This window comes from Bradyrhizobium sp. Rc2d (assembly GCF_900099855.1).
Lineage (GTDB): Bacteria > Pseudomonadota > Alphaproteobacteria > Rhizobiales > Xanthobacteraceae > Bradyrhizobium.
This window is the reverse complement of record NZ_FNCU01000063.1, coordinates 1-46,362: the sequence shown is the minus strand read 5'-3', so window position 1 is coordinate 46,362 and position 46,362 is coordinate 1. Positions and strand designations below refer to the sequence as shown.

Genomic DNA, 46,362 nt, shown 5'->3' with positions numbered 1-46,362 from the left:
CGATTTTTTCGTCCATCTGTTCGGCAGCAAGTCAGCGACCGATGTCTATACCTTGTCGGCGGCGCAAGCGCGCAAGGCGTTCGACACCGCCTCCGACCAGAACAAGGAATTGTGGGCGCTTGCCCAGAAGCTCGCGACGGAAACGGGTGAGCCGATCAGGAAGCACTTCACCAGGGTTCTCCACCAAGGCGGCGGCTAAAAAAGCGCGCTCAATTTCACATCCAGATTCGTTTGAGGAGGGATCCGGCCGGTTGGAGCACGCCGAGCTGAGCGAGCACGCCCCCCACTGCCCCATGCTCGATCAACAAGTTGCGCGATGCCCCCCAAGTACCGCGCACCGACAAGCGGCGCATTCCAACCGGCCGGTGCTTTTCTGCAAACTACAACAAAGACAAATCGCAAGGGGAGGGCAACATGGGAATGGTCATGGTCAAATGTCCGCAAACCGGACACGCGATTCCCACCGGTATCCAGACTTCATGACCGGCTCATGGATTTCGGCCGGGACAAGGTGCGAGACATTCATGAACCCTCTATCGGCGAGCGACGTGTTCTTTACGGTCGCCATCATGAGCGTCACTTTCCTGGCCGAGGTTGGGCTCTTTATGTTGATTGGAATGCTTTGAAAGGAGCGCGCGATCTGGGCAGCGCGCCGCCGATGCGAGGTCTAGGACTCCGCAAGCTTCAACAGCGGGGGAAATGCAGACATCACCCGAGGTCGCAGAAGGGTCAATCTCGACCCTGAAATGGCCCGCTAGTCTGCTTCCGTTGGCCCCCGAGGAGCCGACCTCAACCTGGGAATCGGGATCGGCAGGGGTGGGCATCAGCAGAGGCGTCCGAATGGAAAGATGCGGTCAAGTAAGCAGCCGCTTACCTGGTCAATGAAGAGCGGGAAATCGAGAGAGGCTTCGGCAATCGGACGCGCTCGTAGAGCACAGCGGCCGATCGTCTCAGGCCCAAACCCGAAAGTGCAAGTCGCCGCGATTGCCCAGCTTCTCGCTTCGTTACCCAGCGGCAAACACCGGTGACAGTCTAAGGCTGCCTCTCGGGCGGCCTTCTGCTCTGAGCGATAGTTATTAGGCATACACGACGCCGGCCGTCGGAGCTGGTAATTGCGCTGCTAGTAAGTGAGGTCGAAAGCAAAGCTGTGATATTCGGAGGTGTTACGGAGGCGAACCTGCCGCAGGATCTTAAAAACTCGCGCCGATCGTCTTCTTCTGGAGAGGACATTGCGCGCTCCTATAATTTTTGAAATATTTATTAGTCGATTAGAGAGTTAAGCAGTTCAATCACGAAATGTAACCAAATCCCGTCTCGGTATCGGAGACCCGACGCCGCGGGCATTGAAATCTTCCCGAGGTCCGGTGCGGGTCAACAGCTGCGATTTGAGCCTCGGCCAATGACTTCCGGTCTGCCCCACACTTCGGACATGTCCCTGCGCCGGGCAAACAGTCGCGAAGGGCCAAATCCGGACATTGTTAGCACGAGGCTTACCGCCATCGGCATCGCACTACTCGTTCGGCATGGCTATGCGATTTAGATCCTCCAGCATCTGCTACAGCCAGCAATTGCCCCCCGTTCGCGGATCGCGGGTGTCCTTGCTAAGCAGCGAAGATGAAGCGCGTGCCCGTGTAGGAGCGCAGGAGCTTGTTCGGCATCTCGATCTTCGTCATCTCGTAGAACGGCTCACCAGTGCAGTGCAGTGGAATGACGTAGTCGATGTCGAGACCCTTCAGCGCCGTGATCGTGTTGCGCACATAGTCCTCCTTGTAAGGCGCGAGGTGGAACCCGCCGATCACCGCGTGAATCTTGCTGATACCCGAAGCCGCTTGGGCTTGTTTGATCGCGTTGATTACCCCGCGATGGCTGCAAGACGTCAACACGATCAACCCGCGGCCTTTTAGATTGAATGCAGTGGCGATCTCGTGCCGGAACTGGTCCGGGACGACAGTCTTCGTCCGTTCGTCCTCTGGAAGCTTGTCAGCATAGCATCCAATGCCGCGATCCACGCCGATCTTCATGGCGCTGGGGGACAGCAGCTTCTCAAAGCTCGTTTGGCCGATAAGCCCCGTGGTGAAGCCGTGATCAGCGACCAGTGCCGGCCCTTCCGCATAGGTCACAGCAACATTGGCACCTTCCAGTGCCTTGCGATCCAAGACTCCGAAGTCGGCGCGCACCGGGGGAGCCGTCCATTCGCGGGAGCAGAATGCGTCCTCGCCGCCGATGTAAATCGGTAGCTTGGCTTTGAGCTTGCCGTTGTTTTGTTTAAGGAAGCCGGCAAGACCGCCAAAATGATCGTAGTGTCCGTGGCTCAAGACAAGGGCATCAATCGCGGCCGGATCGATGCCTACGAGATTGGCGTTGTTGACCAGCGCGTCCGGTGTGAACCCGAAATCGACCATGACATGTCGTGTTTCGGCGCCGCGCCGCGACTCGACGTGCATCGACAGGCCGAACTCACTGATCAACGTTTTACCCGGCGGCTTGCCACCGCCGATGCCCCAGCCGAAGTGCTCAATCTCAACATCGGAAACCTTCCGGCTCGGCGCGACAGCGAATTGGTAGCTGTCGACGACCACGCGCACTGCCACACGATCGAGCTCCGGAACCTTCCCGGCGATCGATTCTGCGCGTACCGGCTTCCCGCTGCCGATCAGCGTCGCCACGACGGCGCTGAACAAGGCAGCACTGCCGCCGCATACCACATCGCGTCGATGAATTGCGTTGCATTGGCAAAGTAGCACGATCAAATCCTCCCTTTACGTGGCCTTTGCTGCCGCAAGGCATCACGCGGAAACGCACTCCAGGGCGGAGGCGTTGGGGTGCCGAACACACCAGCGTCTGGCAGCCCGCACACCGAGGATTAGACGCATCCTATCCCGCGCGGGATAGCGTGGCGAGTCACATTGGTCCGATTCGGGTCCAGCAGCTGCCTTTGTCGCCCGGCTCAAATTAGTTCTGCTTGTGTCTCGGAAGCCGACATTGCGGCCAGGAACGGACATACTTAGGCAAACGCAGCCGCAAGACTTCTCGTTCGAAATGCAAAGGCCCCGCTCGGTTTCGGCCGCAGCGGGGCCAGTCTAGATGCTCTCATGCAGGTGGTGCCAAATGTTCATTTGGTCGGGTCGGGTCGCGAACTTCCGACGGTAGCCGGAATTTTGTACTCGCCGCGGAGTTCATCCCATAGGGCCGTGTCGCTGACTAGCACGACGTGGTACTCACCGCGGCCCGTGATCCCGGTATATTTTCCCGTGCCGCCAGTGAACTCGAAGGTGCCGCGGAACTCTTTCGGCTTCGCGTCTTTCAGGACGTACTTGGCAAACACCTTGGATCCGTCGGCCTCTGTGAAGGTCTTATGGCCGCCGCTGGAATTGCCAGCATCCGTTAGATCAACAACCTGGTAGCGAGCCTTGTCGAGGAAGGGCTTGCCATCGGCATTGAATACGGCGCCGTCGTATTCGGTGACCGACACCGTGTGGTCGGCCCTGTCTTCCAGCTTCACGCTCTTACTGGACAGGGTGACCAGAACGGCTCGACCGAACCATTGGCCCGCTTCTTCTGCCAAGGCCGGGACAGCGGCCGCCGGGAGTGCCAAAGCAAGCACAACACAACCGCACATCCACGATGAATTGAGATGATACCTCATGGTGTCCTCCCAGATGGGTTACAGGTTACAAATTTGGTCGGAGCAAGTATCTCCATCGTCGATTTCCACGATGGCAATCATACCCTGCTTCGAAGGAGGACTTGCGCAGAACGCTGTATGGATGATGCGTCGATTAGACGCGTAGTCTTGCACGTTTCCGTTCAGATCGCGGCGCTGCCAAATGATGCACGGCTCACGCGCTGCAGCATGTCTATTCGATCACCTCATCGGCGCGGATAAGTAATGAGGGCGGCACGGTGAGGCCGAGCGCTTTGGCCGTCTTCATGTTGATCACGAGCTCGAATTTGGTCGGCTGCTCCACCGGCAGATCGGAGGGTTTGACGCCTTTGAGGATTTTGTCGACGTAGCCGGCTGCGCGGCGGAACAGATCGGCTACATCGGGGCCGTAAGCAATCAATCCGCCATCGGCGAATTGTCGGAATAGATAAACTGCGGGCAGATGGTGTTTCGCCGCGAGTGCGATAACGCGGGGGGCCTCGACAAAGGTCAGAGTATCGCCAAAAACAATCATTGCATCGGCGCGCTGGGTAGTGGCCGAGGCAAAGGCGCTATCGAGCTCTTCGGCCGTGGTCGTCTCGACTATCGGCAGAGCCACGCCGAGCTTACTGGCTGTGCTAGGTACCTCATTGGCCAACACAAGCTTGTGCATTGGGTTGCCCGGATTGACCAGGATCGCAATTTTCGCGGCGCTTGGCACCAGCTCAATTCGTTTTGCGACCCAATCTCCCGGCGCGTAGGTCGCAAGACCCGTTATGTTGCCGCCTGGACGCGATAGGCTTTGGACGAGGCCAAGCTCCACGGGATCGAACACGGCTACGAACACAATCGGAATGGTAGTAGTTGCAGATTTCAGGGCTACGGCTGCCTGCGGGTTGGAGCCAATGAGCAGATCGGGCTTGAGGGCGACTAGTTCGGCCGCGAGAGCCGGTATGCGCTCGGGATGGCCCTCGAAATACCGGTAGTCAATGATCAGGTTCTTCCCCTCGATCCAGCCGTGATCGCGCAAGCCCTCGCGGAACACTTTGAGGATCGGCAAATTCTGGAAGCCCCCAAGCGAGCCGATGCGGCGAGGCGTCCCTTACGCTCGCGAACGCCGTGGGCAAACGAGCAGCGCCGCAGTGCCCGCTATGAACTCGCGCCGCCTCATTCGATCCTCATAGCAGCTTGAGGACGATGAACGCAGAGTATCACGCCTCGATGGTCGTTTACGCGAGACGATGTCCGCGTCGGGTCAGTCGAGGTTCGTGGGAGACAGGTCCGGTCTACCCCTGACAGCTGCTCGGCTCGGGACACTAACGAGTAGTTTGTTGCGCCGCCCTTGGCGCTCTTTTTACTTCTTGCGCGGGTCGTCGGCCGGGTTAATGAACTCGATGCCCCCTGGCCCGGTGAACACAATTTGGACGATCGTCTCCTCGTTTGTCGTCCAAACATAATGGGGATGCTTCGCTGTCAGCGCGAATACGGAACCCGCCTTCAACAGCTCTCCTTGCGATGGGTCGAACTTTTCACCCATGGCATTCCCGAAGTTGCCGCTCATCACGGTGACGACCTCGGCGTAAGGATGTATGTGCGGGGCAACTTTATAGTTCGGGGGGAATTTCACGCGTTGGACGATTGTCTCGGCTTTGGTCGGGTCACCGATCAAGATCACGGTTTGCACACCCTTGAAGACCGGATGCTCCGTCCATGTTAGCCCATCGGGCTTGACCACTTTCATCGCGTTTTGGGCCATCGCAGGACCTGCAAACAGGATCAATGTCGCGACGACAAAAGACTTTTTCATCCTAACCTCCCAATTAGCGAAGCTGGACAGCGCAAATTTTACGGCAAAATACAGAATCGGGCACTAAGCCATTAGGGGGTAGCGTTGAACGGTCCATCGACTAACCCGCCAATAGCCGATATCACAATAGGCTCAGCCTTGTTCGGCTAGGGCCAGGAGACGACATTGGCGAGCGGATGATGTGAAAGAGGCCGCCAACGCGGACGGCCTCTTGTTCGATTAGTGAGGAGAAACTTCGATTAGCGAGCAGAAACCATTGCGGCCACACTGAACGCCACCACGCAGGCGGCGGCAAGTGACCAGAGCACTATTGCGATCTCTCTAGGCATAGAGATTCAACACCGCTTGGTATTCCGGGTTCCTTTAGGGGCGCGGCGGAAACGTTTGCCGTGGCGGCGCTTCATGCCTAGTTGGCGCCGGCGTTCTCGTTGCAACAGTAGGACGCGTCGGCTCCTCGATTCTGTTTCCACGCACCATCCAAGCAGCAAGGCGCTGCAGGCTACGACGCCACGCGCTGAAAGACGGTTCGGCAACATCATCGTCCATCCCACAACTATTAGCTGCGGCAGGGTTTACGATCAGTTGCAATTTGGGAAAGAGCGGCAAAAAATTGATGGCAACCTATTACGCATACCTTTTGGACGAGGCCGGCCATGTGGCCAGCCGGATCGATCTGGAATGCGCCGACGATGAGGCAGCTAAAGAACGCGCGCAGTACCTACCGCATGAAAACGGCGCGGAACTGTGGCTGCTAGATCGGCTCATCGCTGTCCTCGGGCCAACCGTCCAGGCTCAGCATCCCATGGACGTCGCCGATAAGCTGGAAAAGCTTTTGACCGACGCTGAGGATTGCGCGCTGCTCAGCAAGCTTGCCTCTGATCCCGCCAAGCGCGAACGCTTCGCTCGGCTTGCCAAAAGAGCCGACCGATCATCCCCATGGATGGGAGGGCAACGTCGCCGACGTCAACGCGCACCGTCGCCGCCAGTTGTGAATAAGAGGTGACCCGATGTTCGACCGCAATCGCATGATCGAGATGCACTTGCAGATGCTTGCCGAGCTGGGATGGAAGCCGCCGTCCGGTGACGTAATTGATGAGATCGCCAACGGCGGCTTACTGACCGTCGCGCAGGCGGCGACCATCTGCGAAGTGACCGACCAGACGATCTACCGCTGGATCGAGGACGCGAGCAGCAAGGGGCAGTCGCTCCGCAAAAAGACCGCGACGTGGTTGATCGGCACAGCTTGGCTGCTTGACTACCTGGAGAGCTATCAAGGCGGGCTACCGGCACGGGTGAAGGCTGATAACCGGCTGCGCGAATATTGGTCGATCTGGTCGCAGTCCCGGGACCTGCGTCGGGTCGAGTGAAGGAGTGTGCGACCGGCCGAGGGCTTGCACCGTCGGTTCTTTGTTAGGGAGCGCTATAATCCGCTCTGGGGACAAATTGGACTTCCAAACGGGTTTAGGCTGCCTTTGGCCTATGACCCATCTCCGACACCACCCTCCGGCACCCCGGCCATGCGCATCCCTTTAATGACGCGCCTGCTTCCGGCGCGGAACGTCGAATTGCCGCGATATGGATAAGCTTTGAAGCGACGGATACTAAACGTTGGATCAAGCGCAAGTCCCTCTTTCACAGCAGCCCGCGCCTCATCCAGCTCTCCGAGATGCGCAAACGCAGCGGCGAGACAAAATCTTGCATAGGGATAATTTGGATTAGCTTTCAAACATCGACGTAACCACTCAACTGCTTCGGTATCGTCTCCGAGGTGCAGTTTGGCGAAACCAACATAGCTCATCCACCGATGTACACCTTCATCGCGAGGAGACAAGTGCAGCGCTTCGTTTACATGGGCTTCCGTTTCTGCGGCGCGACCGACACATATTTTGGCGGCGCCGATGAAAGCGTGGGCCTCGGCCAAATTCCGGTTCAAAGCCAATGCATACTCGAATTCAGCAATACCTTGCGGCGCGCGGTTCGAACACAATTGGACGGCACCAAGATACACGTGAGCAAGGGCGTGCTGCGGAGCCAAAGATAGTGCCCTGATCAAGGCCGCTTCGGCCGCTGCAAGGCGTACTGCAGGGTCATCGAGGATAAAAAGACCGGCGCTTGCCGAATCGATTGCCGCGATTCCGACCAGCGCATCGACGTTGTCGGGATCGAGCTCTAGGGCGCGTTCGAAAAAGCTCCGCGCCTGCGTCATATGAAAGGGAGTCCAACGCTTGTTCCAACAAGCCATCCCCTGGAAATACAAGTCTAGAGCACTGGGGTGCAAGGAGCGTTCTGCACGCCTCGCTTCAGCCGCGATGAGCTGAGTACTCAACGCATTGGCGAGTCTCGAGACGATTTCATCTTGCATGTCAAAGAGATCGGCCATCAGTTTGTCAAATCGTTCGGCCCAGAGATGGTTGCCGGTTGCGGCGTCGTTCAATTGCACGTTTACCCGAAGCCGATTGCCACTTCGCTGCACCGACCCTTCGAGCACGTAGCGGACGTTCAACTCCCGTCCGATCTGTTTGAGATCGACTGCCTTGCCTTTGTAGGTGAATGCGGTGTGTCGGCCGATAACGAACGAGCCCCTGATGCGCGATAAGTCCGTGGTCAGGCTCTCGGTTACACCATCGACAAAATAGTCTTGCTCGGGATCACCGCTAAGGTTGGCGAAAGGCAGCACCACGATGGAAAGACGGGGTGGCGAAAATGGGTCCGTCCTTCGCCCACTCTGTGTAGTCGGGCTAATTCCATCCCGGACCATGGCATAGGCTCGAACCGGGCGGTCGATATTCTTGAAGTTCTGCTCGCCCATATCGACGAACTCAGCCCCGACCTTGCCTCGTACATGTTCGTAGGCAGAAGACGAGATGCAGATGCCACCGGGCGCTGCAATGCTCTCCAGCCTTGCCGCAATATTGACGTCGTCTCCAAAGATGTCGTGGAGCTCGACGATCACGTCGCCGATGTTGACGCCGACGCGGAAAGCAATACGCCTGTCTTCCGCGTCGCCGAGCGTTAGTTCCTTGATGCGGGTCTGAAACTGCACAGCAGCTCGAACCGCTTGGACGGCGCTCGGAAATTCTGCCAAAAGTCCGTCGCCGGTGTTCTTCACAATGCGGCCGCCGTGTTCGTCGATCGCCGGGTTGACAGTGTCTGTTAAGAGCGCGGCCAGTTTGGTATGGGTCGGCTCTTCGTCGCTATGCATGAGCCGTGAATAGCCGGCCACGTCAGCGGCTAGTATCGCCGATAACCTGCGCTCGACCCGGGCTGGTCGGTTTTGCACCATAGCATTGAGACCTCTCGCCTTAATTATACGACAGTCCCGCTAAGATGCCCACCAGGCTAATATCGCTTATTGGCACAATAACCTGCACCGAATGTGGACCGCTCCACGCGGCGAGCCTACGCAAATCACATTACGTCGGCCCTACCGTGGCGGCATGAAAAATCCCTTCAGAAAAACACCCATGCAGAAACTCGAAACCATCATCGCCTCGCTGATGACGCGCGGCGAACAGCTCGCCACAAAGCGCGCCATGGCGCAGGTCGCCTTGGACAAGGCGATCACCACCCGCCAGCAGGCGCTTCTGTCGGGCGACTTAGGCGACCAGCGTGCCCTGGATAAGTTGCAGGCCAGCGTGGACGCGGCGGCATCAGCGTTGGCCAGCATCGATGATGCGCTCGTCCTGCTGGCGCGACAGAAGACGGAGGCCGAACGCCAGCTCGGTGCCGAACGTGAGCGCATCGAGCGTGCCTCGGCGGGGCGCGCATCCGGCTGCTGTGGCCGAGATGATCGCCCGCTCTATGCCGCAGCGGGGTGACAGCATTGTCGCAGTGTGCCGCGCGCGCATGCTCGCGCGGCACAAGAAGGCATTAGGCGATGTCTGAAGAAAATCCGGCCGAGGCCGGCAATGCGCAGCCCGTGAACTGGCTCGGCGGGATGGAGGCCGCTGCCCAAGTCGAGGTTGGCGACAGTGGCAGCGGCCTGAATGCGGAGGTCGATGAGTACTATAAACTTCTCTCCTCACTCGGTCGCACGTACGACGAGGACTGCCGGGTCGCTATTCACGAGGCGGGCCACATCGCGTCAGCGCGCCTGTTGATCATCAAGTGGGTGGCGCGACGGTGGACCCGGGTTCGGGCTACGAAGGCCGCGTATGGGGCGAGCGGCACGTGGAAGCGTTCGCTGAGGGTCGCGGCGATGCCTCCGATGTACGGGAGGCCATCGCGCCTGTGATGCCGAAGCCGGGGGATGATATCAGCTCGGTCTCTGACGTATTTGCGAATGTGTATAGTCACTGCATGGAGCTGGCAGCCGGTCGGGCCGCTGAGTGTATGCTGTTGGGCGACGGCGATAGCCGGTCTGCTGCCGACGATCTGCGGCAGGCGCGGGAGCTGGCGCTGCTCATCTGTAAGAGCGAAGACGCCGTCGAGAGCTTCCTCGCGCATTGCGATATCGCCGCGCGCGACCTGCTGATGCCCTATGGCGATGTCGTCATAGTGCTGTCCATCGTGTTGCGTATCAAGCGCACGCTGGATGGTGCTGAGATTGACAAGATTATCTGGGACGTGGAAGCGCCTAGGGTGATGGCGAAGGAGCACCAGCGCGGGGCCGAGTGGCGAAAGATGTGATCACGCTGATGCCGTAGCCGTGCCCCGTTCTGCACCAGAACGTGTGCGGTAATGAGCGACCTCAACGATTAGAGGGCACGGCGGAGGTAGCCGGCCTGATGATTGCTATGGTCGATTATTCGAACCAGATACCACGCAATACCGAGTGGCCGAGACGGAAAAAGGCCGCCCGAGGGCGGCCATTTTAGTGCAATGCGCCGGCCCACAATAGATCGGGATCAAACGTACTTGGCCGGGACTGATTGCAGCCAACCATTCTTCAGCGACCGCTGCTTCACAAATACAGTTGCAGTTCTGAAATGAAGCGGAGTGCGCTTGTTGAGAACTTACCTGTGTTCTAAGCGCAGCATGGCTGATTTCGCGAACAAAGGAAAACGGCTCCAGTTGTGGGGCTGGAGCCGTGACCTTCCTGAAGAGCGCCTCGACTTTGGGGGACTTGGAGGACTCGGAAGAGGCCATCATCCTGCGCGCAGCTTTGCACGCTCGTCAACTCAGAAGCCAAGACGAAAAGTTAAGACGATTGCGCTGTCATCAGTGACCGTGAAATATCGGACTATCGCTCGCAATCTCAGTCTGCAGGATTTTACTTCGACGCATCAGAAATAATAGACTTCCGGAAAACAAGCTGAACGGGAGGTTCGCAGTGGAGAAGGTACGACGCTTGCGCGCGATGGGTTCGCTGTGCCGTCAACAGGCCGCAAATGGAAGCTCCTCGCCGAAGCAGAATATTGGGAGCACGTAGCTCAGCTTGAACTGGCGTCCTACTTCGAAGAATGCAACGCCAGTTCGACCGGTTCGCATGATCTGGCCGCGTGAGATAACTACTCTGAAGCCCAAAGCTGGGCCAATTCTTCGAAAAATTGGGGGCGTATAATGAGAAGCCGTTACAACCGCGTTATTCTGAGCCAGCGCACTCAGGCGCTCATTTGTCAGCGTGCCGAACTGGAGATCCTTCGAGCCCGAGTGCAAGAGGCCGAGGAGAATACACGTCTCCGAGAATCGGTAGATCCGGTGAAGTCAACCATTCACTAGCGGACGCGGAATTGTGTCGTTTTGCCGGCCTTTACTCAACATGGCTTCGACCTGTGTGATCGTCCGGGATACGAAAGTCGTCGAGGGTTTTGCCCGAGGCCAACTGTGCACTGAGCCAACGGGGCTGCTTGCCTCGCCCAGCCCAAGTCTCGGTGGGTCAGGATTTCTGTACTTTGGAAGCACTCGTGGACACTGGCGCCGGCCACTAGCAACGTTTGTAGCAGCGGCCACCCCAAGCTGCCGCAGTCGCGCATCAAGCTGTGCCTTTTCGGCTGCGTACGAACCCACACGACGGGATGCCGGCCAATCCTCGAGACCCCACCCGCGTTCCTGGAGGATCGTCATCGGGCGCGGCCGTGTCCGTTATCGAGGGGATGGCCGACTTCGCCATTGGCAGCGACACCGGCGGCTCCCTGCGAATTCCAGCCGCGCTGTCGGGAGCGGTGGGCTTCAAGCCGACCAGCGGTTTCGTGCCGACCGCCGGCGCGTTCTCCCTGTCATCGAGTCTCGACACGATCGGTCCGATCGCCGCGAACGTCGAGGATTGCTTCGTGGCCGATCAGGTGCTTTCAGGTGAAGGCGCGCAGTCGCCGCTGCGGCCCGCATCCCCGGGCACGTTCCGCCTGAACATTGCCCGCGGACGCTTGTTCGATCGATGCGAACCCGAGGTACTCGCTGCGTTCGAGAAGGCCATGGAGCGGCTTCGATCCGGCGGCTTGCAGATCAAGGAGGGGACCATCGAGGCCGCTCTAGACGATCTCGCCCAAATCGACAAGATCGGCACCTTCCCGTCGATCGAGGTCGGAGCAACGCTGCGCAGTTTAGGGGTCTCGGCGCTGGATGGGGTCGATCCTCGAACGCGCGTCCGCATCGAGGCCGGCGCCGGCATTCTCGGCACGGACTATGTGCGCATGGTGCGGCTCAGACATGCCGTGATCCGATCCTTTGAACAGTCTTTCGGCAACAACGAGGTGTTTGTGCTGCCGACGACGCCGATCCGTGCGCCGCTGATCTCTTCCGTTGCGGAGGATGCGGCGTTCCATGAGCTCAATGGTCTCGTGCTGCGCAATCCGCGCGTTGCCAACATGCTCGATTGTCCGTCGGTCTCCCTGCCGCTGGCTGTTGATGGGCTTCCGATAGGGCTGATGCTCATCGGACGAAGGAATTCTGACACGCGCTTGCTCGAGATTGCATCGTGTATCGAAGCAACATTGCGTTCGGCATTGTTCGGATGAAGAAGTCGAGCCGCTGTCTTGAGCAATGCTGGCCAAATTTTGGGGGGATCGGTGGATTTCGTCAACGTGTTGATTCTGATCGGAGCTGGCTTCCTTGGCGGAGTGATGAATGCTCTTGCAGGTGGGGCGACATTGCTAACGTTTCCGGCAATGCTCTTGACCGGCTTGCCGCCTGTGGTCGCCACCGCTTCGAACGCCCTTGCCGTTACTCCAGGTCACACCATGGCCGCCATCGCAGATCGGGCGATGGTGCCGCGGGAACGATCAGTGATCGTCGGTCTGATATTGACAACGATCGGTGGTCTCGCCGGTGCTCTCCTGTTGTTGGCGACCTCCGAGCGTTTCTTTACGCTCTTGGTTCCAGCTCTGATCGCCGCGGCTACCATCCTGTTCGGGCTGGGACCGCGACTACAAAGGCTCACAGCGAGTCGCTCGCATGCCGGCGGCGCCCGCAACGGCTGGCTTTTGCCCGTCTCGATCTATGGCGGCTATTTCGGCGCTGGATTGGGAGTGATGCTCCTTGCGCTTCTCACGCTGACGGGCAAAGAATCCTTGCGCACACTCAACGCACTCAAGAACCTCTATGCCACAGTGGCAGCTCTTGCAGGGGTCGTGATTTTTGCTCTTTCCGGCACGATCAATTGGCCATCGACTCTTGTGATGCTGGTGGGCGCACTGGCCGGTGGCTTTGCGGGCGGAAAACTGGTTGGCGTGCTGCCGGCGGCCGCCGTGAGAGCCGCGATCGTGGCTTTGGGAGCCGCAATGACGGCGGAATATGCATGGCGTTTTTGGTTCGCATAATCCACTGCGAGCGTTCCGAGGCCAAGCATTGACCTAATGAGAGCGGAGTATCCCGCAATCAAATCAGTTTCGCGTCTTGCTGCTCGCGCAGCTCGGCTTTCAGAACCTTGCCGTTTGCATTGCGCGGGAGCGGTATCGTCCGCAGCGTGACCGTTTCCGGCACCTTGTAATCCGACAATCGCTCCGCGCAGAATGCCTTCACGGCTGCCTCCGCAAGCATGCTTCCTTCCGGAACGACGACGACCGCATGCACGCGCTCTCCAAGAACCGGATCAGCACGACCGACAATGGCGCATTCCAGCACGCCATCCAGGCTGCAAAGGACATTCTCGACCTCGGCGCTGAACACCTTGAAGCCGCCGCGGTTGATCATGTCCTTCTTGCGGTCGAATACGCGTACAAATCCATCGGCGTCCATCGAGCCGACGTCGCCCGAACGCCAGAACCCGTCGACGAACTCGCTTTGGTTTGCATCGGGGCGCCGCCAATATCCGGGGACAACCATCGGTCCGGCGATCCACAGCTCGCCCGGCGCCCCCCTGGGAACTTCGACCCCGTTGTCATCGACGACCTTGATCCGGCCGCAGGGCACGCACATCCCGACGCTGTCGATATGTCCGCGCCACTGCGTTCGCGGCATGATGGTTGCGGGCGAGGTCGTCTCGGTTGCCCCATACGCATTGAGCAGTTCCAGGCGGGGCAGTCTCGTCGCCAGCGTCTCGATTGTCGCAACGGGCATCGGCGCGCCGCCAAAACACCCGATCCGCCAAGCCGACAGGTCGTGCTTATCGAGGTCCGGCGACATCGCGCAAAGGGTATAGATGGTCGGAACGAGAATCGAATAGGTGATCCGTTCGCGGCTCGCGAGAGCCAGAAAGTCCCCGGACTTGAACGCTTGACGCATCAGCACGACGCAGCCGCCAACGATCATGGCCGAAAGTGCGACACCGACCAGGCCGGTGACGTGCGATAGCGGGACGGCAACCAGTGCGCGATCGGTCTCGTTCAGGCCGTGACAGCGTGCGAAGCTGAGCGCGGAGTGGATGATACCAAGGTGCGTCAGTTGGGCGCCTTTCGGACGTCCCGTGGTGCCCGACGTATAAAGGATGACGGCGACGTCTTCTTCCCACACGTCCTCGGCCTGAGTCGCGGGTCCGCCTGGCGCAAGCAGATCGTCGAACGACCCTGCATCGGTGGCGACGCCGCGGATGGCAAACCGGTGGGCGAGGGAGGGCACGTCTTGCCGCGGGGGCACGGCGTCGCTCAGATCGCTCTCGAAGATCAGCGCCTTGGCGCCGCTGTCATTGAGCAGGAAGGTCAATTCCGCCTGTCGCTGACGCGTGCCGATCGGCACCACGATGACGCCGATCCGGTTGCAGGCGATCACGCAAGGCAGGAATTCCCAGCAGTTTCCGAGGAATAACGCGACGCGGTCACCCTGTGTCACGCCAAGCCCGGCCAAATTGGCGCTGATCGCCGCGACCAGATCCGCTAATTCGCGATAGCTGATGATGCGATCCTCGATGATGGCCGGTCGGTCCGGGAAACGACGCACGAGATCGGCAAACATGTCCACGAGCGTGGCAGGCCGTTCGGGGAAGCAAAGCATCGTACGGCCATCGTAGTGCACTTCGGGGCGGGGTGTCCCACCTAGGCCGCTGTCCAACCAGATACCATCATGCATGTCGCGTTCCGCCTTCACTTGCCCATCGGAAGCCACGTGGCTCCTTAAGCCTCCAGCTTTTGCAGCAGGGCCTTGCCGCCGATCAGGATGTCCTGGCTCATCGCTTTCCGAGCGAGTTCCGGATCGCCCCGCCGCAAGGCGTCAATGACGCGGAGGTGGCCGTGCTTCTGGCCATGAAATGGCCGCGACTGAGAGTCGTAGAGATAGGAGAGGGTGGGACCGAACTGCATCCAGAGATTTTCGACCACCCCGAACAATGCGGGCGATCGCGCCAGGCGGCAGACGGCGAAATGGAAGTTCTCGTTTTCGGCAAGCGCCGCCGCAAAATTGCGGCCAGTCTCCGTCTCCAAGTAGCGGCTGTGAATCGAAGCAAGCTCCTCGACGTCGGCCCTAGTCGCGAATTTCGCGGCGCGCGCCGCCCCCTCGCCCTCGATCAACATACGGAGATCCCTGATCTCGATACATTGCTCGAGGGTCAGGATCGGCACCATCACTGTGCCGCGCTCGTCAAGCGTCAATGCGCGCTCGGAGACGAGACGGAGCAGGGATTCCCGCACCGGGGTGACGCTGATGCCGAGTTCATCGGCAACTTGGCGTGCCACGAGTTTCTGCCCCGGCTTCAGGCGGCTTCGCATCAGTGAATTGCGGATCGCGCTGTAGGCCTGCTGGCTGACGCTTTCCTTTGTGATCTGCACGCCGAAAGGACTTTGCTCTTTGTCGGACGGCGCGACGTTCGAGCGTGCCGCTGAGATCATTGACATGCAGGGGAACCTCTGTTTAGCTTGTTATAACAAATAAGGTACAAGAAACAACCTGTTCGTTTTTGATCTTCGGCTGGCCCGGGTCATGCGACAGGGGCCGGTCGCTAGAGCGGCCCGACGAGCGCGGGAGGATGTCGTGTCGAGTGAGATCGCGGCCGGTAGCCGACAGCAACGTGCCAGGTCTGGGCCAAGCCAGGCGACGATCGTCCTCGGCGTCACCGTCGTTCTGCTTGCCGTGCTGAGCGCCGTCCTTCCCGGATTCGTGACGCTTGGCAATTTGTTCACGCTGGCGCGCAACATCTCGATCCTTGGTATTCTTGCACTCGGCATGGCTGTCGTGGTGATCGGGCGCGGCATCGACCTGTCGCAGATCGCCACGCTCGCCTGCTCGGCGGCGATTGCCGTCACCCTGATCAATGCCGGATGGCCAGCGCCCGCTGCAATCGGGATCGGCCTGCTGCTATCGATCGCGATCGGGGTTGCGAACGGCTTCCTGGTGTCAGTGGTCGAAATTCCGGCGCTGTTCACCACGCTCGCCTCGGGCTTGTTGGTGCTCGGCGTCACCCGAGCGCTGGTGGTGCCGCACTATCAGGTCTTCCTGCAGCCTGGACACGACTGGTTGCTGAAACTCGGCGGCACGGTCGCTGGCGGATTGCCGGTTCCGGTGATTGCGTTTGCCATCTGTGCGCTGGCGCTGCACCTGTTTCTGTCCCGCACCGTGCTTGGACGGTTCATTTATGCCCATGGCGACAACGCGCAGGCGGCGCGGCTGTCCGGCATGGCGACGCGGCCGCTGACGATGCTCGAATACGGGATCTGCTCGGCGATCGGCTATGTCGGTGGCGTGATCATGGTCGGCTCGACGTCGCTGATGCATCTGCAGGTCGCGGAATCGACAATGATCTTCGACGTCATCCTCGTCGTCGTGCTGGGGGGTGTCAGCCTGGTCGGCGGGCGCGGCAACGTCGCGAGCGTGATTGCCGGCACGCTGCTCATTGGTGTGCTGCTCAACGCGATGACGATCATGAATCTCGATATTCAGACCCAGGACATGATCAAGGGAGCCGTGCTGCTGCTGGCCATCGCGCTCGACAGCTACATTCATCCGCGTGACGAGGAGACCGCCAAGCAGGGCGACTGACCGACATCGATCAATAAGCACGCCAGAAAATCAGGAGGAGCAAATGTCAATCACTCGAAATGTGAACTTGAAATGGATATCCGCGGGTATTGCGAGCGCAGCGATTGCCGCGATCTCTGTCGGGTCGATCAGTGCGGCTCATGCCGCCGATCCGCGTGCTGAGCTGTTCCAGAAGTTTCAAACGGCTGTAAAGGGCAAGACCGTCGCCTGGGTGCCGGTTTGGCTCGGCGTCCTGGAGTCGGAGTGGACGCGGGTGATGAAGGCGCATTTCGACGACTATGGCGTCAAGCTGATTGTTCGCGATCCGAATTTCAAGTCGGACGTCCAGCTGCAGGCGGTGAGCTCGCTAATCAACGAGAAGCCTGACATCCTGATCGTCCAGAATCCGACCACGACGCTGCTGGCGCGCGAGCTCAAGCGCGCGATGGACAGCGGCATCAAGGTGATCCAGGTCAACATGGCTTCCAACCAGCTGACGGACGCCTATGTCGGCGCCGATGTGCCCAAGCTCGGGCGCATGCTCGCGGAGGAGGTGGTCAAGACCTGTGGCGGCGGCAAGGGCTCCGGCAAAGTCGCAATCCTCCAGGGCGAAGCGACGGCCGCCTATTCCCTCGACATGACCAAGGCCGCGACCGAGGTCCTCAACGGCGACAAGTCGATCAAAGTCGTCTCCTCGCAACCAACTAACTGGGATGCGAACAAGGCCGCCGAGGTCACCACGAACGTGCTGCAGCAGAACCCCGACCTGTGCGGCATCTTCAGCGTCTGGGGGCCGCAGACCGCGGGAGCTGCCCAGGTCGTCAAGAACGCCGGCAAGCAGGGGCAGGTGAAAATCTTCGTCGCCAGTGATGGTCAGCCGGCGGATTGCGACATGGTGGAGCAGGGACTGTTCACCAAAAACCTGTCCTATCGCGCCGACACCCAGGGCGAGGCGATCGTCAACGCCGTGCTGACCCTGCTGCAGGACAGCCGTCCGGCCGGCACGACGCAGCTCGCCTATTACACGACGAACTACTGGGTCTCGGGCAAGGATGATCGCCAGTATTGCTTTGTCGTGCCGAAGGAATAGCCGCGTTCAGAATTGAGATGGTGCGGACGCCGGCGCAAGCGCAGGCGTCCGCAATTGACGAGTGGATGGCAATGAACGCGTTGCGACGTCTCTGGTACCGTTACTCGCCGCAGCTTGTGCTTGGCGAACTCCTTGAAAAGCGCTGGATGGAGCCGGTCGTGCCATTCACGCTGCTGCTGCTGGTCTTCGTCGTCTTTATCCTGACGATACCCGGCTATACGTCGCTTGCGCAGCTGCAACAATTGATGCGCAGCTTCCCGGAGCAGGCCTTCGTCGCGATGGCCATGGCGATCTCGATCCTGTCCGGCGGCATCGATCTGTCGGTTGGGGCCGTGTTCGCGATGGCCGACTTTCTCACTCTGTACCTTCTTCAGGTGCAGGAATGGCCTTTGCCGCTGACCGTTCTCACCGTGCTGGCCTGGGGCGCACTAATCGGCGCTGTCAATGGCGGGCTGATCGCCTATGCCAAGACGCGGCCATTTCTGACGACTATGGTCGTCCTGATCATCACCCGGGCAGCGTACAACAAGATCACCGGCATGTTTGCGACGGAACTGGCCGGGGCCTCGTCGGACAGCGCCGCCTGGGACTTTCTCGGCACCGGGTTCGTGCTCGGCATTCCGATCAACATGGTGTTGCTGATCGCGATCGGTATCGTCGCACATCTCTACCTGACGCGCATCCGGTCGGGCGTGCATATCATGGCCGTCGGTTCGAGTCGCAAGGCGGCGCGTCACGCCGGCATCAATGTCAAACGGTCGTTGTTCCTGGCCTACGTCCTGTCGGGACTACTGGCTTCGCTGGCCGGCATTCTCTACGCCGCTCGTCAGAACAGCGCGGGGACCGACACCGGCGTCGGCTGGGAGGTGAATGCGCTGGCTGCCGCCGTGCTCGGCGGCATCAGCCTCAGCGGCGGGCGTGGGACCATCAGTCGCGCGTTGATGGGAGCCGCGATCATCTTCCTGCTCGTCAACGGCCTCGTGCAGCTTGGCACTCATGGCAGCCTGACGACGGCTGCGATCGGTGGGATCCTTCTGGCTGCAGTTGGCTTCAACGTCAAATTCGTCAAGAACAAGAGCAAGATCTTGCAGAAGATCTATGTGAGCCCGAGCCTGGTCGAATTCACGCCGCCACCTTCGATCGAGCGCAACAGCGGCACGGTGTTCGCCGAGAACGATCGGTTGAAGAATGCTGAGGCCATCGCGCTCGACCGCATCGAGGGGCCGGAAGACATCGTCCTCGATCGCAACGACCATCTCTACACCGTCAACCGCAACGGATCGATCATCCGCTTTCTCGCGCCGGACTATGAGCAGCGCGAGGAATTCGCCCGCATCGGCGGCAGACCGCTCGGCATGGCGCTCGATCGCGACGAGAACCTGCTGGTCTGCGTCGCCGGCATGGGCGTCTATGGTGTGAGGCCGGATCGGAGCGTCTTCAAGGTCACCGACGAGACCAACCGCACCTGGTATCGCTTCAAGGACGATTCCCGGCTGTGGCTGGCCGACGACCTCGACGTTGCTCCTGACGGCAAGATCTATTTCAGCGACGCCACCACCCGATACGATCTCTCGGACTGGGCGCTGGACGGTTTCGAAGGCCGTGGCAACGGCCGGCTCGTCTGCCATGATCCGGCGACGGGAAAGACCGAGACGGTTCTGTCCAACCTCGCGTTCCCGAACGGCGTCTGCATCTCGCACGACGGCCGCGCGGTGCTCTGGGTCAGCACCTGGCTCTGCCGCATCTATCGGTACTGGATCGCAGGGGAGAAGGCCGGCACGCTCGAACTGCTCGCGGACAATCTTCCCGGCTACCCCGACAACATCAACCGCGCTTCCGACGGCAAATACTGGCTTGCCTTGGTGGGGCTCCGCTCGCCGGTCTACGATCTGGCGATGGCTGATCCCGCATTTCGCAAGCGCATGGTGAAGCAGATTCCGCCCGACGAATGGCTGTGCCCAGGCATCAACTTCGGCTGTGTCGTGAAATTTGACGACGCCGGGACGATCCATGAGTCGCTGTGGGATCCCGGCGGCATATCCCATCCGACGATCACGTCGATGCGTGAGCACAAGGGCTACCTTTATATCGGCGGTCTTGAAAACAACAGGATCGGAAGGCTTCGGCTGCCCGATGCAGATCCGACCTGGACCGGTTGGGATTCGTACTGGGGCGGAGACAGGAAGGCACGTACCAAAGCGGATGTGATCATACCGAGGGCGGATCATGTCGTTAGCGCGTGATATCTTTGATCGCGTTTTCTTTCCCGATCGGGACGTCCACGCGATTCCGGTCCTCGACGGCGGATTCTCGCCCAACGAAAAGCTCGATTCCGCACGCCAGATCGGTGCGGCGATGGAGGCGCCCGACGCCATGACTCTGGACGATGGTGGCACACTGTTCGTCTCGTCGGGGACCACCGTGTTTGCCTGTACCGGCGCCGACTTCGAAAGTCGTCGGCCGCTGATCCAGTTCGACGCGAATGCCGGTGCTCTCGCCTGGTCCGAGCGAACGGGCCTTCTGGTCGCGGTGTCAGGCCGCGGCGTTTGCGCCGTGAACGCATCGGGCAAGCCTACCGGCTGGGTGACGACGGTCGAGGATACGCCGCTGCACTGTCCGACTGCGATTGCAATCGCAGATGACGGCTCGATCTTCATCACGGAGGGCTCGCGCCACAATCCATCCGATCGATGGCTTGCCGATCTGATGCAAAAGCGCGCGCCCTCGGGGCGACTCATCGCCTGCGACGCTGGACTGAACAAGGCGCAGGCGATCGTCGGTGGACTTGACTGGCCTGCCGGGGTCGCGATCGCGCACGACGGTCGCGGCGTGCTGGTGACCGAATCCTGGCCGCATCGTCTCAGTGCTTATGACTTGACCGGACAGAATCGACGGGTCCTGGTGAAAAACTTTACGGGCTATCCGGCTCGGATCGTCCGGGGCGAGAATGGTGACTACTGGATCGCTTTCTTCGCGCTCCGCACCCAGTTGACGGAATTCGTGCTGCGCGAGCATGCGTTTCGAACCCGCATGATGGCCAACGTGCCGCCGCATCTGTGGGTCGGCCCCACGCTCGGCGGCACGTTCGATTACCGTGAGCCGACGCAGATCGGACGTATCAAGAAGCTCGGCATTCAGAAACCCTGGGCGCCGCCGCGGTCGTATGGACTGGTGGCGCGGCTTGATGCTGATGGCAATGCGATCGAGAGCTTCCACAGCCGGAGTTCAGGGAAATTGCATGGTCTGACGTCGGTGATCGTCGATCGGGGCCGGGTGCTGGTCGCGTCCAAGGGGCATGGCAAGATCGCCGAGCTGGCGATGAACCCGACCGCCGGGAGATTGACATGACCAGCACCGAATCCGGATCGCTGCTGCGCGTCATCGCGGGCAGCAAGGTGTATGGCGGCATCCACGCCATCGACAAGGTCGACTTCGAGCTTCGCGCCGGCGAGATCCATGCCGTGTTGGGCGAGAACGGGGCCGGCAAATCGACACTGTGCAAGGCGATCGCGGGTGCGATCGAGCTGTCGTCCGGCGATTATGTCCTGGGCGGCCAGAAGGTTTCTTTCGCCTCGCCAGGCGAGGCGCTGAGGAACGGCGTCGCCATGGTGTACCAGGAGACCAGCCTGGTCCCCTCCATGACCGTTGCGCAAAATCTCGAGCTGGGAATGGAGAAATTCTTCACGGTCTACCGCAAGATCAACATCGCCGCCCAGCAGTCCCAGCAAGCCCTGAACTTCAATGTCGATCCGCTGGCGCTGGTCGAGACGCTCGGCACCGCGAAGCGGCAGATGGTGGAAATCGCCCGCGCCGTCCGCCACAACGCCAGGGTCATCATCTTCGACGAGCCGACCGCGAGCCTGACGCCCGAGGAGATCCAGCATCTGTTCCATCTTCTCAACAGCCTGCGTGCCAAGGGCGTCGGCATCATCTTCATCTCGCATGCTCTGGAGGAGGCGCTCAAGATTGCCGACCGCATCACGGTGCTGCGCGACGGCAAGCTGGTCCACACCGGACGTGCCGGTGAACTGGACCGGCCAACGATCGTGCGCATGATGGTCGGGCGTGACGTTGCCGCGACGCGATATGCCGCGGCGGAGATCGGCGGATCGGCCGTGTCCACGGCGGAGCCATCGCGCGAGAAGCGTCGCGTGCTGGCGGTCGAGAACGTGACGATGGGAAGCATCGTCAAGAACATGTCGTTCTCGGTCTATGAGGGAGAGGTGGTTGGCGTCGCCGGCCTGGTCGGGTCGGGGCGGACCGAGATCGCTCACATCATCTGCGGCGCCAGGAAGCGCAATTTCCTGCGCGGCGGACTGATCTACCTCAAGGACAAGCCGGTGCGCTATCAGGTGCCGCGACAGGCCGTGCGCGACGGCATCGTCTACATCACCGAAGACCGCAAGCTCGACGGCTTCTTCGAGACGATGACGGTGGACGACAATGTCTATCTCGGTTACTTGGCCTCGCCGAAACGGCGTCGGCTGCTCTATTCGTTTAGGGAGCGGCGGGCGATCGCCGATCGCTGGATCAGCGCGCTGTCGATCTCCGCACTCAAGCGCAGCCTGAAGATCGTCGAATATTCCGGCGGAAACCAGCAGAAGGTGGTGGTGGCGAAATCGCTCGCCCAGGAGCCTTCGCTGATCATCTTTGATGAGCCGACCAGAGGCGTGGATGTCGGCGCGATCCCGCAGATTCATGCCTCGATCCGCGCGCTCGCCGCAGAAGGCAAGGCGGTTATCGTGATTTCCTCCTATCTGCCGGAGATCCTGACGGTCTCCGACCGGATCCTGGTGGCGCGCGGCGGACGGATCGTGGAAGAAATGCCGGCGTCGCAGGCGACGGAGGAAAAGATCATGTACGCAGCGATCCACTAGCGGTCGCTGCAGGCAGGAACGCAAAACAATGCTCTATCCGGCATCCGACAACGTCAACGCGCTCAAGCGCCGCCTCGAATCGTTCATGGACCGTCACGTCTATCCGAACGAAGAGCGCTTCTATCGCGAAGCTGAAGAACTGGGACCTTGGAAAGTGTATCCAATCGTCGAGGAGCTGAAGCCAAAGGCGCAGGCTGAAGGGCTCTGGAACCTGTTCCTGCCGGAAAGCGAGCATGGCGCGGGCCTGACCAATCTTGAATATGCGCCCTTATGCGAGGTGATGGGCCGCTCGCATCTGGCACCCGAGCTGTTCAACTGCTCTGCGCCAGACACCGGCAACATGGAGGTGCTGGCGCGGTATGGCACCAGCGCGCAGCAGGAGCGCTGGTTGAAGCCGCTGCTCGCCGGTGAGATCCGCTCCTGCTTTGCGATGACCGAGCCGGCCGTCGCATCGAGCGATGCCACGAACATCGAAAGTCTCATCGTGCGAGATGGGGACCATTACATCATCAACGGCCGGAAGTGGTACACGACCAATGCCACCGATCCACGCTGCAAGATCTGCATTTTCATGGGCAAGACTGATCCCGATAATCCGGACCGGCACCGGCAGCAGTCGATGATCCTGGTGCCGATGGACACGCCCGGGGTCGAGGTCCTGCGGCCACTTCCGGTATTCGGCTTCTACGGCGTGCCCGATCGTGCCTCCGAAGTTGTGTTCAGGGATGTCCGGGTGCCCGCCAGCAACATGTTGCTGGGGGAGGGCCGTGGCTTCGAGATTGCGCAGGGCCGCCTAGGTCCGGGCCGCATCCATCATTGCATGCGTCTGATCGGTCTTGCCGAGCGGACGCTCGAGAAGATGTGTCGACGGACCGCGAGCCGTGTGGCCTTCGGCAAGCCGGTATCGGAGCAGACCGTGACGCAAGAGCGCATCGCCGAGGCCCGCATCATGATCGAGCAGGCGCGGCTGCTGACACTGAACGCGGCCCAAGCCATGGATACCGTCGGCAACAAGGTGGCCAAAGTCGAAATTGCGATGATCAAGGTCGCCGTGCCGAATATGGCGTGTCAGATCATCGACTGGGCGATCCAGGCCCATGGCGGCGGGGGCACCAGTAACGATTTCGGGTTGGCCGCGGCCTACGCTACCGCGCGTCTGTTGCGGCTGGCGGACGGGCCTGACGAGGTGCACCGTAACCAGATTGCGCGGCTTGAGTTGCGGAAATATACGAACTGAACGCATGATTGGCTGGTCGCTGGACCGGGTGGGCAGTGTCCTGCGTCAGCAGGGCATAGTCGCGAATCCTTTCTTTGCAACAGATTTGCAACGCTCGTCCGCTAAGCCATTGATCTAATATACGGGAGAACGGTTTCCTAAGCCGTAGGTCGCTTGCTTAAGCCAACAGGTCCACGTCTGGCTGAAAGATGGTTTGCTCTGCCAGGGCCTAGCAAGGCGTTGACTGGTCATCGCCACGAAGCAAAGGTCGAACGGGGGCGAGAGAAGTTCTTTTAAGTAATTGATTTGCAGCAATTTTTCCCGCGTTTGCTGCGAATCCCACTCTCTCCGCCAGCCATTCCAGACAGCGAAGAATCCCTGCAAAACAAGGCATTTTCAAACCGCCGGATTCGACGGGTGTAGCACCGTGGTGGACACGGTGTAGCACGGCCGACGTTGCCATCATTCAGGCGCCCGCGCGAGTCGAATCCTTTGAAAGCTGGGGGGTACTTTGCGGGGGCAAAATCGCGTTTTTGCCCCGCCGTTGTACCCGATGCTTGCCTCTTGCCGGCGCAGGCACGATCGTGCCGCCATGAAACTGTTCATCGCATCCGACCTGCACGGCGAAGTCTGGCCGCACGGCTACGACGTCCCCGACATCGACTTCGACGTCGCGGTGTTCGCCGGCGACATCCACCACGCCTATCGGGCGGTGAGCTGGCTGACCAACCAGCGCGCGCTGTGGGGCAAGCAGGTGCTGTTCGTCGCCGGCAACCACGAATACTACGGCTCCGTGCTGGAGGACGCCGCGGCCAAGATCCGCGACGCCGCGCGCGGCACCAACGTGACGTTCCTGGACGCCGATGCGGTGCCGGTCATCGACGGCGTGCGCTTCCTGGGCTGCACGCTCTGGACCGACTATCGCTTCGAGGCCGATAGCCAGGCGCACGGGCTCGGCGCCGGCGGGATGCTGAACGACCACAAATACATCCGCACGTCGGGCGGCGCGGAATTCCCGGCGCCGTTCACGCCGAAGGAGGCGCTCAAGAGGCACTGGATGGAACGGAAGTGGCTGACCGAGCGACTTGCGGAGGAGCACGACGGCCCGACCGTCTGCATCACGCATCACGGAATCCACCCCGGATCGCTTCATGAGCGCTATGAGGGCGACGGCGCGATCAACGCTAGTTTCGTCTCGGATCTGAGCACCATCATAGCGGAGCATCAGCCGGCATTATTTATTCACGGGCACGTCCACGACACGCACGACTATATGGTCGGAGAGACGCGCATCGTCTGCAACCCGCGCGGGTATCCGAGGGGACCCGGAGCGTCTGAGAACGCCGGCTTCATCGAGGACCTCGTCGTCGAGATTCCCGCCTGGTCTCCTCGCCCGCACCCGTAATAGCCAACCACCAGATTCTGGGGTCTTCACGCTTCGTTCGAGTCCTTCCGCTTCGGCACCCGGCGCCCGCGCAGGAATCCTTTGCTCGCCTTCGCATAGACGTCCGCGAGCTCCTGCTCGAGCAGCGAATTCGCGACGATCAGCGCCTTGATGGTCGCGAACATGTCGCCGCCGCACGCCTCGATCGCCTGGGCGGCGGCGAGCTCCAGCTCGGCGGCCTCGTCGGCGGATTGCTCGGCGGGATCGGACATGGCGAAGGATTCCTTGTGATTTCGGCATGACCGCCGACGAGCTTCCGTCATGGCGAAATCACATCGTTGACCGGAAGGATCGATTTTGTTCTCTATACGTTCTCTGGTCAAGGAGAACGTGATGGCGGGACGACGGGCCGCGGACTGGCGCTTTCCGACGCCGAAGCAGCAGCGGATCGAGGACACCGCGCGCAAGATCGCTGAGGCGCAGCGGCGCCGCGTTTACGTCGACGACGAGGACGCTTGGTGGGCGTCGGTGCTGGCGGATTCGCGCGCCGAGACCAACCGGCCTGCCGCCGGCCGCACGCTCGCCGAGATGAGAGCCAGCGAGCTGAAGGTCGAATGCTTGAAGTGCTTTCGCGTCGTCACGATCAGCCGCGAGGAAGCCCTGCGGCGCTACGACGGCGGAAGCCTATGGAAAGAGGTCACGATGCGCCTGCTCGCAGACGGTTGCACCAGCCGGACAGGGCGTCACGAAGAGGACGGGTGCCGGCCGGATTTCAGGTGAACGTCTAGGGAAGATGAGACAGCCACCCGCGCCCGCATCTGCGCGCGCAGCTCGTCTTCCACCCTGTCCATGATGCGGTCGTACGTCTCGCCATCCCCATCGGTCATGGCATCGATCAGACTCTGCGTCGTCTCCTCCGTGATGCGGATGGAGACTACTTCGTGAAACTGGTGGCGACGTCCTGAAGGCGCCGTTCGAGTTCGACTTCTACGGCCATCACGTACCCTCTCGCATCATCATGTTCAGATAATCCACCATCGCCTGCGGCGCTCCGCGGTGGACGGAAATATCGCGAATGTCGTCGGGCTCGCGGTCCTCGCCCGGCGGCGGTCCGCACACCAACCAGTCGAAATCGCTGTCTCCGGAAAAGACAGCCGGGCACCACATGCGCCGTCCTTTGTCGGTCCATTGGAGCGCTACTCCGAGGGTGTCGCCGAAGTCGGCGTCATGAACTGTCGGGACCGGAAGTTCCGGTGAAGCCTTCAAAAACGCGATGGCCTGAAGCGCTGCTGCGAATTCCATCGCGCCAGGATTCTTCGCTGCGAGCTTATCGACCGTAGCCTGATTGTTCCCCATCACCTTGCTCCAACCATTTGCTTCCCGGTCTCGCTCCGAAGCATCTTCGCCATCATCCAGCAGCTCCCGGCCGTCGTGCTCGCGACGTAGACGACGCCGGCCGCGGCAATGAGGCCGTAGCTGCCGGTCTCGATCGCCTTCCAGACGCTCGAATAGATCAGGATCTGCGTCACGAACCAGACGCCGTTCGATGCCCACCGACCACTTGGCGTGATGCGCCACGTCGCCGGAGTTGCGCGAGCGGCTGACGGCGGTGAAGGCCGCGTTCTGGATGAAGGACACGGCGGCGAGGCGGGCGAGGATGAGGGGGCGTTCACGCTTCACTCCAATGCGTCGGCCACAGCTCACGGTTCAGGCCGCTTTCGACCCAGCCCGAGTCGTTGAACAGATTGCGGCGACCGGACGTCTCGAAGCCGCGACGGTCGCGCAGGTTCCAGGTTCGCGCGCCACCAGGACGATCGGAATCGCTTGGCGGCGGATCATTCTTCATCAGGCGCCATTCGTTCATCGGGCGACACTCGTCTTCGATGGCGCCGACACGAACTCCGGTGGGCCTGCCGGCCGCATCCAGATCACCTGATCGCCGACCATCATGCGCATCGCCGTGGGGCTCATACGGCGTGCAGGCCACGAAGCCCTGCGACATCTGCACGGGCTCGGCGCTCGCCATGTTCTCGATCGTGCGCCCCGAATCCTTCTTTCCGGTCCCGGATCGCTCTTTTCGAGGCCTCGATGTCCCAGATCGTTCTTTGGCAACTCGGCAGTTGTTGGGAAGCTAAGCCGAGTTAGCCCTGAAGCCACCAGAAGCCGTCATCGCACAGCGCCCAGCGCAGATCGGCGTCGATCCAGAGCACCGGCTCGGTGAAGACCGGCCATGACGAGTCGGTATCTACCGGCCATCCGACTAGCAACATGTGCGGCTTGCTGGCGTGGCGGCTCGGCCAGAATTCCCAGCGCGCCAGCTCTCGCTGCGGGATCCGCATGTCGATCTCGTCGCGCCGCGGCTTCCAGCCGCTCTGCAGGCGCTCCAGCAGGCGCTCCATCTGCGGCGTCATTCGGTGATGGTCCCGTCGATCGGGATCTCGTCGCCGGCCTGCTCGCCGAGCGAATAGAGCCTGTGCGCCGACCGCGCGAAGCGGGCCTTGCGATCGAACCAATGGATCGCCGCCGTGCAGATGTCCTCGCCGTCCACGTAGTCAGGGTGCTTGCGCGCCTGGCCCATGACGACGAGCTTGAACTCTTTGCCGACGCGGCGGACCTGCGTCGTCCAGTTCTCAATGACCGGCGCCCGCGCCATCTCGAAGCGCGACGGCGTCTCGCCCAGGCCATAGGACTCCAAGTCGCGCGCCAGGTCTTCCTTCCATCCTGTGTTCGACATCGTCAGTGCCTCATTGCATGTGCGTCGCGGGCTTCCAAAGTCGCGCGCACTATGGCCTGCAGCTTGCGCAAGCTGAAGCCGGCCTTTTCCCAAGCCTTTGCGATCACCATCAGCTCGTCAGGCGCCAGCGGCTCGTCGCCGACGCGCTCGGCGTCCTCGCGGGCGAGATCCTCCATGATCGACGCCGCCAGCAGCGGCAAGTCGACAAGGCGTGGCGCCGGCACGCGAACGATGCGGAACCTATCGCGGAGGAAGTCCGGCAACACCGTGACGTCGTTAGCGGTGCAGAGGTACAGGATTTCTGAGAGGTTTAGCTCGCAGTCAAGGCTTTGATCCCTGTAGGTTTTTGCGGTCTCCTTATCGCAAAAGCCAGCAAGCGAGGTCATGAGGCTGCCGCTCGACGATGACGATCCAGGGCGCGTGCATTTGTCGATCTCGTCGATGAACACCAGCGGGTTCGCGGTGCGCGAAGCCAAGATCGCTCGGGCCGGCACCGATGCTTCGGTGTTCGACCAAATTTTTGAGGCCCCACCGAAATGTCCATCTGTCACGGACGCCGCATCCACGCGTTGGACGTGCTGGAGGCCCACGGCGACGGCCCATTTGCGAACGACCCTCGATTTGCCTGCGCCGGGCGGTCCGAGCAGGATCGTCGGTTTCAGTCTCACGGGCTCGCCTTCGCGCAGATCCTTGAACAGCACCGACAGCGCGGCCGACGCGTGCGGAAACTCATACGACAGCCGCTTGCGCGCGTCGTCGAGATTGCGCGCGCACACCAGCGGCAGTGGCTTGTCGAGGATCTCGGAAAACTGCTTGTTGTACTGGTTCAGCTTCGTCGCCTTCGTCGCCGGCAGCACCGTCAGCGTCGGTCCCGGACACGCCGACCGAAACCACTTGGCCACGTCGACCTCATGCGCCGGCGATTCCAAAGCGCTCTCTTTCATGATCTCTCCCGCGAGCACGGCGACCGTCACGGCGAACATCGAGCGCTTTTCTTTGATGTAGCCGCCGGCGCCGGCGGCCCACCAGATCCTCAAGCGCTCGCGGGCGTCGATGTCGTCGGCCTGTAGATCGGCAGCGTCGAGCACGTACTGAAGCCGCGGCAGCACGGCGCGGAACGATGTCGGATAGTTCGGCCGGCACGCCAGCATGGACCAGGCCAGCGCCAGCTCGCCGGCGGCATGCGTGCCGAGGGCATAGAGCGCGTCAACGGTCTCGCGGATCTCATCCTGGATGACCTGGCGGTCGCCGCACTTGTCGAGCAGCCGCCGCGCGCGCTCGGCGCCGATGATCTCTTCCGATTGATTGTGCAGCCACCCGAAGGCGTCGCTCCACCTGCCGCAGAGCAGGAGGTTCAGTGCCGGATGAACCGAGGTTTGCGCCATCTGGACGAATCCTTTCGGAGGGCGTACACGATGTATCAAGTTGCCATCATTAGAAGCACCTATGATGCACACTCCATGTATCACTAGCAAGGATTGGCCACGATCATGGTGAAGGATTCGAAAACGCGCCCGCCGGGATCCGGCGGCTTCCCGAAGCGCAAGCCGGCCCCAGCGGAGCCGCCGGACGGCAAGGGCAACCGCCTGACCCTGCGGATGCACCCGGACATCATGGAGATCCTGTCGGCCCGCGCCGTCGAGCGGGGCGTGTCGCGGAGCCACCTGGTCGAGCAGATCCTGGTCGGCTTCATGCGCGCCGACCCCCGCAATCCTAAGATGGACGCGGTCGGCCGCATCGTCGACAGCGCCGAGTCGCCGCTGGCGCTACGAGAGCGGGCGCCCCTGCAAGTGGCTGAGAAATGGCAGAAATTTGTGACAGCTCACGGAATTGTGATGGGATCGCCGCCGCCCCAGGATTGGCTAGATGACGCCGACACCTACTGGGACGCCCCATCGCACGACGCCCGCGGCCCCCAGACTGAAGAAGACATCCATGAGCGGGCGCAGCGCGGCCGGTGGTCCCGACGTAGGCAGCGCCTCGACTGAGAATTCTACTCTTGGAACGTCGTTCCGAGCCGAATCAATCGGTTAGGCGATCAGCCACTCGAAGACGACAATTCGAGTCTAGTAAGGTTCTCAAATCGGGACTTTCCGAGACTCGAATTGCTGACGCCAGCGACCTATGGCCTTCTTGGGCCCGGCGCCCCGGGGCGGCCGTGCTGTTCCATGCGATGTGCCACCAGTCCGCCAGATGTGTACTACCGAATCCTTGCAGGTTGCTGGCGTACCCCCTATGCTGTCCAGTGGATAGCTCGCATGGACACCGGCATCGCACTAAATTCCGAATCCTTGACGCACGCCTTTGCGGGTGGCGATTTCACGCGCCGCATCCCCGGTTTCGTGCTCGTCGACCGCCCGGATCGTTCCGAGGCCGGCCCGACGCTGGCCGAAGTGGCCGCCGGCATCGCCGATGCGGTCAAAGCACGGAAGAAGCCGAAGCGCGTTCCCGGCCCGCGCAAGAGCGGCCCCGGCACCGAAAAGCGGGACCCGAAGAAGCGCACCGCGGCCGATTTCGAGGCCCGCAGCGACGAGGTCGCCGAGGCCCGCGGTCAGCTTCGCGAAGCCCGCGCCAAGCGTGATGCCGAGCGCGAGATCGAAGAGGCCGCCGAGCGGGGCATGACGGTGGACGAGCTGCGCGCCGACAAGCAGCGCGAGTTCGAGGTCGCCGACAAAGCCATTCGGCAGGGATACGCGACCCCTGAGCAGATCAAGCTGGCCTACGACGTGGAGCGAGCTCAATACTTCGCCAAGCGGCGCGCAGAGGAATCGACCCGTAACGCCGCCGGCGCGTTCGAGTGGCCGGGCGGCGAAGTCACGGCGGGCTGCTACCGCGCGCCGTTCCAGAAGAAAGGCTTCAAGTCGAGCCTGCACCACCACTACAAGCGCTTCGCGGCATCTTGCGGCCGCGCCTACCGCCGCAACCTGCTCGCCGGCGACAAGAAGGACGGCTGCTGGAGACACTCGAAAAAGGTGTTCGCGCTCGATAGGATCTACGCGTTTTTCTGCGCCGTCTGCTTCGATATGTGGCGCATCGATATCGACCGCGATTTCGCTTCCTACGACGAGTTTCGGGCCTGGATCGACCACATCGTCCGCGAGCACGATCTGCCGTGCGCCCCGCATATCGTCTGCTGGATTCCGGACGACCGGCGCCCGGGCCAGGTGCTGCACCCCCACTTGTATTTCATCCTGCCCGATGACTCGGCGGTGTGGCCGCACTCCGAGCAGAGCCAGCACGACAAGCTCAAAGCCGTCATCGAGAAGACGCAGGAGGCGTTCGGCGGCGACAAGGGCGGCAACTGTCACCCGTTCTCCGGCAAGAACCCGCTGTCGTGGCTCGTCGAGAGCCGCATCGTCGAGCCCGAGCGCATGCCGGACCTCCAAGAGTGGTTCGAAGCCGTCGGCGGAGCGTTCGTTCCGAACAAGCCGCTCCCGGGCCTCGTCGCTGCCGCCATGGAGGCCGCTGCCCTGGGCGAAGAAAGCGGCGGATGGTTTCCGTGCGTCCGCGAGGCCGCTTTCGCCATGGCGAAGGAGATCCACAACGCCGGCAAGGCGAAGCTCGGTGACCGGAAGGCGTTCGCCGGCCAGATCGGCCAGGCGATCACCGATCCGCTGACGGAGGCGCTGCGGCCGACCGGCGAACAGGTCGCGAAGCTGGCCGCCCTGATCGTGCGCGTCGCCACGCACACAGCCACGACGTTCGACCCAAGCAAGATGGACAAGAAGAACCGGCGCCGGGGCGCAGCGGCACATCTGATCGAGCCGGTCATGACGCTCAAGGAGCGCTACGCCGTCGGCGGCGAGTTCTCCGGGCCGGTGCGGATCGAGAAGACCGTCGAGCTGCTCGCCGAGGCCATTCGCCTCGATCTGCTCTGCGGCCGGTCTCCGACGCGCGCCGACATTACGGCTAAGCGAATCCGGTGCGGCAAGACGGTCAACCGCCATTTCGATGCGGCCTATTCGCTCGCGAAATCAAGGATTCCCGCGTCGAAGATCAATGCGGGCAAGCCCTTGGAATTAAGGGCGCTGTTTCGGAGTAACCCTGCTTTCCCTGCTGATATCCTGGTCCCCGGCCCGGCCGAGGCGATGGTCTTCGCCGTGAAATCCGACCCGCCGGAGGCCTCAGCACCGGCAAGCACGGCCAAAACCATCGATCCTGACCCAGCCGACCTCCTCGGGACGACCGATTCTGACCAGGCCGACCCCGACGACTTCATCGTCGACGCGCTCCGTCGCATCGAGCACGCGAAGCGTCGGCGCCTGCGGCCCTCCGAAGTCCGCGCCGCGACGCAGACCCGTCAGCCTGGCTCGCTACTCGCAGCCTTCATGTCCTCCGGCATCAAGCGCTACCATCCGTCGATCAAGAATCCCGTGTTCCGGTCAGCCGCATAGCCATCGGGCCTCCGGCTCAACGCCTTCATCTCCTCCAGATCGTCGAAAACCGCCGGGCCATGCTGGCAGAGCCTGCGGCGCGCCGACGGCGAAGCTTCCGGCCTCGGCCTACAACCTCAAAGTTGACCCTTGCTGCGCAGCACCGGATAACCGCGCTCGGAGAGCCGGTCGGTCGGCGCAAGGGAGCATTCGATGGCGAAGATCCGAAGGAAACTCACGCAAGCTGACGTCGACAAGATCATGTTGATGAACGAGGCCTGCGGCACGTATTTTCAGCGTGACCCGGACAGGGCCGACGCCATCTTCGTGAAACCGCGTCGGCGCCAGCCAATCGAGGTCAGCCGAGCCAAGGCGAGGCTCAGGACGGCGCGCTGGCGCTCGGAGATGGACAGGCGCCGGGCACCGACCGTCGAACAAGTCGGAATGGCGCTCGCGGTGGCGCTGGCGACGACAAGCTGGCAGGACCGGTTGACCGGCGCAGACTATGACCTGATCCGCCGCGCACTCATGGACCTGGAAGCGCGCGGCTTCAGCATCGCGGAGGCGCGGAAAACGTTGCGCAGGCTCAGGATAAAACTCGTCGACCCGGGCGACCGCCAAGGCGAAGAGTCCGAGGGCTGCGGTCCGCCGGTCTGGCAGGACGAAAAGCACAAGTTGCCCTTCTAGACTAGCGCCGTATTCTGCGCGGCAGACCTTATCGAGTCGCCAGATCTCGTCATCGTTGGCATGGGCCGCACGCCACGCCTCGAAAATCTCCTCCTCGAGCCTCAGGAGCGCGCTGTCGTCGTCGGGCGAGGCCAGCGCGGTTGTGGACACGGTGGCCGTAGCGGCGCCGGCCGTAGCCGCCGCCAGCCACTTGGAAAATTGCCGGCGCGTAGTAGGTATTTGAATAGCCTGCGTCATGGATCACCACTCCCATGTTGTGGGTTAGGGCCGGCTCGGAAGTTCGCGCTTCCGTCCGGCCTGCTTTTTAGGTATACCCAAATCATGGCGAAGCCAATTAAGGTGCACCCAAAAAAGCGGCGAGGGCGGCCGGCCACCGGCAAGGATCCCCTTGTGAGCGCGCGGCTGCCAAAGCCCATGGTTGGCGAGATCGAAGCTTGGGCTGTCGTCAATAGCATTGGCCGCTCCGAGGCCATCCGCCGGCTGGTCGAGATAGGGTTAAAGGCCAAGAAATGACGGGGCTCACAAAAGACGCGGAGTTCGAGAGGAGGATAGAATGGGCGCCATTTCAATTCTGATCGGCGTTTTGATTATTGTCGTTGTTGGGGCAATCTGCTTTTGGGCGATCGACAGGTTCGCGCCGGACGGTCGACTAGCACAATTGCTGAAGCTCCTCGTGGTGCTCGTCTGCTTGGGCGCGATTGTGCAACGACTTCTGGCGCTAACCTATTAGCCGAAATAAGGCCACGGCCATCCGGCTGGTCGAGAAGGCGAAGGGCAAATGAGCCATGTGCTCGACATGCTCTCTGAGTTGCAGCTGCCTCACTGGCTGATCATCGCCGGCAGCGCTTTAGTCGCACTCGGCATTGTCGGCCTTATCATCAGGAGGGGCATTCGAGCCTCGAAAACCGAAGAGGATGATGCCACGACTCGTCCAGATCGGGCTGAAGTCGAACCCACGTCGCCGCCGGCAGCTCCCGAAACGCCCAGCAAACAATGATGCTGGCTGCGTTGCAGATCGAACTAGGTTGAGACGGCTCATCGATCGAGCTAAAGGCGAAGGGGAAATGACAGGCGAGGGGGAAATGACCAAACCGCTATATGGCGTGACCGACGCTGCCACCGGTCAAACCGTGTACATCAACCCGGACACCGTTCGATTTGTCCTTCCGAACGGACATCGAACGACACTCGTTTTCTCCGAAACTCACACATTGACCGTTACCGCAGACCTTCAGGCTTTGATTGACGGTGGTCTGTTCAAGATCCTCTGAGGAAGGCGCACCGCGGGATGTCTGACCCCCGGTTTTTTCGGGTGTCTCCGTTCGAGAACTGCTTCAGCGTGGCTGACCGCAATTATAGGGGAAAGTCGCCCCACGGCCTGTACCTGGAAGATCCAGCCGCGCTTACAGACCCCGCGTGAAATCCGTAATCGTGCCGGCGCACTCAGGCTGCCTGCGCTTCCGTGGTTGTCGAGCTCGGCGGCCGGGCCGCGTATGTCGCAGACTGGCGTTCCCAATTGTTGCTGGGAGTGCCCTCGTCATAGTCGAGGGTTTAGGTCTTCTCGTCCGGCGGATTAGAGGCTCCGAAAACCGACGAATAGATAGAATGATCTAATGGGTATTCAGACCTACGGGAATCATGCATCAATTGGTCTGATTTTTCAGTGACCCATTTTAAGATGCAAGCGAGGCCCCACATGGACAGGCCTGCGGTAGTTAAAACCATCACCGTGATACTCTACGGAGTCGCGTACCACGGGACATACTTTGTCCACAACTCGATCGTGTATGTTCAATCGACGTTCGGAAGCAAGGCAACTCAGCTGGGAACGTCGCCGCCGGAATTGGTTGCCAAACTCCTTCTTTCAGAACTCGTCCGAGAGAGGGTGCCGGCCACCGACCGCTAGTGCTCCGAGAGCCGAGCTAACAACCAATCCAGTGACGTCGCAAATCACACGAGAGGGCATTGATGCCTACTTCAAAGACTGCCGAACATCGTGAGGTGGGCGCGAAAATTACGGATCAGGAAAGCGCGATCAAACAGCTATTGCGGCGCGCAGCCAACGGTACCCGTCCCTTTTCAGTAGTTCCTCACGCCCGCGAGACGGACGCGAACCGCGAGTTTGGGGCGGACCGCGACGCGGACGCCGTCGTATGGTTCCTCATTGCCCTCCCGATATTCATGATCGCCCACGCTATGTGCGTGAAGATTGGCGCCATTTAGCTTTCGGCAGGATTGGAATTGACTTAGCGGCCCCTGCGTCGGAACCGACGTCATGGTATCTCTCTTGCTGCGGAAAGCGAGCGTCCGGCCGGCGCGGGCGGACACGGCTCTTCGAGATGTCAAGCCGCGCTAACTTTGGTAGCAAGCTCCGGAAAAGCGATCATGCTAAGCTGCGACGTTACATTTCTTCCCACTGTGTAGCAGTACAGTGCGCTCGGTGTAACTGCCACAGGCCGACCGTCCAGTTCGGTGACGCTCGAAGTTGTTTTTGTTGTGAAGAATGCCGATCGTATCGACTTGTGCTTTTGGATCAGCGTCAAGATCGATCTCGTTTCTTCGGCGAAGTGATCCGCAATGCGATCTGACCATTTGATCTCGCCAACCCAGTCCGGCCTGCCGTCCGCTCCAGAGAGATACACCACATCAACCTCGCCCTCGTTTCTCCAACGCGCGTAACGCAACTGCCGAAATGCAATTGCGTGTTGCCATTGGGAGATGATTGCGGATTCGGCGAGATGGCCGATTTTGTCGGTCTCGGTCGTTTTCACTGGCGCGAACAGGGCCGCTCTCATTGAAGGGTTGTTGAGATAGACCTTGAAATTCCTCTCCCTTTGCAGCGTCCGACAGTTGTCGTCGACAGTTGTTAGCTTGATGATCAGGAATGCGCTTTCAAGGTATTCAATATACCTCTTGATCGTAGGTTTCGTTATTCCCGAACTTTTCGATATGCTCTCCAGGTTCACCTCGTTTCCGGCATTGTACGCGAGAACGGAGAACAATCTGTTCAGTTCGGTGATGTCGTTTATCCCATAGAGGCTCGGGAGATCCTTCAAAAGGACCTTATCGATAATGTCATTGCGGATGAACTGTTCAGCGCTCTCTCGGACTTCTTGATTGAGCACTGCCTCTGGATAGCCTCCGTAGTTCAGGTAGTCGATGAATCGTTCATTGAGTACGGAAATCTCTCTTGCTGAATACACCGGTCGGTCGGACCGGCTATCGACCTCAATCAACTGCTCGTCGACGCCGGAGAACAGCAGGAATTCATAGAAAGTTAGCGGCGGCAGCATGAATTCCGAAAAGCGGCCAGCGCCAGACTCTCGGCTCTTCAGTCGAAGAGCGGCTGCGGCAGATCCAGAAGCGATAAACTTTATGTTGGGATACGAGTCCACCAAGTCTTTAAGATGGACCTCCCAGTCGGGAAGGTATTGGATCTCGTCGAAAATTATGATGCCAGTCTCTTTGGCGTCAGGCAAAAAGCTGAGGAACTTTTCGAGCGGCATGCGCGAATACACAGGCGCATCGATACTCGCATACAGAATCGATTTTGGATCAGCGCCTGATCCGAGAGCCTCGGCAATGATCTGCCTCAGCATTACCGTCTTGCCCACCCGGCGCGGGCAGTGGTGCAACCCACGCGGCAGACCTGCGGGTTCCGCAGCAAGGCGCGCAAACAAAATGGGCTGCCGTGATCGCCACGAGCGGCCCAAGTAATCAGGGGGAAACGCCTTAGAGCGGCCAGAGCTATTTCGGGCGGACTGCCGGATGGGACTAAAGTGCCTCCGTCTCCAAGCATCGCGATCGGCCGTACCGCGGCGGCCGGCAGAAGCACTGGACCAAGGTGAAAAACGGAGCCACACGCAATGGTCCGCGAGCTGTGAACCTCTGGATTGAGACAATCAAGGCGACCAAGCGGCGGCGGCATTGGCTCGGCACTGCGCGCCTGCACATGCGGCGGTGACCCGGGGAATCCTGACGGAGGGCTTTGACAGGTCTTCCCGTCAGCCGATCTGCAGATTTTCAGCAGACATCTTGCCCGAGCGCCCCGCCATCAGCTCGTAGCTGATCCGCGCGCCCTCAGCCAAGTCCGTATACCCGGCTTTCTCGACGGCGCTGATGTGCACGAAGACGTCTGAGCCACCGTCATCAGGCTGAATAAAGCCATAGCCTTTGGTCGCGTTAAACCACTTCACTTTACCGATCGCCACTTGCAAGTCTCCGAATCAAAAAAGATTTCCTCATGGTGGGAGGGTAGCCTGTCCACGGACGCCCGACTGTACGATTTCCGACATAGGAACGAGCGGCCACCGTAGCGCGTCCCCAATCCGCGCTTAACGCGCCCGAGAGCAACAGCTCGCCGTTTCGGAAAAAGCACTCCAAATTCCCACGCAAAGACGGCCCCGGCGAGGGGAGCTATGAGAGGCCGGGGCCGCTGGAGGTGGTGCTTGGTCCTCGGGCTACCAAGGGCCAAGCGAAAACGAGCCTACTCACAGCTCACCGCGTTGCTCTGTTCGCTTTAGCACTGTTCCGGGCAGGAACTTTAAGGAGATTCGTAAAATCCCTCTGCAAGCGCCACGCGGTCGAGCGCGGCTGGCTCGAAGCTTCACGAGAGCGGCACCTATATGCGGGCTCTTGAGACGGACACCGCGACCTGAGAACCGGATGTTTGCCCCCGCCGCATCATCTACACTGCCCCATGCACCGCGACCTCAAAGAGATGCTCATCGGCTCAGCCGGCATAATCTTGTTCGGCATCGTTATAATAAACTCGCCGCCATTTGCCCGTTTTATAGACGAGTCTTTCTTTTCCTACATTCGAATGGTTTGGGATCTACTGCGCTCTCTGGTGACTCCCTAGGAGGAGCCCGCCAGCGTGAACCAGCGGGTCGCTCCGCCCTAGTGGGGTATCGTGGCGAACGGTACAAAGGTTCCCAATTAACTTAGGACAAGAAAACCTCAGAAGGTTCGCGGTTCCACATGCGAAATGACTCGCGCCCCCTGTCAATTTCGTCATTTTTTCTTCGGCAATCTCGCCCTGTGTGACTCCGGCCAGACGGGCGTAGGGCCAGAGCAGAGCAGCAACTCTCTGAAGCATGGTTTGAGGTGATCGGAGCGGCAGCGTAAAAAGAAGGATCAGTCCCGTTTAGGTCGTCCCGAAACCGCCGATACCGTCGCGGCGCCGGCTCAAGGTTCGACAAGTCGTTTTCGCCGAGAATCGTATGAACGAGTTTGTCGTTCACGACCTTCTCCATCACATACCGCACAAGCTTGGAGCGAGAAATTCCACGCTCCTTTGCTGCCTTTTGCAGATACTCGACTTCCAAAGGAATGACGATGTTCTTGACGACCACTATCTGCCCTCGCGTGCCTTCTTGCTCTGTTTCCTTTGGGATGTGCGGCAAACTTGGTGAGAATTGGGGCGCACTGTGACGTTAAACCAATGTATAGGGGCGCATTCCTCCTCTACTGGGAGTCCGCATAGTACACCCTTAACGACTCGCGCAAGACTGAAGAAACGTACAGTCATCGCTAACGTAAACGACACCCGCAAGACTACTGGTGATCGACGTTATCCACGTCGGCATGGCTCGGAGCAGCATCAAAAGAAACACCAATGCGATTTTGCATGGCCCAAACCAGGCGGCATTTCCTTACTGAACGGTCACGTTCAAGCATGAGTTCGAACCGAGGACGTGCGAGACTCGCGTCCCGGAGTTCGATAGCGGCGCCCTGGTCAGACAGGTTTACGACGCGGCACCTGATGCTCGAGCCATCCCCAAACATGATCGCGGGTTCGTCAACTTCCTCGCGGAGGGCCTTCCTTCGTTCTTCAACCAACTGACCATCCTTCAGCAGTCATCCTGCGATGGAGCGGGAATTGTGAACGGCAGATAGAAGAACGGACCGCCGTAATGGCGCGCCTATCCAGGTCGGATCTGCTTGCGAAAGCCCCAAAATGCAATGGCAACAAGGGCCACTGCGCCAATTCCCAGCAATACCAGAACCGTTTCCAGCATCACGAATCAGTCTCCACCCGTGAGTAGCATACACGGAGTGGCCGCCCTGTCATAAACCTGCGGCATGACCATTGCATAGTTCAAACCAACTGGGATTTCAGCGCTCAGTTAGAGAATAGGCGCTGCCGGGACGACGTATTTCGAGCCCGGCAACGCTTTTTTCACTTGTCTTCCCTTTGCGCGATTCGCGCGGCGCAAGTTGTTTCAAGGAAGCGGGATATTTGGCGCATGGCATACGACGCAGCAACAATACATATGCTCCGCGACGTTCTAGATGAAGTTCTCTCCAGCCCGTCGTTCACTCGTCAGCGGCACCGCTCTGCGGTGGAGGTTGCCGAGCGCATCCTCTGGCTCGCTTCGCAAGGAGAACGTGAACCAAGCACTATCAGACGCCGCCTCGTAAAAGAGTTTTTGGCATCCGCTACCGGCTAGGGCCACCGGCCCGACGAATTTCAGCTTCGCTGGACCGAATGGCGCCATGTATCAGCCGCCATCAGGCCCGAATCAGGATCGCAAATTCAGCAGGTCGGGGGTTTCGATCGATTTCCAGCGCTGGTGCGAACGAGCTCCCGTCTCCCGCTCCATTGCTATTCAGCCCCCAGCCCCAGCGGTGGAGCGGGGCCTTCTCTTCGCCACCACACGTTTGGCCTAACCGCACCATCCCTGCCGCGGTGGACAGCGCGTGACGCTGCAGACATACGGGCGCGCCAAGCCCTCGCCGATTAGTGTCTGTCCGACGTCACGGCCACCGACGGTGAGCGAGCCGCACAGCCGGCCGAAATTGCAGCGCGATGTACCCTCTTCGCCCGGCCTGCACGCGCAGGCAACCCGCTGCAGGCGCGTTTCGCCGCTGGCGATAAGCTCCCGCAGCCTGCGGGTCGCGAGCTCGGCGCGGCACCGCTCGTCATCACAGTGGGCCCTATCCCCCCGCTCCGGCGTATCGAACCCCACGATGTCATTCGGCCTGCAAAATTTGAACGCCGATTGACACTGTGGCGGCACCACGCGCGGGTGACGCCAACGGGCAAAGTCCTGATGCGCCGTATCATCAACGCTCTGAAGACCATCCCGAGATAACCCCAAGGATAGAAATGCGTCTGATTGCTCTTCTGGCCCTCCCGTTGCTCGCTGGCTGCGCGGCTCGCACCCCTACGTCGAGCCGCCGGTCGTCGACATGGCCGGCGTCGACCAGACCCGCTACAACACCGATCTCTCGGCCTGCACTAACGAGAAGATCGCCCGCACCGCGGACACGCTCTGGACCAACGATATGATTTCACAGTGCATGGAGCGGAAGGGCTACAAAGTGCTCGCGCACAAGGGCTGATCCACGGAAGACTTGTCGGACGCCCGCCACACTGTTACCCAGCTGCATTACTTCTTGGGCGTCACAGATTTACACGTCCTATGCGTTACCTGAACCGATTCGGAAGTCGCGGGAGTTTATCAGTAGTCGTAAAGAATTGCGCTTTGCTCTGGACGCAAACTTAGAGGCGAGTCTCAGCGGGCATCTCCGGATCCTCGATCTAAGTGCTGATTGCGATCGCCATATCTGGTTAGCACGGACGGTCGCACGACGATTTGGTGAGCAGCCTCTTGGCTTCCTTGAGATCGGGCGTATCGAACCCTTCAGTGAACCAGCTGTAGATTCCTGCGAGAAGATCTCGATGAGTGTCGGTGAAGCGTCCCACCTCATGCCACAGTCGCGCGAGACTGATGGCAGCCCGCAATTCGAAGGACTTGGCATTCTGGTCACGGGCGATTGCAAGCGCCGCTTGGAAGTGACCCTCCACCTCGGCTGGCGAGGCGCCCTGCATGCGCCGGAGTTGGCCCTCTATTCGCCTGAGCTCCGCCTCCCAAGTGTGCTCGTCGATACGCGTTGCCAAATCCCTGGCTTCCGCGAGGGCGGCCAAGCCTTCTTCGGTGCGACCCTGCTTCAGGGACGTCGCCGCCAGCATGCACAGGTACCGATTCTGCCACCAACTGACACCGATGGACAGGCGCTCCTTGGAATTCTGATGCATCAACGCGAGGCCCTCCTCGCCGGCTCCTGCTTCAGCTATAGCCCAGCCCCTCAGGATCAGCCCGCTGAACCGGAAGTAGCGTAGGTTGTGCTGATCGGCGAGTTCGATAATCGCGTCGGCATGAGCGCGCACAGCGCCTGAGTCGAAAAGTAGTTCGTCAAGTCCGGCTCCGCTATAAATCTTCACGTGAGTGTTGAGAGTGGCCTGGTTTAAGTCGGCCGCATATTCGAACGCTTTTCCTTGCCAGGTTCGCGCCTGCTCCGGGTACCCTAGAATCCAGTAAATGACGGGCAGATATGCGATCGCATAAAATTTCGGATCATGGATGTAATGCACGGGCGGGGGGCGGTGCCGGTTCGAATCATAGATCTGCAGGATCGTCTCGAACGCGGATCGGGCCTCGTCGAACGCCCCGAAGTGCATGGCGTTCAGCCCGGCTAATCGGTAACTCACCAGCTCAAGCGCTTCATCGGCCATTTGCTTGGATGTGCGCCGTGCCTCGTCGGCTAGTTGCCGCATCATGTGATGATCGCCACGCACGCCGTGAAAGGCCCACTGACCGCTGAGAGTTGCGAACAGGGCGCCCGCGTCCCTGAGTCGTTCTCCTAAAAGGCGTGCGCGGCTAAAGGCTACACCTGTTTCCGGAGCCGCGTAGCCGTAGACTGCGATCAACGGCGTTCCGATCGTGCTCTGTACGTTGAGTTCCTGCCGATCACGCTCAGGACTCTCCGGAAGCATTTTCAGCGACTCGAGCGCTCGAGATAGATGCCTAATCGCCTCCAGATTGGCGGAGCGCTCGGCGCTTTGTCTTCCCGCCTTGAGCCAATAATCGGCGGCACGATTCGGCTGCTCCGCTTCGGAAAAGTGGTGTCCCAACACTTCCGGCTCGCGAGCCACCCGATCCGGAAAGCGCTCTTCGAGCACCTTCGCGATCCGCGCGTGAAATTGCTGTCGCGTCCGGCGCAACAGGGTGCCATAGGCAGCATCTTGCACGAGTGCGTGCTTGAACAGGTAGGATGCCTCGGGCGCTGTACCGCGGCTGAAGACCAGACCCGTCGCGGTGAGTTGGCTTACGCCGGCGCGCAATTCCGGCTCCTTTAGCGATGACACCGCAGCCAGCAGTTCGTAGGAGAACTCTCGCCCAATAGTCGCACCGATCTGGGCAAGCTCCTTTGCCGGGCCGAGCCGGTCGAGGCGAGCCATGAGCGAGGCGTGCAGGGTAGCAGGAATAGTGTGCGAGGGCGTGCTGGACAGCGTACTTGCCGCTTCGGGTCCATGGACGCCAGCTTCGACCACGGCCTTCGTTAACTCCTCGACAAAGAGCGGCACGCCATCCGTGCGTTCCGCAATTTCATTGACTATTTCCGACGGCATTTCCCCGTTGCCCACGATCGTTTCGATCAGCGCCGAGACATTGTTCTGATCGAGCCGCCCCAATGCCATCATAGTGACGTGCGGCTGGCCGACCCAGGGTGGGTCGAACTCGGGCCGGAAGGTCATGAGGAGCAGCACCGGTAATCGGCGGACAAGCTCAACTGTCCGATCCATCACCTCGAGGCTCGTCGGATCGCTCCAATGCATATCCTCGAAGATTTGCAACACAGGCTGCTGCTTAGACAGACCGTTGAGCTGCCGCAGAAGCGCGTCAATCGTCTTCTGCTTACGCTGTGGTGGGCTAAGGCGGAGCTCCGGATGCCCTCTGATATCGGGCAACAATAGCAAGTCTGCAATGAGTCGGTTGTCTTCTGCCGCAGTCATTGCACGCGAAAGCAGAGCATCGAGCTTTTCGGCTCGTGTCCGCGCGTCATCGTCACGCTGAAATGCGGCGGCTCGTTCGAGCTGATGGATGAGCGGATAGAATGCGCTATCCGTGTGATGGGGCGAACAAAAATAGCGCAATCGGGTGTGTGGTTCCTTGCCAATCCGTCCGAGAAGCGCGGCTGCCACGCGCGACTTGCCAATTCCTGCTTCGCCGGATATCAGCACAACTTGGCCGCTGCCGCCCTTCGCCCTCTCCCATCGACGAAGCAGTAGTTCCATCTCCTCATCGCGACCAACGAGCGGCGTAAGGTCCGTCGCGTGAAGCGCCTCGAATCGACTGTCAACGGCGCTCAATCCAACGACTCGGTATGCGTGGACAGGTTGGGCAAAGCCTTTGACCTGCACTTTTCCCAGGTCGCGGTATTCGAACAAATTTCCGAGAAGCAGGCGTGTCTGTGGGCCAATCACGACAGCGTCAGGCTCTGCCAAGGCTTGCAGTCGAGCGGCCAGATTTGGCGTTTCGCCAACAATCCCGCGCTCTTGCACCTCACCGGCCCCAATCAGATCTCCGATGACCACGAGCCCGGTTGCGATGCCGATGCGCACTTGAAGTCGACCAGGTGCTTGGAGCTGGCCGACCGCCTCGACCAAGGCCAGGCCGCTCCGCACGGCTCGTTCCGCATCATCCTCGTGCGCCTGCGGGTAGCCAAAGTAAATCAAGACGCCATCGCCCATGTACTTCGCGACGTAGCCGCCCAAACCGCTAACTGCTTCTGCAACACACCTATGATACGCGTTGATCACGTCATGGAGGTCTTCAGGGTCGAGCTGAGTCGCGAGGACAGTAGAGCCGACAAGATCGCTGAACATCACTGTGACTTGCCGGCGCTCTGCCGAGAATGTGGACGGCACGGTTGCTTGCGGTGGCGTTGGGGATATCTCTACCGATGCGCCGGACGTACCGGCGTTCATCTGGTTGCCGCATTTTCCACAGAACTTCGCGTGTGGAGGATTCGAGTGATTACAAGACGGACATGCAACGGGCAAAGAGGCACCGCACTCGATGCAGAACTTACTGCCGTCCGGAACGACCGCCTTGCAGGTCGAACACTCCATACGACACCTAATTCAGATTTGGCCGGTCGCGAGCCTCAGAGGGAGGCACTGACAGAGCGCTCCGATGGGGGACTCCTGCAAGCCGGCTGCCAAATGCTGATTCAACTGCGCGGCGAGTCGGCTCAACGCCGGCAGCCCAGTTCTCTTGCCCGCAAATACCCGCGTGCCCGGGGAGCCCGCTGGTTACGACGCGAAAACTTTCAATTGAAGGTATGCAGCCTCAGCTTGAGCGAGCCATCAGCCTGGCGCTCGAAGACGTGTGTAGCAATGCCGCCGAGAGTCTGCGGCGCGCCATCCGCTCCCTTACCCTTGGCACTCCAGTTCGCCGTTGCATAAACGATCTTATCATCCCCACCAGCGTCGATAATATCCAGTGTGTGGTTGGTAACACCGTTTGCAAAGAAACCGGCGAAGAACTTCTCGATTTCAGCGGGCCCGGACACAACCGCGTGGGTCGGTGGCAGAATCTTGGCGCTCGGGAGGTACGCGGAAGCAACGGCCTTAGCGTCCCCCTTGTTGAAGGCCGCGTTGAATGCCTCGTAAGCCGCCGCAACATCACTCTTGAGATCGGCCGCGTGCGACCCAATCGGATTGGCCATCAACACGCAGAGCACTAGCACAAAGACCTGAGCAAGGCGCATGGAACCCTCCCTCGGCTGGCCTTACAGGGTATCGAGTCGCACCCAAAACGGTCCATCCGGAAAAATACGGGACGTCTTTAGCGCTTTAACGCTAACTGGCTCCAAGTCCGACACGCCGAGCTACCGGCGATCGCCGTTCGCGAGGCCCAGCCCAGGACTACCACGAGACCCAGATCCTTTGGTCGATCGGAACAAGGTCGGACCCAATAGCTGCCGTTCATGCATGTCCGGATGTGGCCCTTCGCGACATATTGCACCGTCAGGCATGCTCGGTCGCTAACGGGGTTTAGCGGACATAGACAGGCCACCGTCAATCGCAAAGGGCGACGCTCGTGACCCAACTCGGACCTCCCGAAATGTCTCCCAACCTTACCGCCTCCTTGGCGACATTGGTCGCAAATCCTCGCGGTGCTAGTCTCCGACCAGACGGTTGCAAGAGACAAGCTAGTCAGGAGGAACAAGATGGTTCGGAGGCTCGCGATAAGTGCCGTTCTGGCGAAACCACCGTCGTCGATCTCGGGCCCGAAATCGAAGGCATGGCAGGCCGACAACTGCGGATGCGCGTGCTCACCATCGAGCCAGGTGGCTATATCGGCTTACATAGCCACGAGGACCGACCCGCCGTGGTCTATTTCATGCAAGGAACTGACGAGGTCGGACGCCGATGGCAGCAAAAGAATCATGCATGCCGGCGACACATCAACGGCCACCAAGGATACGACGCACTACCACCGCAATATCGGAAATGACAATGTCGTCCTGATTGCGGTTGATGTGTTCCATCCTGCTGCCAAGTAAGTTTCGACATCGTCGAAACGAATTGCGCCGAGCGGACCTCGGCAGCTATTTGTACTTGTGACCCTGAACGGACACGCTGTTGCCGCCACCCGCTGTTTGCTGACTTTGAAGACGCTTCCATCACGTGCTAGGACGGCTGTCCGCACATTGACCCTAGGTGTTCTGACCTCTTAAATTGACACGCGATAACTTAATTTCTTCGCTGGGAAACTCCCATGAAGGCTTACAGAATCGTTTTGGGAATGCTTGCGAGTTTTGGACTTGGTGCGGGAATAGTTGAAGGACTTCATGCCCAAGCATCGCCACCCGCCTATGTAATCTCGGAAATTGATGTAACTAATCCAGATGCTTACGCAAAAGAATACGTGCCGCTTGCGAACAAGGCTCTGGCCGACAGCGGCCAAAAGCGGCTCGTATCGGGTGGTAGAACGATTTCGCTCTCTGGTGCACCGCCAGCATCGCGCATCGTTCTGTCAATGTTTGAAAACTTAGAAAAAGCCAAAGCAGCCTATAGTTCGCCAGCGTATCTGGAAGCTCGTAAGATTGGCGACCAATATGGTAAGTTACGAATCTTCGCTGTTGAAGGCATTCCGCAATAGGGCAACAGCGCCTTTCGCTCCAAGGTTTAAGCTCAGCATCGAATGTCGCATGTTGGCCCCAAGCAGTTGTTGGAGGATGTCTGCTATTCCGCCGCTGTCAGGGGATAAACAGACATTCGGCGAACGGGCGTCTCATCCGTTCGCATTGACGACACGGCTGATTGGGTCAGGCGAGGGAATAGTTTTGCAAACAGGGCTGGACACCCGAACAATAAAATAATCCGTCAGGCCAATCGTAAGCGCTTAGCCGCCACCCTATTGATGCTGGCTTGACGTTTTGCGGAATCGCCATGGCATTAAGTCGTCGATTTCGCTTTGGGGATGGCCGGC

Annotated in this window: 43 protein-coding genes and 2 pseudogenes; 25 read left to right on the top strand and 20 right to left on the bottom strand. The window is 60.3% G+C overall.

What is annotated here, in order from left to right; all coding sequences use genetic code 11:
* Positions 1-199, top strand: a 199-nt coding sequence (locus BLV07_RS41165) for a phasin family protein (RefSeq protein ID WP_176946101.1), incomplete at its 5' end; no start/stop codon positions are given.
* Positions 200-1,601: 1,402 nt separating this feature from the next.
* On the opposite strand, the gene BLV07_RS41155 is transcribed toward BLV07_RS41165, so the two are convergent.
* From BLV07_RS41155 to BLV07_RS41140, 4 genes are all read right to left on the bottom strand, one after another.
* Complete coding sequence (locus tag BLV07_RS41155; RefSeq protein WP_244551399.1) at positions 1,602-2,681, bottom strand: MBL fold metallo-hydrolase; 1,080 nt, start codon at positions 2,679-2,681, stop codon at positions 1,602-1,604.
* Positions 2,682-3,112: 431 nt separating this feature from the next.
* Positions 3,113-3,646: a hypothetical protein gene (locus tag BLV07_RS41150; protein ID WP_143035676.1), complete on the bottom strand. Its 534-nt coding sequence runs from the start codon at positions 3,644-3,646 to the stop codon at positions 3,113-3,115.
* A 211-nt stretch (positions 3,647-3,857) separates the two neighbouring features.
* Positions 3,858-4,703 (bottom strand): ABC transporter substrate-binding protein, encoded by an 846-nt coding sequence (locus BLV07_RS41145; RefSeq protein WP_244551398.1) that lies wholly within the window; start codon positions 4,701-4,703, stop codon positions 3,858-3,860.
* 294 nt (positions 4,704-4,997) lie between these two features.
* Positions 4,998-5,450, bottom strand: a complete 453-nt coding sequence (locus BLV07_RS41140) for a cupin domain-containing protein (protein ID WP_091897953.1) — start codon at positions 5,448-5,450, stop codon at positions 4,998-5,000.
* Between the two features lie 613 nt (positions 5,451-6,063).
* On the opposite strand from BLV07_RS41140, the gene BLV07_RS41135 reads away from it, so the two are divergent.
* Entirely contained in the window at positions 6,064-6,453 is a 390-nt protein-coding gene (locus BLV07_RS41135; RefSeq protein ID WP_091897951.1) for a hypothetical protein, read from the top strand.
* Positions 6,454-6,457: 4 nt separating this feature from the next.
* A complete protein-coding gene (locus BLV07_RS41130) occupies positions 6,458-6,817 on the top strand; it encodes a hypothetical protein (RefSeq protein WP_091897949.1) in 360 nt (119 codons plus the stop codon).
* Positions 6,818-6,927: 110 nt separating this feature from the next.
* On the opposite strand, the gene BLV07_RS41125 is transcribed toward BLV07_RS41130, so the two are convergent.
* Entirely contained in the window at positions 6,928-8,733 is a 1,806-nt protein-coding gene (locus BLV07_RS41125) for an adenylate/guanylate cyclase domain-containing protein (RefSeq protein WP_091897947.1), read from the bottom strand.
* A gap of 154 nt (positions 8,734-8,887) precedes the next feature.
* Between BLV07_RS41125 and BLV07_RS41120 the strand changes: the two genes are divergently transcribed.
* The 3 genes from BLV07_RS41120 to BLV07_RS41110 all read left to right on the top strand — a co-directional run bounded on the left by BLV07_RS41120 (position 8,888) and on the right by BLV07_RS41110 (position 10,079).
* Positions 8,888-9,268, top strand: coding sequence for a hypothetical protein (locus BLV07_RS41120; protein ID WP_143035675.1), 381 nt, complete (start codon positions 8,888-8,890; stop codon positions 9,266-9,268).
* A 59-nt stretch (positions 9,269-9,327) separates the two neighbouring features.
* Complete coding sequence (locus tag BLV07_RS41115) at positions 9,328-9,684, top strand: hypothetical protein (RefSeq protein ID WP_091897943.1); 357 nt, start codon at positions 9,328-9,330, stop codon at positions 9,682-9,684.
* Between the two features lie 104 nt (positions 9,685-9,788).
* On the top strand, positions 9,789-10,079 hold the full coding sequence (locus tag BLV07_RS41110) for a hypothetical protein (protein WP_210187851.1): 291 nt from the start codon (positions 9,789-9,791) through the stop codon (positions 10,077-10,079).
* 1,063 nt (positions 10,080-11,142) lie between these two features.
* Here the strand turns inward: BLV07_RS41110 and BLV07_RS50520 are convergent.
* Positions 11,143-11,226 (bottom strand): annotated as a pseudogene (locus BLV07_RS50520) (hypothetical protein); the annotation flags it as partial.
* A 181-nt stretch (positions 11,227-11,407) separates the two neighbouring features.
* Here BLV07_RS50520 and BLV07_RS41100 point away from each other — a divergent pair.
* Both BLV07_RS41100 and BLV07_RS41095 read left to right on the top strand, forming a co-directional pair.
* Positions 11,408-12,346 (top strand): amidase family protein, encoded by a 939-nt coding sequence (locus BLV07_RS41100; protein ID WP_244551397.1) that lies wholly within the window; start codon positions 11,408-11,410, stop codon positions 12,344-12,346.
* A gap of 51 nt (positions 12,347-12,397) precedes the next feature.
* Positions 12,398-13,147: a sulfite exporter TauE/SafE family protein gene (locus tag BLV07_RS41095; RefSeq protein WP_091897941.1), complete on the top strand. Its 750-nt coding sequence runs from the start codon at positions 12,398-12,400 to the stop codon at positions 13,145-13,147.
* Positions 13,148-13,205: 58 nt separating this feature from the next.
* On the opposite strand, the gene BLV07_RS41090 is transcribed toward BLV07_RS41095, so the two are convergent.
* Positions 13,206-14,831 carry a class I adenylate-forming enzyme family protein gene (locus tag BLV07_RS41090; protein WP_091897966.1) on the bottom strand — a complete coding sequence of 542 codons (1,626 nt, stop codon included), beginning with the start codon at positions 14,829-14,831 and terminating at the stop codon, positions 13,206-13,208.
* A gap of 44 nt (positions 14,832-14,875) precedes the next feature.
* Entirely contained in the window at positions 14,876-15,592 is a 717-nt protein-coding gene (locus BLV07_RS41085; protein ID WP_091897939.1) for a GntR family transcriptional regulator, read from the bottom strand.
* Positions 15,593-15,728: 136 nt separating this feature from the next.
* Here BLV07_RS41085 and BLV07_RS41080 point away from each other — a divergent pair, with 136 nt between their 5' ends.
* The 7 genes from BLV07_RS41080 (at position 15,729) to BLV07_RS41050 (ending at position 25,300) form a co-directional block, all read left to right on the top strand.
* Complete coding sequence (locus tag BLV07_RS41080) at positions 15,729-16,733, top strand: ABC transporter permease (protein ID WP_244551396.1); 1,005 nt, start codon at positions 15,729-15,731, stop codon at positions 16,731-16,733.
* A gap of 43 nt (positions 16,734-16,776) precedes the next feature.
* Entirely contained in the window at positions 16,777-17,802 is a 1,026-nt protein-coding gene (locus BLV07_RS41075; protein WP_244551395.1) for a sugar ABC transporter substrate-binding protein, read from the top strand.
* Between the two features lie 71 nt (positions 17,803-17,873).
* Positions 17,874-20,045, top strand: coding sequence for an ABC transporter permease (locus BLV07_RS41070; protein ID WP_091897962.1), 2,172 nt, complete (start codon positions 17,874-17,876; stop codon positions 20,043-20,045).
* Positions 20,029-21,150, top strand: a complete 1,122-nt coding sequence (locus tag BLV07_RS41065) for an SMP-30/gluconolactonase/LRE family protein (RefSeq protein WP_091897935.1) — start codon at positions 20,029-20,031, stop codon at positions 21,148-21,150. The genes BLV07_RS41070 and BLV07_RS41065 overlap by 17 nt, the downstream gene beginning before the upstream one ends.
* Positions 21,147-22,679 carry a sugar ABC transporter ATP-binding protein gene (locus BLV07_RS41060; RefSeq protein WP_091897933.1) on the top strand — a complete coding sequence of 511 codons (1,533 nt, stop codon included), beginning with the start codon at positions 21,147-21,149 and terminating at the stop codon, positions 22,677-22,679. The genes BLV07_RS41065 and BLV07_RS41060 overlap by 4 nt, the downstream gene beginning before the upstream one ends.
* Positions 22,680-22,707: 28 nt before the next feature.
* Positions 22,708-23,916 carry an acyl-CoA dehydrogenase family protein gene (locus BLV07_RS41055; RefSeq protein ID WP_091897931.1) on the top strand — a complete coding sequence of 403 codons (1,209 nt, stop codon included), beginning with the start codon at positions 22,708-22,710 and terminating at the stop codon, positions 23,914-23,916.
* A 571-nt stretch (positions 23,917-24,487) separates the two neighbouring features.
* Positions 24,488-25,300 (top strand): metallophosphoesterase, encoded by an 813-nt coding sequence (locus BLV07_RS41050; RefSeq protein ID WP_176946099.1) that lies wholly within the window; start codon positions 24,488-24,490, stop codon positions 25,298-25,300.
* A 26-nt stretch (positions 25,301-25,326) separates the two neighbouring features.
* Here the strand turns inward: BLV07_RS41050 and BLV07_RS41045 are convergent, their stop codons facing one another.
* Positions 25,327-25,551, bottom strand: a complete 225-nt coding sequence (locus BLV07_RS41045) for a hypothetical protein (RefSeq protein WP_091897927.1) — start codon at positions 25,549-25,551, stop codon at positions 25,327-25,329.
* Positions 25,552-25,672: 121 nt separating this feature from the next.
* Here BLV07_RS41045 and BLV07_RS41040 point away from each other — a divergent pair, with 121 nt between their 5' ends.
* The gene (locus BLV07_RS41040) at positions 25,673-26,059 is read left to right on the top strand and encodes a hypothetical protein (protein WP_091897925.1); all 387 of its coding nucleotides are present in this window, start codon (positions 25,673-25,675) and stop codon (positions 26,057-26,059) included.
* 216 nt (positions 26,060-26,275) lie between these two features.
* Here the strand turns inward: BLV07_RS41040 and BLV07_RS47040 are convergent, their stop codons facing one another.
* The 5 genes from BLV07_RS47040 to BLV07_RS41015 form a co-directional block, all read right to left on the bottom strand.
* Positions 26,276-26,959 carry a hypothetical protein gene (locus BLV07_RS47040; protein ID WP_143035674.1) on the bottom strand — a complete coding sequence of 228 codons (684 nt, stop codon included), beginning with the start codon at positions 26,957-26,959 and terminating at the stop codon, positions 26,276-26,278.
* Positions 26,949-27,305: a hypothetical protein gene (locus BLV07_RS41030; RefSeq protein WP_091897921.1), complete on the bottom strand. Its 357-nt coding sequence runs from the start codon at positions 27,303-27,305 to the stop codon at positions 26,949-26,951. Before BLV07_RS41030 ends, BLV07_RS47040 begins: the two co-directional genes overlap by 11 nt.
* A 115-nt stretch (positions 27,306-27,420) precedes the next feature.
* Positions 27,421-27,690, bottom strand: coding sequence for a hypothetical protein (locus BLV07_RS41025; RefSeq protein WP_091897919.1), 270 nt, complete (start codon positions 27,688-27,690; stop codon positions 27,421-27,423).
* Complete coding sequence (locus BLV07_RS41020; RefSeq protein ID WP_091897917.1) at positions 27,687-28,013, bottom strand: hypothetical protein; 327 nt, start codon at positions 28,011-28,013, stop codon at positions 27,687-27,689. The genes BLV07_RS41025 and BLV07_RS41020 overlap by 4 nt, the downstream gene beginning before the upstream one ends.
* A 2-nt stretch (positions 28,014-28,015) precedes the next feature.
* On the bottom strand, positions 28,016-29,398 hold the full coding sequence (locus tag BLV07_RS41015) for an AAA family ATPase (RefSeq protein ID WP_091897915.1): 1,383 nt from the start codon (positions 29,396-29,398) through the stop codon (positions 28,016-28,018).
* Between the two features lie 105 nt (positions 29,399-29,503).
* On the opposite strand from BLV07_RS41015, the gene BLV07_RS41010 reads away from it, so the two are divergent.
* The 7 genes from BLV07_RS41010 (at position 29,504) to BLV07_RS40975 (ending at position 35,296) form a co-directional block, all read left to right on the top strand.
* A complete protein-coding gene (locus BLV07_RS41010; RefSeq protein WP_091897914.1) occupies positions 29,504-30,001 on the top strand; it encodes a hypothetical protein in 498 nt (165 codons plus the stop codon).
* Positions 30,002-30,271: 270 nt separating this feature from the next.
* Complete coding sequence (locus BLV07_RS41005) at positions 30,272-32,407, top strand: hypothetical protein (protein WP_091897913.1); 2,136 nt, start codon at positions 30,272-30,274, stop codon at positions 32,405-32,407.
* A gap of 192 nt (positions 32,408-32,599) precedes the next feature.
* Positions 32,600-33,073 (top strand): hypothetical protein, encoded by a 474-nt coding sequence (locus tag BLV07_RS41000; RefSeq protein ID WP_091897912.1) that lies wholly within the window; start codon positions 32,600-32,602, stop codon positions 33,071-33,073.
* A 553-nt stretch (positions 33,074-33,626) separates the two neighbouring features.
* Complete coding sequence (locus tag BLV07_RS48145; RefSeq protein ID WP_165405675.1) at positions 33,627-33,803, top strand: hypothetical protein; 177 nt, start codon at positions 33,627-33,629, stop codon at positions 33,801-33,803.
* Positions 33,804-33,851: 48 nt separating this feature from the next.
* Positions 33,852-34,070: a hypothetical protein gene (locus BLV07_RS40990; RefSeq protein WP_091897910.1), complete on the top strand. Its 219-nt coding sequence runs from the start codon at positions 33,852-33,854 to the stop codon at positions 34,068-34,070.
* Between the two features lie 85 nt (positions 34,071-34,155).
* Positions 34,156-34,344: a hypothetical protein gene (locus tag BLV07_RS40985; RefSeq protein ID WP_130217015.1), complete on the top strand. Its 189-nt coding sequence runs from the start codon at positions 34,156-34,158 to the stop codon at positions 34,342-34,344.
* Between the two features lie 697 nt (positions 34,345-35,041).
* Positions 35,042-35,296: a hypothetical protein gene (locus BLV07_RS40975; RefSeq protein ID WP_091897907.1), complete on the top strand. Its 255-nt coding sequence runs from the start codon at positions 35,042-35,044 to the stop codon at positions 35,294-35,296.
* 119 nt (positions 35,297-35,415) lie between these two features.
* On the opposite strand, the gene BLV07_RS40970 is transcribed toward BLV07_RS40975, so the two are convergent.
* The 3 genes from BLV07_RS40970 to BLV07_RS40955 form a co-directional block, all read right to left on the bottom strand.
* On the bottom strand, positions 35,416-36,753 hold the full coding sequence (locus tag BLV07_RS40970) for an ATP-binding protein (RefSeq protein ID WP_143035673.1): 1,338 nt from the start codon (positions 36,751-36,753) through the stop codon (positions 35,416-35,418).
* Between the two features lie 324 nt (positions 36,754-37,077).
* On the bottom strand, positions 37,078-37,284 hold the full coding sequence (locus BLV07_RS40965) for a cold-shock protein (protein WP_091897960.1): 207 nt from the start codon (positions 37,282-37,284) through the stop codon (positions 37,078-37,080).
* Between the two features lie 1,345 nt (positions 37,285-38,629).
* Positions 38,630-38,914, bottom strand: coding sequence for a PilZ domain-containing protein (locus tag BLV07_RS40955; protein ID WP_283806587.1), 285 nt, complete (start codon positions 38,912-38,914; stop codon positions 38,630-38,632).
* 1,353 nt (positions 38,915-40,267) lie between these two features.
* Here BLV07_RS40955 and BLV07_RS48140 point away from each other — a divergent pair.
* Entirely contained in the window at positions 40,268-40,420 is a 153-nt protein-coding gene (locus tag BLV07_RS48140; RefSeq protein WP_176946098.1) for a hypothetical protein, read from the top strand.
* 229 nt (positions 40,421-40,649) lie between these two features.
* Here the strand turns inward: BLV07_RS48140 and BLV07_RS40950 are convergent, their stop codons facing one another.
* From BLV07_RS40950 to BLV07_RS40945, 3 genes and pseudogenes are all read right to left on the bottom strand, one after another.
* Positions 40,650-43,850 carry an AAA family ATPase gene (locus BLV07_RS40950; RefSeq protein WP_244551394.1) on the bottom strand — a complete coding sequence of 1,067 codons (3,201 nt, stop codon included), beginning with the start codon at positions 43,848-43,850 and terminating at the stop codon, positions 40,650-40,652.
* A gap of 18 nt (positions 43,851-43,868) precedes the next feature.
* Positions 43,869-43,994: pseudogene (locus BLV07_RS50515) on the bottom strand (double zinc ribbon domain-containing protein); the annotation flags it as partial.
* A gap of 200 nt (positions 43,995-44,194) precedes the next feature.
* Positions 44,195-44,635: a YybH family protein gene (locus BLV07_RS40945; protein WP_091897903.1), complete on the bottom strand. Its 441-nt coding sequence runs from the start codon at positions 44,633-44,635 to the stop codon at positions 44,195-44,197.
* A gap of 1,013 nt (positions 44,636-45,648) precedes the next feature.
* On the opposite strand from BLV07_RS40945, the gene BLV07_RS40935 reads away from it, so the two are divergent.
* Entirely contained in the window at positions 45,649-46,032 is a 384-nt protein-coding gene (locus BLV07_RS40935) for a DUF1330 domain-containing protein (protein ID WP_091897902.1), read from the top strand.
* Positions 46,033-46,362: the final 330 nt, after the last annotated feature.

Bases quoted from the DNA above. Each gene is read 5' to 3' on its own strand.
- BLV07_RS41140 (WP_091897953.1), bottom strand. From the start codon at position 5,450: ATGAAAAAGTCTTTTGTCGTCGCGACATTGATCCTGTTTGCAGGTCCT.
- BLV07_RS41090 (WP_091897966.1), bottom strand. From the start codon at position 14,831: ATGCATGATGGTATCTGGTTGGACAGCGGCCTAGGTGGGACACCCCGC.
- BLV07_RS41020 (WP_091897917.1), bottom strand. From the start codon at position 28,013: ATGTCGAACACAGGATGGAAGGAAGACCTGGCGCGCGACTTGGAGTCC.
- BLV07_RS41050 (WP_176946099.1), top strand. From the start codon at position 24,488: ATGAAACTGTTCATCGCATCCGACCTGCACGGCGAAGTCTGGCCGCAC.
- BLV07_RS41055 (WP_091897931.1), top strand. From the start codon at position 22,708: ATGCTCTATCCGGCATCCGACAACGTCAACGCGCTCAAGCGCCGCCTC.
- BLV07_RS41085 (WP_091897939.1), bottom strand. From the start codon at position 15,592: ATGTCAATGATCTCAGCGGCACGCTCGAACGTCGCGCCGTCCGACAAA.
- BLV07_RS41115 (WP_091897943.1), top strand. From the start codon at position 9,328: ATGTCTGAAGAAAATCCGGCCGAGGCCGGCAATGCGCAGCCCGTGAAC.
- BLV07_RS41010 (WP_091897914.1), top strand. From the start codon at position 29,504: ATGGTGAAGGATTCGAAAACGCGCCCGCCGGGATCCGGCGGCTTCCCG.
- BLV07_RS41150 (WP_143035676.1), bottom strand. From the start codon at position 3,646: ATGAGGTATCATCTCAATTCATCGTGGATGTGCGGTTGTGTTGTGCTT.
- BLV07_RS48140 (WP_176946098.1), top strand. From the start codon at position 40,268: ATGGCCGGCGTCGACCAGACCCGCTACAACACCGATCTCTCGGCCTGC.
- BLV07_RS41040 (WP_091897925.1), top strand. From the start codon at position 25,673: ATGGCGGGACGACGGGCCGCGGACTGGCGCTTTCCGACGCCGAAGCAG.
- BLV07_RS41065 (WP_091897935.1), top strand. From the start codon at position 20,029: ATGTCGTTAGCGCGTGATATCTTTGATCGCGTTTTCTTTCCCGATCGG.
- BLV07_RS41060 (WP_091897933.1), top strand. From the start codon at position 21,147: ATGACCAGCACCGAATCCGGATCGCTGCTGCGCGTCATCGCGGGCAGC.
- BLV07_RS41015 (WP_091897915.1), bottom strand. From the start codon at position 29,398: ATGGCGCAAACCTCGGTTCATCCGGCACTGAACCTCCTGCTCTGCGGC.
- BLV07_RS41075 (WP_244551395.1), top strand. From the start codon at position 16,777: ATGTCAATCACTCGAAATGTGAACTTGAAATGGATATCCGCGGGTATT.
- BLV07_RS41070 (WP_091897962.1), top strand. From the start codon at position 17,874: ATGAACGCGTTGCGACGTCTCTGGTACCGTTACTCGCCGCAGCTTGTG.
- BLV07_RS41100 (WP_244551397.1), top strand. From the start codon at position 11,408: ATGCCGGCCAATCCTCGAGACCCCACCCGCGTTCCTGGAGGATCGTCA.
- BLV07_RS48145 (WP_165405675.1), top strand. From the start codon at position 33,627: ATGGGCGCCATTTCAATTCTGATCGGCGTTTTGATTATTGTCGTTGTT.
- BLV07_RS41135 (WP_091897951.1), top strand. From the start codon at position 6,064: ATGGCAACCTATTACGCATACCTTTTGGACGAGGCCGGCCATGTGGCC.
- BLV07_RS41005 (WP_091897913.1), top strand. From the start codon at position 30,272: ATGGACACCGGCATCGCACTAAATTCCGAATCCTTGACGCACGCCTTT.
- BLV07_RS40975 (WP_091897907.1), top strand. From the start codon at position 35,042: ATGCCTACTTCAAAGACTGCCGAACATCGTGAGGTGGGCGCGAAAATT.
- BLV07_RS41025 (WP_091897919.1), bottom strand. From the start codon at position 27,690: ATGACGCCGCAGATGGAGCGCCTGCTGGAGCGCCTGCAGAGCGGCTGG.
- BLV07_RS41120 (WP_143035675.1), top strand. From the start codon at position 8,888: ATGAAAAATCCCTTCAGAAAAACACCCATGCAGAAACTCGAAACCATC.
- BLV07_RS40935 (WP_091897902.1), top strand. From the start codon at position 45,649: ATGAAGGCTTACAGAATCGTTTTGGGAATGCTTGCGAGTTTTGGACTT.
- BLV07_RS41030 (WP_091897921.1), bottom strand. From the start codon at position 27,305: ATGGCGAGCGCCGAGCCCGTGCAGATGTCGCAGGGCTTCGTGGCCTGC.
- BLV07_RS40990 (WP_091897910.1), top strand. From the start codon at position 33,852: ATGAGCCATGTGCTCGACATGCTCTCTGAGTTGCAGCTGCCTCACTGG.
- BLV07_RS40950 (WP_244551394.1), bottom strand. From the start codon at position 43,850: ATGAACGCCGGTACGTCCGGCGCATCGGTAGAGATATCCCCAACGCCA.
- BLV07_RS41000 (WP_091897912.1), top strand. From the start codon at position 32,600: ATGGCGAAGATCCGAAGGAAACTCACGCAAGCTGACGTCGACAAGATC.
- BLV07_RS41125 (WP_091897947.1), bottom strand. From the start codon at position 8,733: ATGGTGCAAAACCGACCAGCCCGGGTCGAGCGCAGGTTATCGGCGATA.
- BLV07_RS41130 (WP_091897949.1), top strand. From the start codon at position 6,458: ATGTTCGACCGCAATCGCATGATCGAGATGCACTTGCAGATGCTTGCC.
- BLV07_RS41045 (WP_091897927.1), bottom strand. From the start codon at position 25,551: ATGTCCGATCCCGCCGAGCAATCCGCCGACGAGGCCGCCGAGCTGGAG.
- BLV07_RS40945 (WP_091897903.1), bottom strand. From the start codon at position 44,635: ATGCGCCTTGCTCAGGTCTTTGTGCTAGTGCTCTGCGTGTTGATGGCC.
- BLV07_RS40985 (WP_130217015.1), top strand. From the start codon at position 34,156: ATGACCAAACCGCTATATGGCGTGACCGACGCTGCCACCGGTCAAACC.